The following is a 56,654-nucleotide window of genomic DNA, read 5'->3' as shown; positions in this document are numbered from 1 at the left end:
CGGCGCTTCCAGCGTTACGGCGAAGTGCCGATCCCCGCGGATAACAAGGCAGGCGGCAGCTACACGCTGGTCGACGACTACGGCCATCACCCGGTCGAAATGGCGGCGACGGTCGCAGCGGCGCGCGGCGCCTTCCCCGACCGCCGGCTCGTGCTGGCATTCCAGCCGCACCGCTTCACGCGCACACGCGACTGCTTCGAGGATTTCGTGAAAGTGCTGTCGACTGTCGATGCACTCGTGCTCACCGAGGTCTACGCCGCAGGCGAAGCGCCGATCGTCGCCGCCGATGGCCGCGCGCTCGCGCGAGCGATCCGGGTGGCGGGCAAAGTTGAACCAGTATTCGTCGAGACAGTCGATGAAGTGCCTGACGCGCTGGCGACAGTCGTACGCGACGGCGATGTGGTGATTACGATGGGAGCGGGTTCGATCGGCGGCGTGCCGGGTCGGCTTGCGCAAACGGAAGGTGTGAAATGAGCGGTATCGATCCGAAGCAGTTCGGCAAGGTTGCGGTCCTGTTTGGCGGCGTGTCCGCCGAGCGCGAAGTGTCGCTCAATTCCGGTCGCCTCGTGCTGCAGGGATTGCGCGAGGCCGGCATCGACGCGCATCCGTTCGATCCGTCCGAGCGGCCGCTCGGCGCGCTGAAAGATGAAGGTTTCGTACGTGCGTTCAATGCGCTGCACGGTGGGTATGGCGAAAACGGCCAGATCCAGGGCGCGCTCGATTTCTACGGCATTCGCTATACGGGCACCGGCGTGCTCGGTTCGGCGCTCGGGCTCGACAAGTTCCGCACCAAGCTCGTGTGGCAGCAGCTCGGCATTCCGACGCCGCCGTTCGAAACGGTGCTGCGCGGCGACGACTTTGCGGCGCGCGCGCCGGAGATCGTCGCGAAGCTCGGTCTGCCGCTGTTCGTGAAACCGGCAAGCGAAGGCTCGAGCGTCGCGGTGATCAAGGTGAAAAGCGCAGACGCGTTACCGCCCGCACTGGCGGAAGCGGCGAAGTACGACACGATCGTGCTGGTGGAGAAAAGCATCGAAGGCGGCGGCGAGTACACCGCATGCATCGCCGGCGATCTCGACTTGCCACTGATCCGCATCGTGCCTGCCGGCGAGTTCTACGACTACGACGCGAAGTACATCCTCGATACGACGCAGTATCTGATTCCGTGCGGCGTTGCGCCGGACGCCGAAGCGAAGCTGAAGAAGCTGGCGCGCCGCGCGTTCGACGTGCTCGGCTGCACCGACTGGGGCCGCGCCGATTTCATGCTGGATGCCGGCGGCAACCCGTACTTTCTCGAAGTGAATACGGCGCCGGGCATGACCGACCATTCGCTGCCGCCGAAAGCGGCGCGCTCGGTCGGCATCAGCTACCGGGATCTGGTGGTGAAGATCCTGTCGCTGACCTTGAAGGATTGATCGAACGACATGTGGAACAACGTACGCCAGCTCAACCTCGCCGCCAACGCGCTACACGCGTTGTTGCTGCTCGTGCTGCTGGCGGCGGGTGCGTACTGGTTGATCCAGCGGCCGAACTTCGCGCTGCACGAGATTCTGATCGACGGCGATGTCGAGCATATCAATGCGCCGACGGTGCGCGCGGGCGTCGTCGGACGGTTGAAGGGCAACTTCTTCACCGTCGATCTCGATAGCGCGCGGCAGGCGTTCGAACAGATGCCGTGGGTGCGGCACGCGAGCGTGCGGCGTGTATGGCCGAACGCGCTGGCTGTCACGCTCGAAGAGTACAAACCGCTGGGAACGTGGGGCAGCGATCAACTGGTCAGCGTGGACGGCGATCTGTTCACGGCGAACCAGGGCGAACTCGACCAGGACCTGCCGGCGTTCGACGGTCCGGACGGCACGGCGAAGGAAGTGGTCGCGCGGTATCGCGACTTCACGAAATGGTTTGCGCCGCTGGGCGTGACGCCCGACGAAGTCACGCTGTCGCCGCGCTACGCATGGACGGTGAAGCTGTCGAACGGCATGCAGGTGGAACTCGGGCGCGAACGCAATCAGGACACGCTCTTCGATCGCAGCCGCCGGCTGACGGCGGCATGGTCGGCGGTGACGCAACGATGGGGGAAGGATATCGAGTATGCGGACTTGCGCTATCCGAACGGTTTCGCGATTCGCGCAGCAGGTATGCGCTTTCTAAGCGAACCCGACAAGGGCAAGAAACAATGAAACATCACACGCAATGAGCACGCTATGAGCAAAGACTACAAAGATCTACTGGTCGCCCTCGACATCGGGACCGCGAAGGTCGTGGCCATCGTTGCCGAGTTGAAAGGCGAAGGTCACTACGAGGTGATCGGTCTCGGCCAGAGCGAGTCGAAAGGGCTCAAAAAAGGCGTCGTGGTGAACATCGAGGCCACGGTGCAGTCTATTCAGCGGGCGCTCGAAGAGGCCGAGCTGATGGCTGACTGCAAGATCACGAATGTGTTCACCGGGATCGCCGGTAGCCATATCCGCAGCTTCAATTCGAGCGGCATGGTGGCGATCAAGGAAAAGGAAGTTACGCAGACCGATGTGGCGCGCGTGATCGAGACCGCGAAGGCGATCAACATTCCGACCGATCAGCAGGTGCTGCACATCCTGACGCAGGAATTCATCATCGACGGCCAGGAAGATGTGCGCGAGCCGATCGGCATGAGCGGCATCCGCCTCGAAGTGAAGGTGCACATCGTGACGGGCGCGGTGAGCGCGGCGCAGAACATCGTCAAGTGCGTGCGCCGCTGCGGGCTCGAAGTGAACGATCTGATCCTGCAACCGCTCGCGTCGTCGCTGGCGGTGCTGACGGAAGACGAGAAGGAACTCGGCGTAGTGCTCGTCGATATCGGCGGCGGCACGACGGACATCGCGATTTTCAGTGAAGGCGCAATTCGCCATACCGCGGTGATTCCGATTGCCGGCGATCAGATCACGAGCGACATCGCGATGGCGCTGCGCACGCCGACGCCGGATGCGGAAGACATCAAGGTGAGCTACGGCATCGCGAAGCAGGCGCTTGCCGATCCGGACGAGATGATCGAAGTGCCGGGGCTTGGCGAGCGCGGTCCGCGCACCTTGTCGCGCCAGGCGCTGGCGGCGGTGGTCGAGCCGCGTGTCGAAGAACTGTTTTCGCTTGTGCAGCAGGTGGTGCGCGAGTCGGGTTACGAAGAACTGCTGAGCTCCGGCGTCGTGCTGACCGGGGGCGCCGCGATGATGCCGGGCATGGTCGAGCTCGGCGAGGACATTTTCCTGAAGCCGGTGCGCATCGGCGTGCCGGAGTATGCGGGCGGTCTGGCAGACGTGGTGCGCAATCCGCGCTATTCGACGGCGATGGGGCTGCTCGTCGAAGGCCGGTCGCAACGGATGCGCGGTCGCAAGGTGGCGGTGCAATCGGGGTCGATGGGACAGGTCTTCACGCGGATGAAAGACTGGTTCCTCGGCAACTTCTAGGCATCGATCGATTTCGAAATACGCGTGGGTGCCGGCGGCCCGCGTGCGACAGGAGGTTGCCCGATCTCCTGCCGAATAACGGCCGAAGTAGCTGCGATTTTTTATCTTGACGGAGGCAACAATGGAATTCCAGATGCTGGAAACCGAAACCAACGGCACGATCATCAAGGTGATCGGCGTCGGTGGCGCTGGCGGCAATGCCGTTCAGCACATGATCAACAAAGGCGTGCAAGGCGTCGACTTCATCGTGATGAACACGGACGCGCAGGCACTGTCGCGTTCGCGTGCATCCGCGGTGATCCAGCTCGGTAACACGGGTCTGGGCGCTGGAGCCAAGCCGGAAATGGGCCGCGCGGCAGCGGAAGAAGCCCGTGAGCGTATCGCAGACGCACTGCGCGGCGCGCACATGGTGTTCATCACCGCAGGCATGGGTGGCGGCACGGGAACGGGGGCTGCTCCGGTCGTCGCGCAGATCGCCAAGGAAATGGGGATTCTGACGGTCGGCGTGGTCAGCAAGCCGTTCGAATTCGAAGGCGGCAAGCGCATGCGTGTTGCCGAGGCAGGTTCGCAGCAACTGGAGGATCACGTCGACTCGCTGATCGTCGTTCTGAACGACAAGCTGTTCGAGGTGATGGGCGACGATGCCGAGATGGACAAGTGCTTCCAGTGCGCAGACGACGTTCTGAACAATGCAGTGGCCGGTATTGCCGAAATCATCAACGTCGACGGTCTGGTGAACGTCGACTTTGAAGACGTGAAGACGGTGATGGGTGAGCAGGGCAAGGCGATGATGGGCACGGCGACGGTTGCCGGCGTCGATCGCGCGCGTCTCGCGGCGGAACAGGCCGTGGCGAGCCCGCTGCTGGAAGGCGTCGATCTGTCGGGAGCACGCGGCGTGCTGGTCAACATCACGTCGAGCCGTTCGCTGCGTCTGTCGGAAACGCGCGAAGTGATGAACACCATCAAGAGCTACGCCGCGGAAGACGCGACGGTGATCTTCGGTGCGGTGTACGACGACGCGATGGGCGATGCATTGCGCGTGACGGTGGTGGCGACGGGTCTCGGCCGGGCGGCGAAGAAGCAGCAGTCCGCACCGATGACGCTGCTGCGCACCGGCACGGACAACCAGCCGATCGGCGGAATGCAGCACCCGGCCTACACGCCGCAACACGCGGGCACGGCGGATTACGGTGCGCTCGATACGCCGGCTGTATGGCGTACCTCGCGCGACACCGCGGCATCGCATGTGCAGGCGCTGCAGGAAAAGGGCGTCGACACGTACGATATCCCGGCGTTCCTGCGCAAGCAGGCGGACTGACGCACGGGCCAGGCTTTCGCCGCGGCGCGGCTGCATCATGCAGCGCCGTTCGCGAATGCACGGACGTGACAGGTGGACCGGCTGACAAGCCGCGTTTGTTCAGACGCGCGGCAAGGACAGGTGCCCTCTTCGGTTTTGCGAAGTGGAGCGGGCAAGTGTCGCCGCGAGGCGTACCATCCGTCACTTGAGTCACGACAACGTGCGGGCAGGCTGTGTATCGAAGTGAAGGATCGAGCATGATTCAGACAGGCGAAAAGCTGCCTGACGCGACGCTCTTCGAATTTATCGAGGACGACCGCGCGGGCTGCACGATCGGACCGAACAGTTTCGATGTGCGCGGACAGACGGCGGGCAAGCGTGTGGTGATCTTCGGGTTACCGGGCGCGTTCACGCCGACCTGTTCGGCGAAGCACGTGCCAGGTTATGTCGAACACGCCGGGCAGTTGCGCGCTGCCGGCATCGATGAGATCTGGTGCGTGTCCGTCAACGATGCTTTCGTCATGGGCGCGTGGGGCCGCGATCAGCACACCTCGGGCAAGGTGCGCATGATGGCGGACGGCAGTGCGGCTTTCACGCGGGCGCTTGGTCTGGAGCAGGATTTGTCGGCGCGCGGCATGGGAATCCGTTCCCAGCGCTACGCGATGGTGGTCGACGACGGCGTGGTCAAGACGCTGAACGTCGAGGCACCCGGCAAGTTCGAAGTCAGCGATGCGCAGAGCATTCTCGCCACGTTGACCTAGTTGCGCCGGTCTTTGCTGCCGCCTTGCGTTGTGCGAGGGCAACGGCAACATGACTGGGATGTGACAGGCCGTTACGCGGGCCGATGACCGGAAACGCCTCCGTTCCGGACATCGGCCCGTCATGCTTTCCTTTCTTTCAGCGCCCGGGTAATTGCTCGAAACAGATTGATACGTTGCGGGCAAAACGGGTTGCGAGCAGATGGAGTATACTCGCGGCTATGGAATCAGAAGTCCCATTGGGATTTTCAATCGAGTAAAAGATCATCATGTTGAAGCAGCGGACTATCAAATCGATCGTGAAGACGGTCGGCATCGGCGTGCATTCGGGCCGCAAGGTTGAGCTGACGCTCCGCCCGGCGGCGCCGGACACGGGCATCGTATTCGCGCGCGTGGATTTGCCCACGCCGGTCGATATTCCGGCCTCGGCGCTGTCGGTCGGCGATACGCGGCTGGCGTCGGTGCTGCAGAAGGACGGCGTGCGCGTGTCGACGGTCGAGCATCTGATGTCCGCGCTTGCGGGCCTCGGTATCGACAATATGTATGTCGACGTCACGGCCGAAGAAATCCCCATCATGGATGGCAGCGCGGCTTCGTTCGTGTTCCTGATCCAGTCGGCGGGAATTGAAGAGCAGGGCGCGGCGAAGAAATTCATCAAGGTCAAGAAACCGGTCGAAATCGTCGATGGCGACAAGTTCGCGCGTCTCGACCCGTATTTCGGCTTCAAGCTGAAGTTCACGATCGATTTCCGTCATCCGGCCGTCGATAAAACCGGTCAGTCGCTGGAAGTGGATTTCGAACACACGTCTTACGTGCGCGATATCGCTCGGGCGCGCACGTTCGGTTACGCACATGAAGTCGAACAATTGCGTGAACTGGGCCTTGCACGCGGTGCCAGCCTCGACAACGCCATCGCGCTCGACGAATACCGCATCCTGAACAACGACGGCCTGCGTTACGACGACGAATTCGTGAAGCACAAGATGCTCGATGCGATCGGCGATCTTTATGTCGTCGGCCATCCGCTGCTGGCGTCGTACACCGCCTACAAGTCGGGCCACGGACTGAACAACGCATTGCTGCGCGAACTCCTCGCGCACGAAGACGCCTACGAAATCGTCACCTTCGACGACCTGCAAAAAGCGCCGCGCGGCTTTGGATACGACGCGCAAACGGCGTTTGCCTGAGGCAGTAGAAAGCCAGTAGCTTGGGTTTTTCCGGTTTTTCCCGCGAGTCTTTTGTTTTCGGTCTGGGAAAGCCGGGACTTCGTGGGTTTGGCGTCCGGCCTACGCTACGTGGGGTTCGAACCGCAGCCCATGCGCGACCAGTACTCCGGGGAAAGCCCGGCAGCTCATCACATTCAATCCCGCTTTTTCAGATGCCGGCTCGCCATTCTGGCGAGCGCTGCCTGCAACGGTGACTTCTCCAGCGATTCGCTGAGCGCCTGCAACGCCGTCGCCCCCACCGATGTCATGCGCGCCTGTTTGACCGGCGCCGGTTCCTTCACCGGCTGCGGCCGCACCCGAATCTTCAGCGCATTGACCGCCCAGCCGCGCTGCTGCAGATCGGCGATCAGACGCGGTTCCATATGTCGTAACCGCGCGGCCAGCGCGTTATGTGCCGCGAACAGCGCGAGCACACCGTCCTTGATGAATCCCGGTTCGACACTCGCCGCCAGATAGTCGGGCAGCAACTGCTGCAGATCGCGCTGGAGCGCAGCAATCTGCTCGACACCGGCACGCAGCGCGGCGAACGCATCTGTACGGCCGAGCACCTCGGCGACCGGCTGCGGGCGGCGCGAATTCTGCGGTCTTGAAAAGGACGTGGAACGGCTCATGTGTGGGAATAAGGGCATGCTCGCGCATTGTGCGCGCCATGCGTGGGAATTGTACCGCGGCTATTGCGCGGCCAGCCCGTGGGTTGGTTGCTCTTGCGGCTCGCGGCGCCTGTCGGCATGGGCCGCGGGTGGCATTAAGCGGTCTCGTGCGTGACACAGGCGCTCACGGACGCGCGTGCTAAAATCCCCGATTCGAATTCACTCTTGGACCTAAGCCGCCGAGGCCCCACCGAACCGGGCGCGCCGGACGTGAAAAACACGCACGACGCCTCGCCGAAGCCGCGACGCAGACACCGATCCGATGACCACCGGTTTTCTCCAGAAAGTTTTTGGCAGCCGCAACCAGCGGCTCGTCAAGCAATATCAAAGGACCGTCATAGCGATCAATGCGCTCGAGCCGCAGATCGAGCAATTGACGGATGATCAGCTGCGCGCCAAAACGGGTGAATTCCGCCAGCGCGTTGCGAGTGGCGAATCGCTCGACAAGCTGCTGCCCGAGGCGTTCGCCGTCTGCCGGGAAGCGAGCAAGCGCGTGCTGAAGATGCGCCACTTCGATGTCCAACTGATCGGCGGGATGGTGCTGCATTACGGCAAGATCGCGGAAATGCGCACCGGCGAAGGCAAGACCCTCGTCGCGACGCTCGCGGCCTACCTGAATGCACTGTCCGGGCGCGGTGTGCACGTCGTGACGGTGAACGACTACCTCGCGCAGCGCGACGCCGAGTGGATGGGGCGCCTGTACAACTTCCTCGGTCTGTCGGTGGGTATCAACCTGTCGCAGATGGACCACGGCATGAAGCAGGAAGCGTATGCCTCGGACATCACCTACGGGACCAACAACGAATTCGGCTTCGACTATCTGCGCGACAACATGGTCTACGAGACCGATGCGCGGGTGCAGCGAGCCCTGAACTTCGCGATCGTCGATGAAGTGGACTCGATCCTGATCGACGAAGCGCGTACGCCGTTGATCATCTCCGGCCAGGCCGAAGATCACACCGAGTTGTACGTGCGGATGAACGCGCTGCCGCCGCTGCTGGAACGCCAGATCGGCGAAGAAAAGGCGGACGGCACCGGTGTCGAGAAGCCGGGCGACTACACGCTCGACGAGAAAGGTCGTCAGGTGTTCCTCACCGAATCGGGCCACGAAAAGGCGGAGCGGCTGCTCGCCGAGTGGGGGCTGATCGGCGAAGGCGAGAGTCTGTATGCACCGCAGAACATCACGCTGATGCACCACGTGTATGCCGCGTTGCGCGCGCATACGCTGTTCTTCATCGATCAGCACTATGTCGTGCAGAACGGCGACGTGGTGATCGTCGACGAATTCACGGGCCGGTTGATGTCCGGCCGCCGCTGGTCGGACGGGCTGCACCAGGCCGTCGAGGCGAAGGAACACGTGAAGATCCAGAGCGAGAACCAGACGCTCGCTTCGATCACGTTCCAGAACTACTTCCGCATGTACGCGAAGCTCTCCGGGATGACCGGTACCGCCGACACGGAAGCGTACGAATTCAACGAGATCTACAGCCTCGAAACCGTCGTCATCCCGACCAACCGCCCGCCGAAGCGGACCGATCGTCAGGATCAGATCTACAAGACGGCGAAGGAACGCTACGACGCGGTGATCCGCGATATCCGCGACTGCTACGAGCGCGGTCAGCCGGTGCTGGTCGGTACGACGTCGATCGAGAATTCCGAGCTGCTGTCCAATCTGCTCAACAAGGCCGCCCTGCCGCACGAAGTGCTGAACGCGAAGCAGCACGAACGGGAAGCTGCGATCGTCGCCGAAGCGGGCCGCCCGCGCCGCGTCACGATCGCGACCAACATGGCCGGCCGCGGTACCGACATCGTGCTGGGCGGCAACGCCGAGAAGCAGGCGATGTTCCTCGAAGAAGACGAATCGATCCCCGCCGACGAAAAGCAGCGCCGCATCCAGCAGCTGCATGACGAATGGCAGATGCTGCACGACGAAGTGAAGGCAGCGGGTGGCTTGCACATCATCGGTACCGAGCGCCACGAATCGCGCCGGATCGACAATCAGTTGCGCGGCCGTGCCGGCCGTCAGGGCGATCCGGGTTCGTCGCGCTTCTTCCTGTCGCTGGAAGATCCGCTGCTGCGTATTTTCGCCGGCGACCGCGTGCGCTCGATCATGGACCGCCTGAAGATGCCCGAGGGCGAGGCGATCGAAGCAGGCATCGTCACGCGTTCGATCGAATCGGCGCAGCGCAAGGTGGAAGCGCGTAACTTCGACGTTCGCAAGCAGTTGCTCGAATACGACGACGTGTCGAACGATCAGCGCAAGGTGATCTATCAGCAGCGTAACGAGTTGCTCGAAGCGCACGACATCGCCGAGACGATTGGCGCGATGCGCCACGGTGTGATTTCCGACATCGTTCACGGGTTCGTGCCGGCCGGCAGTATCGAAGAGCAGTGGGACGTGCCCGAGCTCGAGGAAGTGCTGCGCAACGAATGGCAGCTCGACCTCGCGATCCAGGAGATGATCAACGAGTCGAAGTCGATCAGCCCGGAAGAGATTCTCGAAGCCGTCACCGGCGCCGCCGACGAATCGTATGAGCAGAAGGTTGAACTGGCAGGCCGCGAGCGATTCAGCGGGTTCGAACGCTCGATCATGCTGCAGACGCTCGACCGTAGCTGGCGCGAACACCTCGCCGCGCTCGATCACCTGCGTCAGGGCATTCACCTGCGCGGCTATGCGCAGAAGAACCCGAAGCAGGAATACAAGCGCGAAGCGTTCGAACTGTTCGCCGCGATGCTCGATTCGGTGAAGCTCGAAGTCACGCGGGTCGTGATGAACGTGCAGATCGAATCGCCGGAGCAGCTCGAACAGGCCGCCGAGGAAATCGAAGAACAAGGAAGTCATCTGGAAAGTGTAGAGTTTCGCCACGCCGAGTTTGCAGAAGCGGGCACGGCGGTTGCCGCACCGGTTGCAGCGGATGCCGCCATGACGATGATCGACGACGCGATGAGCCACGGCGGCGGGACGCAGGCGGTTCCGGCCGGTACGGTGCCGAAAGTCGGGCGCAACGATCCGTGCCCGTGCGGTAGCGGCAAGAAGTACAAGCAGTGCCACGGCAAGATTGCATAAGACCGAAGGCGGCGCGCCGGCCGTTGTGCCGGAGCGCCAGTTCTATTCCCATTCTCCAATGCCGGCTTTCGCCGGCATTTTCAGCTCCGACAGGTCGCGACCATGGCTGTCAATTTCCCCTCGATCGATCCCACTCAATTGCATCCGGTAGCCGGCGTTACGCTCGGCTGGGCGGAAGCGCACATCCGTAAGCCGAACCGCAAGGACGTGCTGGTCATTTCCGTCGATGAAGGCGCGACGGTCGCCGGCGTGTTCACGTCGAACCGTTTTTGCGCCGCGCCGGTCACGGTGTGTCGTGAGCATCTCGAGCACGTACGCTCGAGCGGCAAGGGGATACGCGCGCTGGTCGTGAATACGGGCAACGCGAATGCAGGTACCGGCGAACCGGGCCTCGTGATCGCACGCGAAACCTGCAAGGAACTCGCGCGACTGGCAGGCATCGCGCCCGAGCAGGTGCTGCCGTTCTCGACCGGCGTGATTCTCGAACCGTTGCCGCTCGATCGTCTGAAAGCAGGCTTGCCTGCCGCGCTCGAGAACCGGAAGGCGGCTCACTGGTACGAAGCCGCGCAGTCGATCATGACCACCGATACGCTGCCGAAAGCCGTGTCGCGCCAGGTGACGATCGACGGTCACACGGTGACATTGAGCGGCATCAGCAAGGGCGCGGGCATGATCAAGCCGAACATGGCGACCATGCTCGGCTTCCTCGCATTCGACGCCGCCGTCGCCCAGCCCGTGCTCGACGCGCTCGTCAAGCATGTGGCGGACCGCTCGTTCAACTGCATCACAATCGATGGCGATACGTCGACGAACGACTCGTTCATCCTGATCGCCTCGGGGAAATCGAGCCTGCCGGCGGTGACGTCGACGGATTCGCCCGCGTATGTGGCGCTGCGCGACGCAGTGACCGACGCGGCGCAAGCGCTCGCGCAACTGATCGTGCGCGACGGCGAAGGCGCGACGAAGTTCATGACGGTACAGGTCGAAGGCGGCCGTGACGTCGCCGAATGCCGGCAGATCGCCTATGCGATCGGCCATTCGCCGCTCGTGAAGACAGCGTTCTACGCATCCGATCCGAATCTCGGCCGCATCCTGGCCGCGATCGGCTACGCCGGGGTGAACGATCTCGATGTCGGCAAGATCGATCTGTACCTCGACGACGTACTGGTGGCGAAGGCGGGGGGCCGCAATCCGGACTACCGCGAAGAAGATGGGCAGCGTGTCATGAAGAAGAGCGAGATCGCGATTCGCGTGCTGCTCGGGCGAGGGGATGCACAGGCCACGATCTGGACCTGCGATCTCTCGCACGAATACGTGAGCATCAATGCCGACTATCGTTCCTGATCTGCACTTTCTCTTCTCATGGATAAGCTCGAACAGTTTCTGACCCGCGCCGAGGCGTTGCTTGGCCGCCTGGAGGCGGTGCTGCCGCCTGCCGCGCCCAATATCGACTGGAGCGCGGGCGTCGCGTTTCGCTGGCGTACGCGCCAGGGCCGCGGTTATCTCCAGCCGGTGCCCGCCATTTCGACGATCACGCTCGACGACCTGCAGAACATCGAGCGCCAGAAATCGCTGATCGAGCAGAACACGCGCCAGTTCGTGCGTAGCCAGCCTGCCAACAACGTGCTGCTGACTGGCGCCCGCGGCACCGGCAAGTCGTCGTTGATCAAGGCCTGCCTGAATGCGTTTTCAAACGAAGGCCTGCGGCTGATCGAAGTCGACAAGGACGATCTGCACGATCTCGGCGACATCGTCGACCTGATTTCGGCGCGTCCTGAACGCTTCATCGTGTTCTGCGACGACCTCTCGTTCGAGGACGGTGAGTCGGGCTACAAGGCACTGAAAGTTGCGCTCGACGGCTCGATCGCTGCGCAGTCGGACAACGTGCTGATCTATGCGACTTCGAACCGGCGTCATCTGTTGCCCGAATACATGAGCGACAACGAGACCTATAAGCACACCGCGGACGGCGAGATTCATCCGGGCGAAGTGGTCGAAGAAAAGATCTCGCTGTCCGAGCGCTTCGGGTTGTGGGTGAGCTTCTATCCGTTCAAGCAGGACGATTACCTGTCGATCGTCGGCCACTGGCTGCGTCACTTCGGCTGCGACGATGCGGGTGTCGAGGCGGCGCGCGGCGATGCGCTGGTGTGGGCGCTGGAACGCGGCTCGCGCTCGGGGCGGGTGGCGTGGCAGTTCGCACGCGACTGGTCCGGCCGGCGGACGCCCGCATGACCGGCGCTGTGGAGCCTACCCCGGCGCGGCCGGTTACCGAAGTCGCGGTCGGCGTGCTGGTGCAACCTGATGGGCGCTACCTGCTGGCGCAGCGGCCGGCCGGCAAGCCGTATGAGGGCTACTGGGAATTTCCCGGCGGCAAGCTCGAGCCGGGGGAGTCGGTGGAAGCGGCGCTCGCACGCGAACTGCATGAAGAGCTCGGTATCGACGTGCAGGCGAGCCACCGCTGGCACACGCTCGAGCATGATTACCCGCACGCCTATGTGCGCCTGTATTTCTGCAAGGTGACCGCGTGGACCGGTGAACCGCATGGCCGCGAAGGCCAGGCGTTCGTCTGGCAGACGCTGCCGGCCGACGTTGCGCCGCTGTTGCCGGCGACGATTCCTGTGCTGGAGTGGCTTGCGGCGGAATAGCGTCGCGGATGGGTGCGGACTGGAAGGCCCGCACCGATCGCGCTGCGGATGCTAGTGGGGTGGGGTGTCGCCGGCCGGCGCTTCATCCGGCGGCAGCTCATCATTGGTCCCGCCAATCCGGTATTTCTCAGCGGCCCATGCGCCGAGATCGATCTGTTTGCATCGCTCGGAGCAGAACGGGCGGAAGCGGTTCTCAGAGGTCCAGCGGACATCCTTTGCGCAAGTGGGGCATTTGACGACGGTGGGCATTCGATCAGGCAGTCAATCTCAAAACGGAACGGGTAGTTTACTTGAGGGCGTTTCGGGCGGCTTAAAGAGTGGTGCCGACACGGCGCACCACGCGACTACAGGCTGCAAAGCGTCAGCTGGAACGGCACATCGACATCTACCGCGCGCGGCCGCAAGTCGCCGTCCTGCACGGTAAAGCGCACCCACAGCATGTACTTGTTGGCACTGGCTTCGGGGATCACCCGTAGTTCAGGCGTAACGCGGACCTGCATCAACTGATACGAGCGGCCCGACAACATCTGCTGGTAGCTGCCCTGCATCGCCATCACCTTCGACGCCTGCCCCGATTCGCGCGCGAGACGCAGCACGATCGTTGCAGCATCGCGCAGCGGCAGCAGCGGCGTCACCCACTTGGCGATGTCCTGGCGACGTTGATCGGGATGAGTTTGCTGCCACGCAAAGTACGACGGTAGATCGAACTTGCAGGTCCCGCCCGGGATGATTGCGCGGCTGCGGATGCTGGCCAGCCATTCATTGTCTGCAAGATGCTGGCCAGTCTTTCCCTGCATCTGCGAGAGACCTGCCAGCGTCTGCTCGATTTCACCGAGCACGGCTTCGAGCGCACTCTGCTCGATGCCCGGGTTGCCGCGAAACGGTGCGAGCGTCTGCCGCTGCCGCTCCAGTTCCTTCATCAGATCCGATTTCAGGTCGGCGCGTCCTGCGACCTCGGCAATTTCGAACAGCGTGGTCAGCGCGACATGATGTTCCCTGGCGTCTTCCTGAGTCAGAAAGAACGTAAAACGCTCGAATAGATCTTCGAGGCGCAGCAGCGTCCGGATTCGCTCGTTGAAGGGATACTCGTAAAGAATCAAGCGGGCTCGCCTCGGGCGTGGTCGGTGACAGGATTGCAGGACATTCTAATGCCGTGAGACTACCCCCGCAATCACGCACTTTATGCGTGTCCTCACGCAATTTATTCTGTCTGTCATTGCACTGCCGAAGTTCCCTGCGAAAGGCGGGCAAGCGCACATTTCTCGGGCCGCTCACTGCACTGCCGTGAACCCGAAGTATCAGGCGGTATGCGCGTAAGCGAGATAAGCGCGATGCAACGCTTCGACCTGAATCTGTAGCGCATCGGGTGGGGCGTCTTCGTTGACGATCGTGTCGTCGGCGGCGGCGAGGCGCTGTTCGCGCGTGGCCTGGCGCGCGATGATCGCCAGCACCTGTTCGCGCGAGAAGGCGTTGCGCCGCATCACGCGTGCGATCTGCGTTTCGACGCTGCAGTCGACGGTGAGGACGCGGTCCACGCGTGTCTTCCAGTTGCCCGATTCGACGAGCAGCGGCACCACGACGATGACATAGGGACCCTGCGCGTCGTTGCGTTCCCGCTGGGTTTCCGCACGGATCAATGGATGCGTAATGGCTTCGAGACGCTTGCGTGCGGTGTCGTCGCTGAAGATCAGCGTACGCATCTGTGCGCGATCGAGCGAACCGTCGGTCGTGACGAACGACGGGCCGAACTCCTGGGCGATCGCCGGCATCGCGACACCGTTCGGCGCCGTGATGCGATGCGCGATCACATCGGTATCGACAAGCGGCACACCGAGTGCGCCGAACCTGTCGGCCACCGTCGATTTGCCGCTACCGATACCCCCCGTCAATCCAACCGCAAACATAGTGTCAGCCTCCCCCGAGCGCCAGATAGAGCGGTGTGCCGATAAACAGCGTGAGCGCGCCGCCGGCCGCGAGGAACGGACCGAACGGCAGCGGTTCCTCGAAACGCATACGGCCGCGCCACGTTGCCGCGAGTCCGACCACGGCGCCCGCGACGGCCGCCACCAGCACGATTTGCGGCAGCGCGGCCCAGCCCAGCCAGGCGCCGAGCGCGGCGAGCAGCTTGAAATCGCCGTAGCCCATTCCTTCGATGCCGCGCACCAGCCTGAATACCCAGTGTACGCACCACAGCACGAGATACCCGGTGATCGCGCCGAGCACCGCGTCGTGCAAGCTCGCGAAGAGCCCGTCGAAGTTGACGATCAGCCCTGCCCACAGCAGCGGCAGCGTGATGGAGTCGGGCAGCAGGTGCGTATCGATATCGATTACGCTCATCGCGAGCAACGCGGCGCACAGGCCGAACGCGGCCAGCGCCATCAGGGTAGGGCCGAACGAGACGAGCGCCGCGACCGCGCAGGCTGCGCTCGCGAGTTCGAGTAGCGGATAGCGCCGGCTCACATGGGTTCCGCATTGCGAGCAGCGGCCGCGCAGCAGCACATAGCTCACAACCGGGATGTTCTCCCACGCGCGCAACGTATGGCCGCAATGCGTGCATGCGCTGCGCGGCAGCCAGAGGTTGTAGCGGATGGGGAGGCCGTCGTCGTCGGGAGGCTGGCCGGTTGCGTCGCTGACCTCGTTGCGCCAGGCGCGTTCCAGCATGATCGGCAGACGGTGCGCGACCACGCTGAGAAAGCTGCCGATCACGAGCCCGAACATGATCGCGAAAGCGATCTGCACACTGACCGGCAACATGCTGAAGGTCGTGCCGACATCGGTGGCGACGCGGCCCCAGGGGCTGCTAAACAGGGAATCGGACACGGTCGGATAGGTAGCCGGCATAACGGAAAAGTGGGATTCGGCTGCGATGCTACACCACGTTGCCGAGTTGAATGATGGGAAGATACATCGCGATCACAAGGCCGCCGACCAGCCCACCTAGCACAACGATCACTAGCGGTTCGCACAGGCTCGCGAGCGTGCTGATCTGTTCGTCGACCTGACGGTCGCTGAGCGCGGCGACGTCGAGCAGCATCGTGTCGAGAGCGCCCGATTCTTCGGCCACTGCGACCGGCTGGACCACGTCGGCGGGAAAGCAGCCGGCCGCGCGCATCGCCGCTGCGAGCCGTTCGCCGCGACGCAGACGCGTGGCGATGTCGGCCGTCGCGCGGTCGAAGTAGGCGTTGCCGGTGGCGTGGGTCAGCGAATCGAACGCATCGGCGAGCGGCGTGCCGGCGGAGAGTAATGTGCCGAGCGCACGGGCCCAGCGGGCCGCACAAAGTGTCTTTAACAGCCGTCCGAACAGCGGTGCCCGCAAGGACAGACGGGCAACGTGCACGCGGGCTGCCGGCGAGCGCCGCATGAGCGCGCCCAGTGCGGCACTACCGGCGCCGATTGCGACGACGGCAGGGATGCTCCAGCGCGCCGCCGCGTCGGACAGCGCGAGCACCACTTGAGTCGGCACGGGCAGTTTCGCTCCGAAGCCATCGAATATCTGTTTGAACGTCGGTACTACCCAGACGAGCAACGCTGCCGTAATCGCAAGCGCGAGCAGCAGGATGGCCGCCGGATAGGTGAGCGCCGCCCGCACTTTTGCGCGCTGGGTCGCGCTGCGTTCGCGGTCGTCGGCGATGCGCGCGAGAATCGTCGGTAATGCGCCCGACACTTCGCCGACGGCGACCAGCTGGCAAAACAATGCGTTGAACTGCGCGGGATGCCGCCGCAATGCCGCGGAAAAATCGAGGCCGGCCGTGATGTCGCGCGCGAGGGCGGCGATGATGCGTGGCATGCCGCGCGGCCCCGGCGCCTGGCCGAGCAGATCGAGCGCGGCAGCGAGCGGCAGCCCGGCGCGCAGCAGGCTCGAGAGTTGGCGCGCGAACAACGTGACATCGGCGGTGCGTGCTTTCGGGCGCAGTGCCGGGCCGCGTACCGCGAGCTCTACGACGAAGAGGCTGTCGCGTCTGAGCATCGCACGCGCTGCGGCCGCGTCGGGTGCAACGAGCGAGCCGCGACGCGCTGCTCCGGTCGCGTCGAGCGCCTGCCACGCGAAGCGCAGGTCCTGCGGTGCGGTGTCGGGTGTCATTGGGTCTCCGTGGCGGCGAGGGCTTCGGCGAGGCTCGTCGTGCCATCGCGCACGCGGGCGAGTGCCGCATCGCGCAGCGTCGTGACGCGTCCGTCGTTCTGCGCATGCGCCGAGATCGCCTGGGTGCCCGCACGCGTGACGATCAGGTCGCGCATCGACTCCGGAACCGGCATCACCTGGTGAATGCCGATGCGCCCGCGATAACCGATTCCATGACACGCCGCGCATCCAGCCGCTGTATATGGATGCCAGTCGCCGAGATGCTCGCGCGCAAAGCCGGCCGCGAGCAGTGCCGCGCCCGATTCCTTCGCCGGTACGCGGCACGACACGCAGAGACGGCGCACGAGCCGCTGCGCTGTTACGAGCCGCAACGCCGCCGCGAGGTTGTACGGCTCGACGCCGATATCGATGAGCCGCGCGATCGCCGCAGGAGCGTCGTTCGTATGCAAGGTGGAAAGTACGAGGTGGCCGGTCTGTGCGGCTTTCACCGCGACATCGGCGGTTTCTTCGTCGCGGATTTCGCCGACCATGATCACGTCCGGGTCCTGCCGCAAAAACGCGCGCAGTGCGATCGCGAAGGTCAGCCCCGCTTTCTCGCGCACGCCGACCTGGTTGATGCCGGCAAGCTGGATCTCCGCCGGATCTTCCACCGAACAGAGATTGCGCGACGCGACATTCAGCATCTGCAGGAAGCAGTACAACGACAGCGTTTTACCGCTGCCCGTGGGACCGGTGACGAGCACGAGGCCGTGCGGTGCGCGGATAGCGGCGTCGACGATATCGCGTTGCTGCGCATCGAGCCCGAGCGAGTCGAGCGTCAGATCGGTGGGTAGCGCTTCGAGTCGGCGCAGCACCAGCTTTTCGCCGAAGAGTGTCGGTAGCGAGTTGACGCGATAGTCCTCGAACGCCCCTTTGGTCGCGGCGAGCCGCAGGCGGCCGTCCTGCGGAATGCGCCGCTCGGCGATATCCATCCTGGCGAGCACCTTCACGCGTGAGATGAACGCGTCGCGCAAGTGAGCGGGCGGCTTGCCGGTCTCATGCAGCACACCGTCGATTCTCAGGCGGATCCGCCAGCCGTGTTCCGCCGGTTCAACGTGAATGTCCGATGCATTACGCGTGGCCGCTTCGCGCAATGTGTCCGTTAGCAGGCGGACTGCGGGGGCGGAGTCGGTGTCATCCGCATCGTCTGAAAGAGCAGTTCGCTGGCTTGTTGTGGTCCCTGCCGTTGCCACAGCGGGAAACGCGCGCGGGTCTCGACCGGGGATGCTTCGCGACGGCGGAACGGTAGCGGCGGCCAGGTCACCGCGTGGCGCTTCGGCTGAGGTGGGCGGTGCGCCACGAGACGAGGGAAACATCGAAGACCGGCCGGAAGCCGCCTGCAGAAAATGACGACTTCATCTTCCGTTAGCGTCCGCATGACCGCCACCTGGCCGGATGGCCAGAGCGCGACGCTGCGTTCAGGCGAGCTGGCCTTTCTTGGGCTTGCTTTTCGGTGCGAGCCCCGGACGGAACAGCTTGACCGTGCGAACCGCCTGATCGTCGCTGCGCATCACTTCGAGCTTCACATCGCCGATGCGCAAACACACGTCGCCTTCTGGGATCTCTTCGAGCATTTCGAGGATCAGGCCGTTGAGCGTCTTGGGGCCGTCAGTGGGTAGCGTCAGGTGCAGCCAGCGGTTCAGTTCGCGCAGCGGCATGCTGCCCGCGACGATACATTCGCCATCGTCGTTCCAGCCGCCACGCGATGACGCACTCCGCGGAATCGACGTGGTGAATTCGCCGATCAGCTCCTCGATGATGTCTTCCGGCGTGACGAGACCCTGTAGCTCGCCGTACTCGTTGACGACGAGCGCCGTACGCTGGCGGCTCTCCTGGAAATACTGCAATTGCTGGAAGACGGGTGTCCCGGTCGGCACGAAGTAAGGCTCGGCGAGCAGTTCGCGCAGCGTCTCGCGCTCGAGCTCCTGGTTATGCAGCGCCGACAGCGTCTTGCGCACATGGAGCACGCCGAGTACCCGGTCGATGTCGCCTTGATAAACGATCAGCTTGTTGTGATAGCAGGTTTCGAGCTGATGCAGGATCTGTTCGAACGGCGCGTCGAAATCGAGCGCCTCGATCCGGCGGCGCGGAATCATCACGTCATCGACGGAGATGTTTTCGAGGTCGAACAGATTGAGCAGGATGCTGCGGTGCTTGGTCGGCATGAAGCTGCCGGATTCGAGCACGATGGTGCGCAGTTCCTCGGTCGAGAGGCGCTGCTCGCGTTCGCCTTTCGTGTTGATGTGCAGTACCCGCAGGATGCCGTTCGCGAACAGGTTGACGAACCAGATGACCGGTCTCGCGACGCGCATGAGCGGCGCGATCAGCAGGCTCGCCGGCAGCGCGATTTTCTCGGGATAGGTCGCCCCGACGATTTTCGGCGTGATCTCCGCGAAGACGATGATCAGGAACGCGACCATACCGGTCGCGATCGACAGCACGACGTTGTCGCGGCCGAACGTATGCAGCGCGATCGAGGTCGTGAGTACCGGGATGATCGTGTTGAACAGATTGTTGCCGATCAGGATCACGCTGAGCAGGCGGTCGGTTTGCGCCAGCAACCCCTGCGTGGTCTTCGCGCCGAGCGCGCCCTGGTTGGCGAGATGCTTCAACCGATGACGGTTGAGCGCCATCATCGCCGTTTCGGAGATCGAAAAAAAACTGGAGCAGACAAGCAGCAGAAAGATGGCGCCGATCTGCGCCCATAAGGGAAGTTGTTCCACGCGGCGTGAAGAGTGAGAGAAGGTGGGGAGAATATAGCAGAGGGTGCCGCGGCGACTTCGCAGGCTGAAGGGCCGAAAAAAAACCGCGCAACACGTGCGCGGTTTTTTGCAAATCTGGTCGGGGTGAGAGGATTCGAACCTCCGGCCTCTACGTCCCGAACGTAGCGCTCTACCAGGCTAAGCTACACCCCGATCTGGACTTCTACGACGTTTCAGTCCAGTTCAGGACTGTCTTGCCGTCGAGTAAGAGCATAATTCTAGCAGGCTTTCTTTGTAAATGGAATCTGGGAACGAAGAAATTGCCGCCGCCGCGACCTGGGCTTCCTGCTTCGCGCACTCAAGCGTGTGATCGAGTGCACCAGAGCGCGTGATGGCCGTGAAAATCTCGTCGAAGCGGTCCGTGCCGCCCTGTTCGATTGCTTCGCGCGCGAGCGTCGCCTCGGCCGGTGTGCCGTGTTCGATGAGCCAGATCAGCGGCAACGTGGGTTTGCCTTCGCGCAGATCGTCGCCGGCGTTCTTGCCCATCGATTCCGGCGTGCCCGTGTAATCGAGCCAGTCGTCCATGATCTGGAACGCCGTGCCGATGCGCCGGCCGAATTCGGCCGCGGCTTTTTCGGTCGCGGTGTCGGCGCCTGCCAGAACGGCGCCGAGTTGTGCGGCGGCTTCGAAGAGTTTCGCGGTCTTGTAGCGGATCACCTGCATGTAGCGCGCTTCGTCCACGTCGGCGTCGTGCATGTTCAGCAGTTGCAGGACTTCGCCTTCGGAAATGATGTTCGTCGCTTCGGACAGGATCTCCATGACGCGCATCTTGCCCACGCCAACCATCATCTGGAACGAGCGCGAGTACAGGAAGTCGCCGACCAGCACGCTCGCCGCGTTGCCGAACAGCGCGTTGGCGGTCTGGCGGCCGCGCCGCAGATCGGATTCGTCGACGACATCGTCGTGCAGCAGGGTGGCCGTATGGATGAACTCGACGACCGCCGCCAGCTCGTGCCGGTGTCCGGTCGTTTCGCCCAGCGCGCCCGCGACCAGCAGCAGCAGCGCGGGACGCAGCCGTTTGCCGCCGGCACTGATGATGTATTCGGAGATCTGGTTGATCAGCATCACCTCCGACGCCAGGCGCTGCCGGATGACACGATTCACCTGTTCCATGTCATCGGCGATCGGAGCGAGCAGGGTGGCGGCGTTGGGGGCGGGGGTGGCAGTCGACGACATAGGGCAAAAAAGGGGTGGTGCCGCAGGGTAGTGCCGCGAATTATAAGGCGAATCGCGCTTGTTCCGGGCCGTAGCGTGTCGGGCGCGGCCCGGCCGGCTGCGCACCGGTGCCGGATGGCCGCTGGGGGCGGACATCCGGGACTGTCAGAGAGTTTTGACCGCGCAGCTAACTCTATGTATAATCACGGGTTTCCGCGCGTGGTGCGTGGGGAAAATGAATACAGAGTGAGGTTCTCAATGTACGCGGTCATAAAAACCGGCGGCAAGCAGTATAAGGTTGCTGTCGGCGAAAAATTGAAAGTAGAACAGATACCGGCAGACATTGACGCTGAAATCACGCTCGACCAGGTTCTTGCAGTTGGCGAAGGCGAATCGATTCAATTCGGTACGCCGCTGGTCAGTGGGGCTTCCGTCAAGGCTACCGTTGTGTCACACGGTCGGCATGCCAAAGTGACCATCTTCAAGATGCGTCGCCGGAAGCACTACCAGAAGCACGGCGGCCACCGCCAGAACTATACCGAACTGCGCATCGACGCTATTACCGCGTAAGCGCACCGGTCAAGGAGCTATCAAATGGCACACAAAAAGGCAGGCGGATCGTCCCGGAACGGCCGCGACTCCGAGTCGAAACGACTTGGCGTGAAAGTGTACGGCGGTCAGGCAATCAACGCCGGCGGCATCATCGTGCGTCAACGCGGCACGCGTATGCACCCTGGCGACAACGTCGGCATTGGCAAGGATCACACCTTGTTCGCGCTGACGGACGGCCACGTCAAGTTCACGACGAAAGGCGCCGACAAGAAGCATCTGGTCAACGTCGTCCCGGTAGCAGCCTAAGCTTAATCAGGCACGGGCTTCAGGACCGGAACAAGGCCCCGCGAAGTTGGCGGGGCCTTTTTTATTGCCGGAGGATTTTGCGGATCGAAGCGATTTCCCACCGGCCGGCCATTCGGCCGAATGTTCAACGCGCGTCGAGCGCGGCAAAATAGCTGTAAACACGGGACGGAGCAACTCATGAAGTTCATTGACGAAGCGAGAATTGAAGTCATCGCCGGCGACGGAGGGGATGGCAGTGCGTCGATGCGCCGCGAGAAGTTCGTCCCGTTCGGCGGCCCGGACGGCGGCGACGGCGGGCGCGGCGGCAGCGTCTACGCGGTGGCGGATCGCAATATCAACACGCTGATCGACTACCGTTACGCGAAAAAGCATCAGGCGCGCAGCGGCGAAAACGGCCGCGGTGCGGATTGCTACGGCAAGGGCGGCGACGATATCACGCTGCGCATGCCAGTCGGTACGATCATCACCGACATGGACACCGGCGAACTGATCGCCGACCTGACCGAGCATAACCAGACCATCCAGGTGGCGACTGGCGGTGCAGGCGGCCTCGGCAACCTGCATTTCAAGTCGAGCACGAACCGTGCGCCGCGGCAAAAAACCGAAGGCAAACCCGGCGAGCGCCGGATGATCCGCCTCGAGCTGAAAGTGCTCGCCGATGTCGGTCTGCTCGGCATGCCGAACGCAGGGAAGTCGACGTTTATTTCGTCGGTATCGAATGCCCGGCCGAAGATCGCCGATTACCCGTTCACTACGCTCGCGCCTAACCTCGGTGTCGTGCGCGTGGGGCCGAGCCGCAGTTTCGTGATCGCCGATATTCCCGGGCTGATCGAAGGCGCGGCCGAAGGGGCTGGTCTTGGTCACCAGTTCCTGCGCCATCTGCAGCGCACGGGCTTGTTGCTGCATATCGTCGATCTCGCGCCGTTCGACGAGGCGGTGGATCCCGTCGTCGAAGCCAAAGCGATCGTCAACGAGCTGCGCAAGTACGACGAGCAGCTCCACGAAAAGGCACGCTGGCTCGTATTGAACAAGCTCGACATGATTCCGGAAGATGAACGCAAGACACGTGTCGCGGCTTTCCTCAAAGGTTTTGGCTGGAAAGGCCCCGTGTTCGAGATTTCCGCACTGACCGGCCAGGGCTGCGAGAGTCTCTGCTACGCGGTGTATGACCACATCGCTGCGCATTCGGACGCGCAGCGTGCTGCCGAAGCCGAAGACCTCGCCGCGGATGTTCGCTTCCGCGAAGGGCCGGAAGGGAAGGCGGCTGGCACCCCGGTTCCGCCGCAGGAATAACCGGCAGCGAACCGGTAATAAGCCGGTAGCAAAAAAGGTCGAGCGCGCGGGCGCTGTCGTGGCTGCCCGCGGTATCACGCGTCATCTTGGGAGACCGCGCATCATGCGTTCCGTCATCGCAGATTCCCGGCGATTGGTAGTGAAAGTCGGGTCCAGCCTCGTCACGAACGACGGGCGCGGGCTCGATCATGCGGCTATCGGCCGCTGGGCGGCGCAAATTGCCGCGTTGCGTGCGCAGGGCAAGGAAGTCGTGCTGGTCAGCTCGGGTGCGATTGCCGAAGGGATGCAGCGGCTCGGCTGGACGAAACGGCCACGCGAGATCGATGAATTGCAGGCCGCGGCGGCGGTCGGCCAGATGGGGCTCGCGCAGGTCTACGAAAGCCGCTTCGCCGAGCATTCAATCCGGACCGCGCAGATCCTGCTCACCCACGCTGATCTCGCGGACCGCGAGCGCTATCTCAACGCGCGCTCCACGCTGCTTACGCTGCTGCGTCTCGGCGTCGTGCCGATCATCAATGAAAACGACACGGTGATCACCGACGAAATCAAGTTCGGCGACAACGACACGCTCGGTGCGCTGGTGGCGAACCTGATCGAAGGCGACGCGCTGATCATTCTCACCGACCAGCGCGGCCTGTATACCGCCGACCCCCGCAAGGACCCTGCTGCGAAATTCGTCGAACAGGCCGATGCCGGTGCGCCCGAACTCGAAGCGATGGCCGGCGGCGCGGGTTCTAGCCTCGGCCGGGGCGGCATGCTGACCAAGATTCTCGCAGCGAAGCGCGCCGCGCATAGCGGCGCAAATACAGTGATCGCCAGCGGCCGGGAGTCGGATGTGCTGGTGCGGCTTGCATCGGGTGAAGCGATCGGGACGCAACTGATCGCGCGAACCGCGCGCATCGCTGCGCGCAAGCAATGGATGGCCGATCACCTGCAGGTGCGCGGGCACGTGGTGATCGACGACGGCGCGGTGGAGAAACTGACGGCCGGCGGCAAGAGCCTGCTGCCGATCGGGGTGGTGGGTGTGCAGGGCGTGTTCGCGCGCGGCGAGGTGATTGCGTGTCTGAGCGCGGCTGGACGCGAGGTCGCGCGTGGACTCACGAACTACAGCAGCGCCGAAGCGAAGCTGATTCAGCGCAGACCGAGCGGAGAGATCGAATCGGTACTCGGCTACATGCTGGAGCCGGAACTGATTCACCGGGACAACCTGGTGCTCGTCTAGCCGGAAAAACACAGGGGCGGCGCCGGTAGTCCGGCGCCGCCCCTTGATCCAGCGTTCAGCATGTGGTTCGCGTCAGCGGAGTTGCGAAGTCGCGGTGCGGTGGTATTTGACGTTATCGACGATCTTCGCGGCGTTGCCGGTCGGCAGCTTGTTCGCGCAGAAGTAATCCTGATAGAGCGACGCGCGATACGCGTTCAGGTCGCCGTTCTCGATCCGTGTCCAGTCGTTCGCGACGGTCCGGTCCCAACCGTTGTGATCCGCATCGAGGCCGGCATACAGGCGCCATTCGTAGGTATCGCAGCGGATGCCTTCGTAGTTCACGTTGCGCGCGCCGGCGGGACTCGTGACTACCACCGTGTAACGCACGACGCCGTCGGAGCCGACGGAGATCGACTTCGCATCCAGCGAGAAATGCAGCGGCGTATTACCCGATACAACGAACTCCAGCAGATTGGCCGGGTCCGGCAACGGCGGCAGCGTATCGACCTTGTTTTCCTTCCAGTTGGAAGGCTCGTCCAGCAGGTACTGGAACGCGGTTTGACCTTGGGCGGGCGGTTGGCCCCAATTCGAACAGCCAGCCAGCAAGGCGCCGGTGGCGGCGCACGCCACGACGAGAGCAAGTACTTTCAATATGATTCCTCGAAACACCGGCGCGGCAGCACGCGTGCCGCACCGGCAAGAGGCGGCATGCGTAAGCGGCCGCACAGGTTTTTAATCGCGCAGCCCCGGCACGTGGCCGATGACGCTTTCAACAGAGCCGCAGTCGGACTCGATCGTCGTTCGGAGCGTCGCCTCGACCACGACAGTCGAGGTCATGACGGTTCCGTCCGCCGACGTCGCTATCCGGGGATAGCGCGGCCCATGATGCATGCCCGGTTTCTCTGCTCGCGGCACTGCGCGGCGCAGAAAACGGGACAACTCCGTCAACGCCATCTGGTACACATCCCGCTTGAACTCGATCACACAGTCGAGCGGCACCCAGTACTCGTTCCAGCGCCAGGCATCGAACTCCGGATGATCGCAGGCGCGCAGGCAAATATCGCAGTCGCGCCCCACCATCCGAAGCAGGAACCAGATCTGCTTCTGCCCGCGATAATGCCCGCGGACTTCACGCTTGATGAACTTGTCCGGCACCTCATAGCGCAACCAGTCGCGCGTGCGACCGATAACCTTGACATGCTCCGGCAGCAGCCCGGTTTCTTCGTGTAACTCCCGATACATCGCTTGCACGGGGGTCTCGCCGTACTTGATGCCCCCTTGCGGAAACTGCCAGGAATGTTCACGGAGCCGTTTGCCCCAAAACACCTCGTTGTGCGCGTTCAAGAGGATGATGCCGACGTTCGGGCGAAAGCCTTCACGATCCAGCATACAACCACCTTCGAATCCTTTAAAATTGCTTTGATTATAAACAGATAACGGACCCTACGCACCGAATCGACCCAGAATGGGTCGATTCTCCGTCAGCCGGCAGTAAAGGGGGCGTGATCGTGGCGCCCACAGGTAGGGCGCCAGAAGCGCATCCATCCTGCTTCGCCGGGTTAGTACTGGATGCGTGCAGGGTTCGCGATTTCCACCGTTTCATCTTTTGGGCAGCCTGTCCGGGCCGCCGCTTTTGGAAAAAACTCTGAATGAAAGCCTCCCGTTTCTTTATCGGCACCCTGAAGGAAGCTCCCGCCGACGCCGAAATCGTCAGTCACAAGCTCATGGTTCGTGCCGGCATGATTCGCCGGATTGCTGGCGGCATCTATAACTATCTGCCGGTCGGTCTGCGTTCGATCCGCAAGGTGGAAGCGATCGTGCGCGAAGAGATGAATCGGGCCGGCGCGATCGAACTGCTGATGCCGGTCGTTCAACCGGCCGAACTCTGGCAGGAATCGGGCCGCTGGGAAAAGTACGGTCCGGAGCTGCTGCGCTTCAAGGATCGCCGGCAAGGCGACTTCGTGCTCGGGCCGACGCACGAGGAAGTCGTCACCGACATCGCGCGCAACCAGATCAAGAGCTACCGGCAGATGCCGGTGAACTTCTATCAGATCCAGGCGAAGTTTCGCGACGAGATCCGTCCGCGTTTCGGCGTGATGCGCGGTCGCGAATTCATCATGAAGGACGCGTACTCGTTCGATAAGGACATGGACGGTCTGCGCGAGACGTATCGCAAGATGTACGACGCGTACGTGCGGATTTTCACGCGGCTCGGCCTTGAGTTCCGTGCGGTGGCGGCCGACAACGGTTCGATCGGCGGTAGCGGCTCGCATGAGTTCCACGTGATCGCCGACACCGGTGAAGACGCAATCGCGTATTGCCCGACCTCGGAGTTTGCGGCCAACGTCGAGGCAGCTGAAGCGCTCTCGCTAATCGCCACGCGCGCCGCACCCACCGAGCCGATGCAGAAAACCGCGACGCCGGGCAAGGCGAAGTGCGAAGCGGTAGCCGAACTGCTGAACATCCCGCTCGAACGCACGATCAAGTCGATCGTGCTCGCAACCGAACAAGAAGGTGCCGAGCCGACCATCTGGCTGCTGATGCTGCGCGGCGATCACGACCTGAACGAGATCAAGGCGAGCAAGTTGCCCGGTCTGGCCGACTTCCGCTTCGCGACCGAAGAAGAAATCGTCGCGACTTTCGGTACGCCGCCCGGCTATCTCGGTCCGATCGGCACGAAGAAGCCGGTCAAAGTCGTCGCGGACAGCACGGTTGCGAACATGAGCGACTTCGTCGTCGGTGCGAACGAGGTCGACTTCCACATTGCCGGCGTGAACTGGGGCCGCGATCTGCCGGAGCCGGTCGTTGCCGATATCCGCAACGTGAAGAAGGGCGACCCGTCGCCGGACGGCAAGGGCGTGCTCGACATCTGCCGCGGCATCGAGGTCGGCCATGTATTCCAGCTCGGCAGCAAGTATTCAGAGGCGATGAACGCGACCTTTCTCGACGAATCCGGCAAGCCGCAACCGATGGTGATGGGCTGCTACGGCATCGGCGTGACGCGGATTCTCGGCGCGGCGATCGAACAGAACTTCGACGAGAAGGGCATCATCTGGCCGGAGTCGATTGCGCCGTTCGAGATCGTGCTGTGCCCGATGGGCTATGACCGCAGCGACGCAGTGCGCGAACACACGGACACGCTGTATGCGGCGCTCGTCGAAGCCGGTATCGACGTGATTCTCGACGATCGCGGCGAGCGTCCGGGCGTCATGTTCGCCGACTGGGAACTGATCGGCGTCCCGCATCGTCTCGTGATCGGCGAGCGCGGACTGAAGGAAGGCAAGATCGAATATCAGGGGCGCCGCGACACCGAAGCGACGCTGCTGCCGGTCGAGAGCGCGGCGCAGACCGTGGTCGAGAAGATTCGTGCAGCGCTCGCACGCTGACCGGAGCGGACATGGAATATAACTTCCTGTCCGCGACAGTCCTGCTGGTGCTGATCACCGATCCGCTCGGCAACATCCCGCTTTTCATCAACTGCCTGCGCGGCGTCGCGCCTCACCGGCGCGTCGTCGTGATCCTGCGCGAAGTGGCGATCGCGTTTGCGATCCTGCTGCTGTTCATGCTGGTCGGCGACCGCTTCCTGCGGATGATGAGCCTCACCGATCAATCGTTACGCATCGGCGGCGGCATCGTGCTGTTCCTGATCGCGTTGCGCATGATCTTCCCGCATCCGGACGGTGCGTTCGGCAGCGACAAGCGCGGCGGCGAGCCGTTCATCGTGCCGCTCGCGATCCCTGCGCTTGCCGGGCCGTCGGCGCTCGCAACCGTGATGCTGCTGACGTCGCAGGCGCCCGGCAAGATGTTCGAATGGGTCGGTGCGTTGACCGTGACGATGGTTGTCTGCGCGATCGTGCTGGTGCTGGCGGAGCGCATCCAGATCTGGCTCGGCGAGCGCACGGTGACCGCATTCGAGCGTCTGATGGGGCTCGTGCTGGTAGCGATTTCCGTCGAGATGATCCTGGGCGGTATCAGGAGTTTCGTGCATCAGCTTTGAACGCCGATGTGCGCCAGCAGGTGCAGTAAAGAAAAAAGCGGCCCACGGGCCGCTTTTTCATTCACCGGAGACGAGGCGCCGAAGCCTACGCGCCTTCCGTCAATGCCCGGATAGTCGGCAGATTGCGCCAGTAACCCTTCGCATCCATCCCGCAACCGAACACATAACGGTCCGGTACTTCGAAACCGCAAAAGTCCGGATGCAACGGTTTTGTCTTCGTCAGCGTCTTCTCGCACAACACGGCGCTCAGAAAGCGCTTCGCGCCCATATCGAGGATGCGGTCGCGGATCGCAGCCATCGTCTCGCCTTCGTCGAGGATATCGTCGAGTACCAGCACGACGCGATCCTTCACCGACTCGGCCGGCGCAACGCGCCACTGCATGTCGGCGCCGCCTTTGGTCGTGTTGCGATAACGGGTCAGGTGGATGTAGTCGAATTCGAGCGGGAAATCGAGGTGCGGCAGCAGCATGCCGGTGAACACCGCCGCACCGCCCATCACCGACAGCACCAGCGGGAATTCCTCGCTGATCTCGGCCCGGATCGCTGCGGCCATCCCGCTGATCGACGCGTTGACGTCGCCGGCCGATACGATTTCTTCGGAGTGGCGGAAAATGTGGAGAGCTTCTTCTCGATTCATGACGTCTGGCGGGCGGTAACTGTATACATAGTGTGAGAAAAACGGACCGGGCACGCTACAGCATAAACCCGCGTTCCTTGACGATCAGCGCATACCCGGCAGCATACCCTTCATGCCGCGCATCATCTTCTGCAGATTGCCGCCCTTCAGCTTCTTCATCATCGTGCGCATCTGGTCGTACTGGTTCAGCATCCGGTTGACTTCCTGCACCTGAACGCCCGCACCCGCCGCGATGCGGCGCTTGCGGGTCGCCTTGATCAGGTCGGGCTTCGCGCGTTCGAGCGGTGTCATCGAGTTGATGATGCCTTCCATGCGGCTCATCTGCTTTTCCGCCTGGCCCATATTGGCTCCTGCGGCAGCCTGCTGAAACTGTGCGGGCAGCTTGTCCATCAGCGACGACAGGCCGCCCATGTTCTTCATCTGCGAGAGCTGCGCGCGGAAGTCGTTCAGGTCGAAGTCGCCGCCTTTCTTGACCTTGTCGGCGAGCTTCTGCGCGGCCTGGACATCGACGCCGCGCTGCGCTTCCTCGACGAGCGCGAGGATGTCGCCCATGCCGAGAATCCGGTTCGCCATCCGGTCCGGATAGAAGACTTCGAGGCCGTCGAGCTTTTCAGCGACACCGACGAACTTGATCGGCTTGCCCGTCACGTGGCGCACGGACAGCGCCGCACCGCCGCGCGAATCGCCGTCGAGCTTGGTCAGCACGACGCCGGTGAGCGGCAGCGCATCGTTGAACGCCTTCGCCGTATTGACGGCATCCTGACCGAGCATCGCGTCGACCACGAACAGCGTTTCTGCCGGCTTCAGTTCGGTGTGCAGCGCCGTGATTTCCTGCATCATCGCTTCGTCGATACCGAGGCGACCGGCCGTATCGACGATCAGCACGTCGTGATAGTGGCGCTTTGCCCAGTCGACGGCGGCGCGTGCGATGTCGATCGGTTTCTGGTCCGGTTCCGACGGGAAGAAGTCAGCGCCGACCTGTTCGGTCACTGTCTTCAACTGCGCGATCGCGGCAGGGCGGTAGACGTCGCACGAGACGGTCAGAACCTTCTTCTTCGACTTTTCGCGCAGCAGCTTCGCGAGCTTGCCGACCGTGGTCGTCTTGCCCGCGCCCTGCAGACCGGCCATCAGGATGATCGCGGGCGGCGTCACCGCGAGGTTCAGCTCGACGGCCTTGCCTTCATAGTCGCCGCCGATCAAGGCGGTCAGTTCGCGCTGGACGACGCCGACGAGCGCCTGCCCCGGCGACAGGCTGGAGATCACCTCTTCGCCGAGCGCCTTTTCCTTCACCTTGGCGATGAAGTCGCGCACGACCGGCAGCGCGACGTCGGCTTCGAGCAGCGCGAGGCGGACTTCGCGCAGCATTTCCTGGGTATTGGCCTCGGTAAGCCGGGCCTCGCCGCGCAGCGTCTTGACGACGCGCGCCATCCGTTGAGTCAGATTGTCGAGCATGGGGAGCGATGAGCAGTGCGGCCAGAACAGCGCGCGACGACGAAGCCGTCGCGGACCGAGGCCCTAGTGTAAACTTCGAACATGGATATTGTACTGTATGCCCTCACTGCGCTCCTGTACGGCGGTCTTGCCGTCGCGGGCTGGCGCGCGCACCGGCAGACCGCTGCGCAGCCGCTGCTCGAGAGCGTTCCGCCGCTGCCGGCCGGCCCGCGCGCCGGCGTTGCCGCCGCGGTGGGCATGAGCACGTCGGGCCGCGCGCTGCTGGTCGTCGCGCTGCTCGCGCACGGCGCACTACTGCACACCACCATCTTCCCGCAGAACGCGATGGTGTTCGGTTTCGCATTCGCGCTGTCCGCGATGTTCTGGCTTGGCGTCGGCATCTACTGGATCGAAAGCCTGTTTTTCCCGTTGGACGGTCTGCGGCTGCTCGTTTTGCCGCTCGCCTGCGTGGCGTCGTTGCTGCCGCTCGGCTTTGGCGGCGTGCGTGTGCTGTCGTATTCGGCGGCGCCGCTTTTCAAGCTGCACTTTCTGATTGCCAATATCGCCTATGGTCTGTTCGCGATCGCGGCGCTGCACGCGGTGCTGATGCTGCTCGTCGAGCGTCGTCTGCACGCGATGCGCGGCAGCGGCTCGGCATCTCGGCCGGGCGCGGCGTCGGACAACGACTGGCTGTCGAGCTGGCTTGATTCGCTGCCGCCGCTGCTGACGCTCGAAAAGCTGCTGTTCCGTCTGATCGCAGCCGGTTTCGTCCTGCTGACGCTCACGCTGGTGTCCGGCATCCTGTTCAGCGAACAACTGGTCGACCGCGCGCTGCGGCTCGATCACAAAACCGTGTTCGCGATTCTTTCCTGGCTGATGTTCGGCGCGCTGCTGACCGCCCGCAAGGTGTCCGGCTGGCGCGGCCGCGCAGCGTTAAGATGGGTGCTGGCGTCGTTCGTGGCGCTGCTGCTCGCGTATGTCGGCAGCCGTTTCGTTTTCGAGGTGCTGTTGCACCGCCCTGTGGTCTGAGTTTTCCATGCGACAAATCTTTCTACTGATCTTGCTGTTCATCGTCGGCCAATGGCTGGTGAAAGCGGTGCGCCGTGCCGACGCGCGTACCCAGCGCACCGGTGGCGCAACCGGTCCTACAGGCGCGACAGGCGACGCCGGTAACGCGCGCACCACGGGTGCAAACTCGGCCGGAGCCGGCGCCACCCGCGCAGCCCCGCAACTCGCCGAGCCGATGATCCGTTGCGTCGAGTGCGGCGTGCATGCGCCGAAGAGCGACTCGGTGGTCGTTGCGGGGCAGGCGTTCTGCTGCGCCGAGCACGCGCACCGTCATGCCGCGCGACCGACAGGCCGCGAAGCGCGATGACCGTTCGTTACGCCGTCGCGGCTGACGGCTGGGTATCCGGCGCACGACAATTGCCGTCGCCGAACTACGAGGCGCGACCCGCCGGCGCAGTGCCGACGCTGATCGTCGTGCACAACATCAGCCTGCCGCCCGGCGAGTTCGGCGGCAGCGCGATCACCGATCTCTTCCTGAACCAGCTCGACTGCGATGCGCATCCGTACTACGACATGCATCTGCGCGACACGCGCGTGTCCGCGCATTTCGTGATCCATCGCGACGGAGCGCTCGAGCAGTACGTATCGTGCGACGAGCGCGCGTGGCATGCCGGCTCGTCGAGTTTTTTCGGCCGCGAACGCTGCAACGATTTCTCAATCGGCATCGAACTGGAAGGCAGCGACACTGCCGCGTTCGAAGCGCCGCAATACGAGACGCTCACCGCGCTCGTGAAGGCACTGGTCGCGCGTTATCCGATCGGCGCGCTCGCCGGTCACGCGGATATTGCGCCTGGCCGCAAGACCGATCCAGGTCCGCATTTCGAGTGGCCACGACTGCAGCGCGACACCGCGCTCGCCGATCGGTATTTCCCCTATCTGCATCGTCCCCTCGCTTCCTGACACGCATCGTTCGACACGCGGCAAAGCGCGATGGGTGCTTGCTTTCCGCGTCGCCCCGTCGTTGCGCGGGTCATCAAAAGTCAAGCGCGTAGGGCCAAATAAAATAATTTGAGATGGTTGGAAAGTTCACTATACTTGGTGCCAGACGTTCAGTTTTCCACTATATGTTGTGTGTTCATGGGTTGTAGGTAAGCGGCGCTTCGCTCTGCGAGCACGGCGCTGTGAGCATGCCCGGCAGTGAAAAATATTCGTGCGGCGCGGCTGGTTGAGGGACTGGCGGCGTCAGCTAAATCGAAGAAGGGGGGCAGCAAGTGATCGCGACATACATGATGCAGACCCAGGTCTTTTCAGCTTTGTCGCATCCGGCCACCTGGCCTCGCTGTTCTTTTTCTTCCTCCCTTTCGTTTGCGCTCGCGGCGGCGCAGCGTTCGTTTTAATCCGCGGTTTCTCCGCACATTCCAGAATCAGGAGCTTTGCACATGCAAACGACCGACAACGTGACGACCCGGTCCGAGGGCGCATCCGCTGGCCATCCCCTCGCCGGGCAGGCACATAGCGCACAGGGCCTCGCACCGCAGGCCACCTTCGCCGACTACAAGGTGATCCGTCGCAACGGTAGCGTGGTGTCGTTCGAACCGTCGAAGATCGCGATTGCGGTGACGAAGGCGTTTCTGGCCGTCAACGGCGGTCAGGGCGCAGCGTCGGCACGCGTGCGCGAACTGGTGGAGCAGCTCACGCAGAGCGTCGTGCGCGCGCTGCTGCGCAGCCGCCCGAACGGCGGAACGTTCCATATCGAAGACATCCAGGACCAGGTCGAACTCGCGCTGATGCGCGGCGGCGAGCACAACGTCGCGCGCGCCTACGTGCTGTATCGCGAGAAGCGCAACCAGGAGCGCGGCGTCGCGCACGAAGCTACCGACGCAGCCGCACCCGGACTGAACGTGGTCGACAACGGCATCACGCGTCCGCTGGATCTGCAGGCGCTGCACTCGCTGATCGAATCCGCCTGCGCGAACCTCGGGGACGCGGTCAGCGCCACGCCGATCGTCACGGAAACGGTGAAGAACCTGTATGACGGCGTACCGATGAGCCAGGTCTACGACTCGGCGATTCTCGCGGCGCGCACGATGATCGAGAAGGACCCGGCGTACAGCCAGGTCACCGCCCGCATCCTGCTGCATACGATCCGCCGCGAGATTCTCGGCGGGGAAGTGACGCAGGCCGAGATGGACGAACGCTACGTCGAATACTTCCCGCAGTTCATCAAGCGTGGTGTGCAGGCAGAACTGCTCGACGACAAGCTGCTGCAGTACGACATGAAGCGCCTCGGCGCCGCGCTCGACGCCGACCGCGACCTGCAGTTCGGCTACCTCGGCTTGCAGACGCTGTACGACCGCTACTTCCTGCATAGCGACGGCGTGCGCATCGAAATGCCGCAGGCATTCTTTATGCGTGTGGCGATGGGGCTCGCGCTGAACGAAGTCGATCGTGAAGCGCGCGCAATCGAGTTCTACAACGTGCTGTCGAGCTTCGACTTCATGAGCTCGACGCCGACGCTGTTCAATTCGGGCACGCGTCGCTCGCAGCTGTCGTCGTGCTACCTGACGACGGTCGACGACGACCTCGACGGCATTTACGAGGCGCTGAAAGAGAACGCACTGCTGTCGAAGTTCGCCGGCGGTCTCGGCAACGACTGGACCCGCGTGCGTGCGCTCGGCTCGCATATCAAAGGCACGAACGGCAAGTCGCAGGGCGTCGTGCCGTTCCTGAAGGTGGTCAACGACACCGCGGTCGCCGTGAACCAGGGCGGCAAGCGCAAGGGCGCGGTCTGCGCGTACCTGGAATCGTGGCACCTCGACATCGAAGAATTCCTCGAACTGCGCAAGAACACCGGCGACGACCGCCGCCGTACCCACGACATGAACACGGCGAACTGGATTCCCGACCTGTTCATGAAGCGCGTCATGGAAGGCGGCGACTGGACGCTGTTCTCGCCGTCCACCTGCCCGGACCTGCACGACAAGTTCGGCGCCGAGTTCGAAACCGCCTACACCGCGTACGAAGACAAGGCGGCACGCGGTGAGCTGAAGCTGTTCAAGAAGATCCCGGCCGCCCAGCTGTGGCGCAAGATGCTCGGCATGCTGTTCGAGACCGGTCATCCGTGGATCACGTTCAAGGATCCGTGCAACATCCGCAGCCCGCAGCAGCACGTCGGTGTCGTGCACTCGTCGAACCTGTGCACGGAAATCACGCTGAACACCAGCGACACCGAAATCGCCGTCTGCAACCTCGGCTCGGTCAACCTCGTCGCCCACCTCGCGAAGCAGGCCGACGGCAGCTACGTGCTCGACCACGACAAGCTGAAGCGCACCGTCAGCGTGGCGATGCGGATGCTCGACAACGTGATCGACATCAACTACTACGCGGTCGCCAAGGCTCGCAATTCGAACCTGAAGCACCGCCCGGTCGGCATGGGCATCATGGGCTTCCAGGACTGCCTGCACATGCTGCGCACGCCATATGCGTCGCAGGAAGCGGTGGCGTTCGCCGATACGTCGATGGAAGCGGTCTGCTACTACGCGTACTACGCATCGACCGAGCTGGCGCAGGAACGCGGCCGCTACTCGAGCTACCGCGGCTCGCTGTGGGATCGCGGCATCCTCCCGCAGGACACGCTGAAGCTGCTCGCCGACGCACGCGGCGGCTATGTCGAGGTCGACTCGAGCGAATCGATGGACTGGACCGAGCTGCGTTCCCGCATTGCAACGTACGGAATGCGCAACTCGAACTGCGTCGCGATCGCGCCGACGGCGACGATCTCGAACATCATCGGCGTGTCGGCCTGCATCGAACCGACCTTCCAGAACCTCTACGTGAAGTCGAACCTGTCGGGCGAATTCACGGTGGTGAACGACTACCTGGTGCGCGACCTGAAGGCACGCGGCCTGTGGGACGAGGTGATGGTCGCCGACCTGAAGTACTTCGACGGCACGCTGTCGCGCATCGACCGGATTCCGGCCGACCTGCGCGCCATCTACGCCACCGCGTTCGAAGTCGACCCGACGTGGCTTGTGGAAGCGGCGTCGCGCCGGCAGAAGTGGATCGACCAGGCGCAGTCGCTGAACATCTACATGGGCGGCGTGTCGGGCAAGAAGCTCGACGAGGTCTACAAGCTCGCGTGGCTGCGCGGTCTGAAGACAACCTACTACCTGCGCACGATGGCGGCGACGCACGTCGAGAAGTCGACGGTTGCGCACGGCGCGTTGAATGCAGTGTCGTCGGGTGAGGGCGGTTCGTCGGGTGGCGCCTCAGGCAGTGGCTCGGCAGGCGGCGGCATCGGCAATGCGGGCGGCTTCGGCGTCAGCGGCGGTGTGACTTCGTCGGGTGGTCTGAACGCGGCGGCGCCGGTAGCGGCGGCAGCGATCGCAGCGGCACCGGAAGCAGACGGTCCGGTGTGCATGATGCGTCCGGGCGACCCGGGCTTCGACGAGTGCGAAGCCTGCCAGTAACTTCTATCTATATAGAGAGCATCGCCGGCGGGAACCTGGAGTAGTGGGGGATCGCCGGCGCAGCAGTCGGACAGAAGCATCCGAAGAACAACGCGCAGTGCGAGCGCAAGACGATCCCGCGATGTGTGCCGAAGAGAATCGCATCACCTTGAACTTCGTCTCGATCGCACTGACGAACAGGTAATTACCCGAAGCATCCGCTGCGATGCAGACGCTCCGGTAGCAGAAATTTTTGAGGCATCGACACGCTTGTGATCGATGCATATCGATCGCGTGAAGCACTTCTTCGACATGTGTTTCGACTGCGTTGCGCGAAGCGCGCGATGCAGTTGAACGAACAAAGTGTTGTATGAAGGTCGCAACGCGAATCGAAAACAGGATTTTTCGTGAGCGAACTCTTTTAACGCTCGTGAAAAGATGGTACAAACCGTTCTAAATTGATGGTGACATTTATGCTCAACTGGGATGACGAGATCACTGCCGTAACTCCCGCGAGCGTTGCGCAACAAAATGCGTTGCGCCACTCGGCGGAAGCGGCTGTCGGTACGCAAGCTGTAACGCGTCCCGCTCATCAGGCTCCCTCGGCGAAAGATATCTTCGCGAACGACATCGCTGTCGCTCCGTACGCCGCTCAGAATTCCACCGCTGCAACACCGGTCGCCGCCTCCGAGGCGCGCGTGAATGTTGCTGACAAGCGCATCATCAACGGCAAGACCGACGTCAACCAGCTCGTGCCGTTCAAGTACAAGTGGGCGTGGGAGAAGTATCTGTCGGGTTGCGCGAATCACTGGATGCCGCAGGAAATCAACATGTCCCGCGACATCGCCCTGTGGAAAGACCCGAACGGGCTGACCGAAGACGAGCGCCGCCTCATCAAGCGCAATCTCGGCTTCTTCGTGACGGCCGACTCGCTCGCCGCCAACAACATCGTGCTGGGCACCTATCGCCACATCACGGCGCCCGAATGCCGCCAGTTCCTGCTGCGCCAGGCGTTCGAGGAAGCGATCCACACGCACGCTTACCAGTACATCGTCGAATCGCTAGGCCTCGACGAAGGCGAAATCTTCAACGCGTATCACGAAGTTTCGTCGATCCGCGCGAAAGACGAATTCCTGATTCCGTTCATCCACACGCTGACCGATCCCGCCTTCACCACCGGGACGCTCGAAGCCGACCAGAAGCTGCTCAAGTCGCTGATCGTGTTCGCCTGCGTGATGGAAGGTCTGTTCTTTTACGTCGGGTTTACACAGATTCTCGCGCTCGGCCGCCAGAACAAGATGACCGGCGCCGCGGAACAGTATCAATACATCCTGCGCGACGAGTCGATGCACTGCAATTTCGGCATCGACCTGATCAACCAGATCAAACTCGAAAACCCGCATCTGTGGACGTCTGAGTTCCGTGCGGAAATCCGCGAGATCTTCAAGCAGGCAGTCGAACTCGAATATCGCTACGCTGAAGATACGATGCCGCGCGGTGTGCTCGGCCTCAATGCCTCGATGTTCAAGAGCTACCTGCGCTTCATCTGCAACCGTCGTTGCCAGCAGATCGGTCTCGATCCGCTGTACCCGAACGAGGAAAACCCGTTCCCGTGGATGAGCGAGATGATCGACCTGAAGAAGGAACGCAACTTCTTCGAGACGCGAGTGATCGAATATCAAACTGGCGGAGCGCTGTCCTGGGAATGACCCACAGCCCTTCGCGGCAGGAATCATCGATGGGGATGCCGGCCCAATGGCGCGAGCGCGCCGTGCCGGCACACGACGTTAGGAGCAGGAACGCCTGATGCAAAGCATGCCCGGTGCCTTATCGGCCCACAAACATGACAGGCACTTTGCGAGCCCTTCAATGGGATGGGCAAACTTCCCCCCGGAAAACGCCGCTGGCTTGCGAGCCGGCGGCACGATCAAGCGATTGCCGGCGTCCGGAACGGACGCTGAGTGGACTTGGCGCACGGTGCCTTCAGGCACGGTGCGCCTTACCGTATTCATTAGCGTAAGCGCGCAGCACCTGCGTACGCCGATGAATAGCCCGCTTCGCAGCGCGCGCCTTGAGAAGCGCCAGCGAGAAGCGGGTTTTGACGAAGGGTGTGTAGTTTGAACCTCATCTGAAAACCTGAAGGAGCACATGATGGCACTTGCCAAGAAGAAACCTGTTGCGAAGAAAGCCGCTGTGAAGAAAGTTGCAGCGAAGAAGGCACCGGCCAAGAAGGCTGCTGTCAAGAAAGTCGCAGTGAAGAAGGTTGCTGCCAAGAAAGTCGCAGTGAAGAAGGTTGCTGCGAAGAAGGCACCGGCGAAGAAGGCTGCAGCGAAGAAGGTTGCTGCCAAGAAAGTCGCAGTGAAGAAGGTTGCTGCGAAGAAAGCGCCGGCCAAGAAGGCCGCAGCCAAGAAGGTAGCGAAGAAGGCCGCGGCGAAGAAGGCGCCTGCGAAGAAGGCTGCAGCCAAGAAGGTCGCGAAGAAGGCTGCGAAAAAGGCCCCTGCCAAGAAGGCCGCGAAAGCGCCTGCCAAGAAGGCCGCCCCCGCCAAGAAGGCCGCGCCTGCGAAGAAGGCTGTGACGAAGAAGGCTGCACCTGCTCCCGCTGCGCCCGCTGCTGCATCGAGCGCGCCGGCTGCAACGGTGAAGACCGCGTTGAACCCGGCCGCTGCATGGCCGTTCCCGACCGGCAGCCGTCCGTAACAGCGCTGTAGCGATTCGACACATCGCGATGTGTCGATGATTGAGTAGCGCTACTCAGTCATCCATCCCGTTACCGGGCGACCGGTGACGGGATTTTTTTCGCCCTGGTTTTGCACGCGGCACAACGCGTCGAGGTAAAACGACGCGCGAAAAAAAGCGCATGCACAGGGGAGCGCATGCGCTTTGAGGTCGCCGCAGCGTACTGCGGTTAGGGGAAAACCAGTTTAGTGCGTGACGCGCGTGACGCCGCCGCTTGAGAGCAGACGGACGCGATCGCCGGCCTGGAAGATCTCGCCGTTGGCGCTCTGGGTGATCGCACGGATATCGCCGTTGTCGAGACGCACGGTGATTTCGACGCCGTTGTGCACGGCGACACCGTTCTCGATGGCGTTGCCGGCCACCGCACCGGCGAGACCGCCGATGATGCCCGTCACGATCGAACCACGGCCGCCGCCGATCGCGCTGCCGGCCACGGCGCCGAGCGCGCCGCCACCGAGTGCGCCGAGCCCGCTAGGCTGGCCGTTGTTGGAACTGATGCGCACTGCACGCACGCTGTCGACGACGCCCATGCGGACCGTCTCTTCGCGTTGTGCCTGCGATGCGGTGTACACGTCGGCCGAACTGCTGTTGTAGGCGCACCCCGACATGGCGAGCGTGCCGACGACGATTGCGGCCACTACGAGGCGATTCGTTGTTTTCATTCCCATACTCCAGATAAACGCCGAACGGGCATTGAAGTGCCCGCTCGAATTACGGCAGGTCGTAACCAAACGCCTGCTTGAATCGTTGATTGATCTCCGCGCGCGATGGCGCGTAGGTTTGCGGGCCCTGAGTTTCGATCTTGAGTGCGCCCATCAGGCTCGCCAGACGGCCGGTAGTCGCCCAGCCCAGGTTCCGCTCGATCCCGTACAGCAGGCCGCCACGGAAGGCATCTCCGCACCCGGTCGGATCGAGCACGCGCTGTGCGGTGACCGCCGGAATGTCTTCGATACGCCCCGAATGATGGATCTGCGATCCGTTCTCGCCCAGCGTGACGATCAGCGCCTCGACGCGGCCAGCAATTTCTTCTATCGACCAGCCTGTCCGGCTACTTACCAGTTTAGCTTCGTAATCGTTGACAGCAACATACGAGGCAAGTTCAATCATGCGGCGCAGCGACGCGCCGTCGAAGAGCGGCAAGCCCTGGCCCGGATCGAAAATGAACGGTACGCCGGTAGCCGCGAACTGCTCGGCGTGCTGGACCATCCCGTCGAAGCCGTCCGGCGCGACGATGCCGAGCGTGATGCCTTGTGTTTCGTCGACGCGGTTCACGTGCGACTGCATCATCGCGCCCGGGTGAAACGCCGTGATCTGGTTGTTGTCGAGATCGGTGCTGATCATCGCCTGGGCGGTGTACGTATCGGGCAGCACCCGTACGTACTCCTTCGATAGCCCAAGGCGGTCCAGCCGGTCGATATAGGACTGCGCGTCGGCGGCACCGACCGTGCCCATGATCTTCGCGTCGCCGCCCAGCAGATGCAGCGAATAGCCGATATTGCCGGCACAGCCGCCGAACTCGCGGCGCATCGTCGGCACGAGGAAGCTGACGTTCAGGATGTGGACCTGGTCGGGCAGGATGTGCTCCCGAAACCGGCCCTCGAAGTTCATGATGATGTCGTAGGCAATCGAGCCGCAAATCAGCGTAGCCAAGGCGAACGTTCCTGTAGAAATCGAAGAGAGGACGGCGATGTGAAAGCGCCGCGCGAAAGGGCGCGGCGCGTGATCGTGTCCGGTAGTGAGCTTACTTCAGCGCGCTGAGCGCTGCGTCGTAGTTGGGCTCGTTCTTGATTTCGCCGACGAGCTCCGCGTGCACGACCTGGTCGTTTTCATCGATGACGACGACAGCGCGTGCCGTCAGGCCCGTCAACGGGCCGCTCGTGACGTCGACGCCATACGCCTGGGCGAACTCGTGACCGCGGAACGTCGAAGCCGTCACGACGTTCTCGATGCCTTCGGTCGTGCAGAAACGCGACGCCGCAAACGGCAGATCGCCGGACACGACGATCACGGCGGTGTTCGACAGCTTCGCCGCGGCTTCGTTGAACTTGCGTGTCGACGTGGCGCAGGTCGGCGTGTCGAGGCTCGGGACGATGTTCAGTACCTTGCGCTTGCCGGCGAAGTCGGCCAGCGAGACCGGCTTCAGATCCTTGCCGACGAGCGAGAAGGCGGGCGCCTTCTGGCCAGTGGACGGGAACGTGCCGGCTACTTCGATCGGGTTGCCACCCAGCGTGACTTGACTCATGTTGTGCTCCGAAAATAACTCAGGGATTGAACGGAAAACGAGCCTGCGCTGACCCGGCAGAGCCAAGCATGCGAGGCTGCGAAAGATGCGTCACGGGTAAAAGATCTGGACGCGGAAATTCGTTGCAACTGCATTGCCGGTGTCGAGATGCACGATCATCGTTTGCGTCGTGCGCGGCGGCAGACCGGCGGCGATCGGCGTGCCCGGCTTCACATAATCTTGAGGCCACAGGATACGCCGTACGGCCACGTTGTTTTGCGCGTCGAGCAGCGTGAGTTCGATGGCCGGATAAGCGAGCGCGACGTTGAAGCGATTGTGCAGCGGCATCTTCAGTTCGAGGCGGTGCGGACCGTCCACCTGGCGCAGATCGGAAGGTTCGACCTGCAAACCGTCGATGTCGCGCGGCGCGGCCACCGTGCAGCCGAGTTGCGCGCAGGCCTGCCTGTACAGTGCCTGCGACTGCGGCCAGTAGACCATCACCGTTTCGCGTTGCCACCACGCGAGCTGGGCGAGCAGCAGCACGAGCAGGGCGAGCGCCAGGAGGCTACCGAGAATCCGCCAGCCGAGCCGGCGCGGCGCGGCCGCCCGGGTTTCGCGGACAACCGCGAAGTGGTCGCCGCTGTCTTGCGGCAACGCCGTGGCGAAGGGCTCGCTGGAGGTCGGACCGAAATGCGGTTCGCCGTCGAGCGCAGGCTGCGTGAGTAACGCCGACGACGATGCTTCGGTGAGCTCGGGTTCTGCGCCGTGCCAGGCGTTGGTGTCGTGGACGACGACCGGCTCGGGGTTGAGCGTTGCGTGTTCCGCAGCGGGTTGCGGGTTGCCTTCGAAGGGAGCGGTAGAGGGCACTACGTCCGGCAGCCGGCTGCTTTCGACGGCTGGCGGTTGCGGTACATACGGAATGGCACCCGGCACGACGACCGCCGGATTGAACTGCACCGTGGACGCGTCGTGCAGCAGGTTTTCGTCGACTGCTGCATCGGGCGCCGGCGCCCAGGGGTTCCATGCTTCGGCGCGGAAGTTCGGGGTGCCGGCTGCGTCCGTTTCAGGTGCGGACAGAACGATTGGCGCGGGCGCCGCCGCATCCTGCGGCATACCGGCGCCCGACGTCAGCGCCGCGGCAGTTTCCGCAGCAACCGGCACAGCAGTGGAAAAGTCGCTGCCTTCAGCGTGCTGATACAGGCCGCTCGTCGCGTCGAATACCTGCTGGCAGTGTCCGCAACGAACGAGACCGCGACGCAGCGCGAGCTGTGCCGGCTGGAGCCGGAAGACGGTTTCGCAAAATGGACAGCGCGTTGCCAGGAGCATATCGAGCCGGGGAGCCTGAGAAGGCCGGTAGGTGAACAATACGTCCTATTCTAATGGCTTTCGCGGCGCGTTCCTGCAAGGCATACCCAGCCCTCGTGTTCGCGCCAGACTTCGATGTCGATCCACGGCTGGTAGGCGCGGGCGACTTCGTCGGCCTGTCGCGCGAGAACGCCGGACAATGCGATCCGTCCCGCGGGCCTGACTTTCGACGACAACATCGACGCCATCAGCTTCAACGGGTTCGACAGGATGTTCGCAACGACGATGTCGAACTCGCCTGGCGGGCAGTTGTCGGGCAAGCCGTAGGTCACGTCCGCGTGATTGCGCGCGCTGTTGTGCTGGGCGGATTCCACGGCCTGCGGATCGATATCGATGCCGAACACCGGGTCCGCGCCGCATTTTTTCGCGAGTATCGCGAGGATGCCGGAGCCGCAGCCGTAGTCGAGCACCGATTGCCCGGGCTTGACGGCCTGCTCGAGCCATTCCATGCAGAGTCGCGTAGTGGGATGGCTGCCGGTACCGAACGCGAGACCCGGATCGAGCTCAAGAATGAGCGCGTCCGGATCGGGCGCGTCGTGCCACGACGGTACGACCCAGATGCGCTCGCCGATTGCGATCGGATCGAACTGCGACTGAGTGAGGCGTACCCAGTCCTGCTCTTCGACCTCGCGCACGGTGAACGGCGGTGTCGTGGCGAGCTCAAGTGTATTGACGGCAGCGGCCAGCAGGACAGCCGGCTCGGCTTCGGGCGCCATCAGCGCGATCACGCGCGAGTGCTGCCACGCACTGCGCTCGGGTGTGAGACCGGGTTCGCCGAAGAGCGGCTGTTCGTCGGGTGTATCGGCGTCGGCGTCTTCCACCGATACCGACAGCGCGCCCAGTTCGAGCAGCGCGTCGGACAGCGCCTCGGCGCGTTCCCGCTCCATCTCGACGATCAGTTCCCGGTAGCTCATGCTCACGCTTCTTCCGGTGCTGCCTGCTGCTTCGCGGCGAGACGGTTTTCGAGGTAATGGATGCTGGTGCCGCCTTCGACGAACTTCGCGTCCAGCATCAGCTCGCGATGCAGCGGGATGTTGGTCTGGATGCCTTCAACGACCATTTCCGACAACGCGATACGCATCCGCCTGATTGCCTGGTCGCGTGTCGCGCCGTAGGCGATCAGCTTGCCGATCATCGAATCGTAGTTGGGCGGCACAAAATAGCCGTTGTACGCATGCGAATCGACGCGGATGCCGGGGCCGCCCGGCATATGCCACGACGTCAAACGTCCCGGCGACGGTGTGAACTTGAACGGATCTTCGGCGTTGATCCGGCATTCGATCGCATGGCCGCGGAACTGGATATCGCGCTGGCGGAACGAGAGCTTCTCGCCGGCCGCGATGCGGATCTGTTCCTGCACGATGTCGACGCCGGTGATCAGTTCGGTCACCGGATGTTCGACCTGCACGCGCGTGTTCATTTCGATGAAGTAGAACTCGCCGTTCTCGTACAGAAACTCGAACGTGCCCGCGCCGAGATAGCCCATCTTCTTGCACGCGTCGGCGCAGCGATCGCCGATACGCTCGATCAGACGTCGCGCGATGCCCGGCGCCGGCGCTTCTTCGATCACCTTCTGGTGGCGACGCTGCATCGAGCAGTCGCGCTCGCCGAGCCATACGGCGTTCTTGAACGAATCGGAGAGGATCTGGATTTCGACGTGCCGCGGGTTCTCGAGGAACTTCTCCATGTAGACCTGCGGATTGCCGAACGCGCGGCCCGCTTCTTCGCGCGTCATGATGACCGCGTTGACGAGCGCCGCTTCCGTGTGCACCACGCGCATGCCGCGACCGCCGCCGCCGCCCGCTGCCTTGATGATCACCGGGTAGCCGACCGTGCGCGCAATCTTCACGATCTCCTTCGGATCTTCAGGCAACGCGCCTTCAGAACCCGGCACGCACGGTACGCCGGTCTTGATCATGGTCTGCTTGGCGGAGACCTTGTCGCCCATCAGGCGGATCGTCTCGGGCCGCGGGCCGATGAACACGAAGCCCGATTGCTCGACGCGTTCCGCGAAATCGGCGTTCTCCGACAGGAAGCCGTAGCCCGGGTGGATCGCTTCGGCGTCGGTGACTTCGGCCGCGCTGATCAGCGCCGGCATGTTCAGATAACTGAGGTTCGACGGGGCCGGGCCGATACACACCGCCTCGTCCGCGAGCTTCACGTACTTGGCTTCCTTGTCGGCTTCCGAATAGACGACGACCGTCTTGACGCCGAGCTCACGGCACGCGCGCTGGATACGGAGCGCGATTTCGCCGCGGTTGGCAATGAGGATTTTTTCAAACATAGCGGGTTTTCGACTCATCAATGGGCGCTGCGCGAGTCTTGCGAAAGAGCGGCACGCGCAAGAGCCTTAGAGGATCGGACGCGCACCGGACAGCTGCGGGCGCGCGGACGGCGGCTGTAACGCGCGCCGCGTCAGCCGACCACGTAGAGCGGCTGGCCGTATTCGACCGCCTGCCCGTTCTCGACGAGAATTTCCTTGATGACGCCCGATGCGTCGGATTCGATTTCGTTCAGCAGCTTCATCGCTTCGATGATGCACAGCGTCTGGCCTTCCTTCACCGTGTCGCCGACCTGGACGAACGGATCGGAGCCCGGCGACGGCGAGCGGTAGAACGTGCCCACCATCGGCGAGGTCACGACATGACCCTGCGGTGCGGCGGCTGCCGGCGTAGCCGGTGCCGCGCCGGCAGCGGCGTCGCCGACTGCGCCCGGTGCCGGGGGCGGTGCGGCGGCATATTGCGGTGCGTAGGCGGACGGCTGCTGGAGGTAAACCGGTGCCGCATTCTTGACGATGCGGACCTTGCCTTCGCCTTCTGTCACTTCGAGTTCCGAAATGCCGGACTCGGAAACGAGGTCGATCAGAGTCTTCAGTTTACGTAAATCCATCGGGCATCCCCTTTTCAATGCGTGGAGGACCGGCGGCGTCGGTCGCCGATCCTGAATAGAGCGGTCTGGAATCAGCCGTGCTGCGTACCGGCGGCAAGCCGGTCGAGCGCGAATTCGAGTGCGTACAGATATCCCTTCCAGCCGAGGCCGCAAATCACGCCTTCAGCCTGGTCCGAGAGATACGAGTGATGCCGGAACGGTTCGCGGCGATGCACGTTCGACAGATGAATCTCGACGAACGGAATGCCGACCCCCGCCAGTGCGTCCCGAATTGCCACGCTGGTATGCGTGTAGGCAGCGGGATTGATCAGAATGAAATCGGTCTTTTCGAGCCTGGCAGACTGGATCCGGTCGACCAGCGCACCTTCGTGGTTGCTCTGGAACGACGTGAATTCCACGCCAGCATCGGCTGCACGGTCGGCCAGCGCCTGATCGATCTGCGGGAGCGTCACACGGCCATAGACCTCGGGTTCCCGGGTACCGAGAAGATTGAGGTTAGGGCCGTGCAGTACCAGCAGTCGCGTCATGGTCGCTTCGTTTTCCGTGGAATTGGGCGCACTTTAGCGCTGATTAGAGAAATTTGTCTAGTTTCCCTGCGTGACATGACGATCCGGCCCTGCTTGCGCTGTGCATCGAGAGCCTCATCTCCCGGTAATTTCGGGCGATTTGCGGCCAATCGAGTGCGTTCCGACTATAACTGGACGATAAAAAATTATGAGATCTAGAGCGCGTCGAGCGTTTGCTCCAGCTCTTTAGGCTGAATTTGCCCCAATTTTGTCGAGCGGATATTGCCTTTTGCGTCGATCACCACGGTGAAAGGCAGGCCGCCCGCCATGTTACCGAACGCGCGTGCCAGGTCGGCGCCACCGAAACCGATCACGTAGACCGGATAGTCGACCCGCACCTTTTGCAGGAAAGCCTGCACATTTTTATCGGAATCGACGCCAAGTCCGACGAACTGGATGCCTTTTTTCGCGTACTGGTGGTGAAGTTGCGCGAGCGTCGGCATCTCTTCGACACACGGGCCGCACCAGGAAGCCCAGAAATTGATGACGACCGGGTGGCCTTTATAGAGGCTCAGCGATTGCGCCTTGCCGTCGACGCTCGTAACCGGCGCGGCCCACAACTGCGCGACCGCATTCGCCTGGGAGGGCGACGCGGCGTCGGCCGATTCGATACCCGCTCCGCCGCGCAGCCAGTGCCCGGCCGTTACGCCACCGACGACGGCGATGGCCGCCACGGCGAGGAACGCGAAAATGCGTCTGGTGTTCATCGATATCTGTCTAGTTAGTGGTGGGAGGAGCGCCGGTTTCGTCGAGCAGGGCCTGTACCGTCTGTGCAGTCGCGCGTGCCTGACGGCCGCGCGCATCGGCACGCACCGCACCGCGCAGGTCGTCGGCGTCGTAAAGCGCGACATGGATGCCGACCGGCTCGGCGTCTCGCTCTTCGTTCGTCGGGCGCCACAGAAAGCTCAAGGTTTCGACGTCGCCGCGGCCAGCGAAATGCCGTGTTTCCGATACGTCGTACTGCATGTTCGCGTTGAGCAGATAGATCGCGACTTCCTTCGGGTTGTCGCAAAACGCCTGCAGATGAATGTCCGAGTGCTCGCCCGCGGTGCCGCTCAGCACCGCGCCGGTCAGATAGGGATTGAACGGCGCGAGCCGCTGCATCCAGTCGAGGGCGATTTCGCGCAACCGCCGCAACACGGCCGGCTGGCTCTCGCCCTGAAACAGCGATTGATACTCGCGGATTTCCTCTTCGATCTGGTCGTTATCCGGCAGCCATTCGCCGGCAACGCGCGTTTCCCCGATGATCTGCCGCGCAGCCTTGCGCTTCGCAGTCGAGTAGTCCAGACCGTCTTCGGCGATCATCCTGGCAGCGGCGATCGCGATCTCTTCGCGGACCCGCTGCGGATCGAAATGTGATTTGCGAACCATCCGGCAATCATACTAGAGAATGTTGTCGCTCCTTTTGGGACACGCCCGGCTGCCGGGCGTGTCCGGGGCATAGGGTCGCGCGAGGCCGTCGGTTACAATAGCGTCCTTTGCAGACGGGCTGCGCGCGAGCTTTACACGAGCTTGACGCGAACGTTAGGCCCCTCCTGCGCCCCTCCTTCCCACGCAAAAACACGCCCGCGCGGCACGACAGGCTTATGCACATCCACATCCTCGGCATCTGCGGCACGTTCATGGGCGGTCTCGCGGTGCTGGCGCGCGGCGCGGGCCATACCGTGACCGGCTGCGATGCCGGTGTCTATCCGCCGATGAGCACCCAGCTCGAGGCGCAAGGCATCCGCCTGATAGAGGGTTACGGCGCCGAACAGATCGATCTGAAGCCCGACCTGTTCGTGATCGGCAATGTCGTCACGCGCGGCAATCCGCTGATGGAGGCGATTCTCGATCGCGGTATGCCTTATGTGTCCGGTCCGCAATGGCTCGGCGAACACGTGCTGAATGGCAAGTGGGTGCTGGCGGTGGCCGGTACGCACGGCAAGACCACGACGACGTCGATGCTGGCGTGGCTGCTCGAAGATGCGGGTCTGAATCCGGGGTTCCTGATCGGTGGTGTGCCGCTGAATTTCGGCGTTTCGGCGCGGCTCACCGATTCGAGCTTCTTCGTGATCGAGGCCGATGAGTACGACACCGCGTTCTTCGACAAGCGCTCGAAGTTCGTGCACTACCGGCCGCGGACTGCTGTGCTGAACAACCTCGAATTCGATCATGCTGACATCTTCCCGGATCTCGCATCGATCGAAACGCAATTCCATCATCTGGTGCGGACCATTCCTGGTATTGGACGGATCGTCACGAACGGCCGCGCCGACGCGCTTGAACGCGTACTTACGCGCGGTTGCTGGAGCGAAGTGGAGCGATTCGGCGTAGAAGGTGGCTGGCAGGCACTGCCCGCCGACGACGGCGTGCCCGTCGATGAGCGTTTCGCCGTCTATCACGGCGGGCTGCGCGCAGGTGTCGTCGAGTGGCAGGTACAGGGCGAACACAACCGCATGAACGCGCTCGCTGCTATCGCCGCCGCGCGCCATGTCGGCGTACCGCCCGCACAGGCGGCACAATCGCTCGCAACGTTTCGAAATGTGAAACGTCGGATGGAAGTGCGCGGCAGCATCGACGGTGTGACTGTTTACGACGACTTCGCGCATCACCCGACGGCGATCGAGACGACGATCGCGGGCTTGCGCGCCCGCGTCGGCCGCGACCGGACGCGCATCCTTGCCGTGCTGGAGCCGCGCTCGAACACGATGAAGCTCGGCGTGATGAAGGCGCAATTGCCGGCCAGCCTGGCGGATGCCGACCTCGTCTTCGGTTACGGCGCACCGAGCGGCCGCGACGCGCTCGGCTGGAATCTCGCCGAAGCGTTCGCGCCGCTTGGCGGCAAGGCACAGGCGTTCGACAATCTCGATTCGCTCGTGAAGTCCGTCGCCGCCGCGGCCCAACCCGGCGATCAGGTCCTCGTGATGAGCAACGGCGGCTTTGGCGGCGTGCATCAGAAACTGCTCGATGCGTTGTCCGCCCGCCCGTCGGCACCTGAGCGGGGCACGGCGTGATCCTCTATTTACACGGCTTCCGTTCGTCGCCGCGCTCGTTCAAGGCCTGCGTGCTTGCCGAACGGCTCGCCGAACTCGGGCGCAGCGACGAGTGGTGCTGCCCGATGCTGCCGGTGTCGCCGTTCGAAACGATCGCGCTGGCCGAATCGCTGGTAGCGGCTGCGCCGCCGCAACCGGTCACGGTGATCGGCAGTTCGCTGGGCGGCTATTTCGCCACACACCTGGCCGAAAAGCACGGCTGGCCCGCGGTGCTGCTGAATCCGGCGGTCGTGCCGCAGCGCGATCTGAGCCAGTATCTCGGCGAGCAGCCGTTGTGGCACGGCGGCGGTAGCATCGTCGTCGAGGCGCGCCATCTCGACGAATTGCGTGCGCTCGGTGTCGCGTCGATCACGCGGCCCGAACGCTATTATCTGATCGCCGCCACCGGCGACGAGGTGCTCGACTACCGCGAAATGCTCGCGCATTATCCAGGCGCGCGGACCCGGGTGATCGAAGGCAGCGACCACGCGATCAGCGAGTTTCCGCAGTACGTCGACGACGTGCTCGCTTTTTGCGACCAGATGAACGCACAGCCGCCCGCACCAAAGCAGGCGGCCTGAAGCAGACTGAATGAAGCACGGCGACAGCGCGTGGCTTTTGTAACCACGCCGGCTCGACCGACCAACATGAACCGCCGCTCGCCCTCGATGACGGGCGTCGCGGCCGATGCAAGACAGAACGAGAGTACTGAGTGAACGTTTTCTTCGAGGAATCGGGTAGTTTCAAGGCAGGCAGTGTGCTGTCGCGTCAGGGCGATGCGTTTCAGGTCGAGTTGCCCGGCGGACGGCGTACCAAGGTGCGCTCGAAAGACGTGCTGATCGAATTCGAGAAGCCGGCTGCCGCCGAATTGATGGAGCGTGCCGACGCGACTGCGCAGGGGATCGATCTCGAATTCCTGTGGGAATGCGCGCCGGAAGACGAGTTTCCGTTTGCCACGCTGGGCGCCGAATATTTCGGCACGTCGTTTGGGCCCGTGGAGCGCGCCGCGCTCGTGCTGCGCATGCACGGCTCGCCGGTTTACTTCCGGCGCAAAGGACGCGGCCAGTATCAACGTGCGCCCGAAGAACAACTGAAGATGGCGCTCGCCTCGCTCGAGCGCAAGCGTCAACAGGCGCTCGTGCAGGCCGGCTACGAAGACGAGCTGAAGGCCGGACGTCTTCCCGATGCGTTCGCCGGCAAGGCGCTCGGTCTGCTGACAAAGCCCGACAAGAACACGATCGAATACAAGGCGCTCGAAGCGGCCGCTGCCGTGCGTGGCATTTCGATGCCGCGTCTGATGCTCGAATGCGGCGGCATCTCGTCGCCGCGCGCGCTGCACGAGGCGCGCTTCCTGTCCGAGTTCTTCCCGCACGGCACCGGCTTTGCGCCCGTGACAGTGCGCGCGTTGCCCGACGACCTGCCGGAAGCCAACGTAGAGGCGTTTTCGATCGATGATGTGACGACGACCGAAATCGACGATGCGTTCTCCGTCGAGCATCTCGGCGACGGTCGCGTGCGGATCGGCGTGCACATCGCGGCACCGGCACTCGGTATCGAGCGCGGCGATGCCGTCGATGCGATCGCGCGTACGCGGCTCTCCACTGTGTACATGCCCGGCGACAAGATCACGATGCTCCCCGACGACGTCGTCAACGTGTTCACGCTTGCCGAAGGCGGCTTGCGCCCGGCGCTGTCGCTGTACGTGATCGTGAATCGCGAAACGCAGGAGATCGTCGCCAGCGAGACGCGCGCCGAACTCGTGTTCGTGAAGAGCAACCTGCGGCACAACACGCTCGACGAACTCGTGACCGAAGAAGCGCTCGCAGCCGGTACGGGCGAATACGCGCACAAGGACGACATCGCGGTGCTCTGGCCGTTCGCGCAGGCGCTGTTCGAAAAGCGCCAGGTCGCGCGCGCGGGCTATGGCCTGCGGCGCGAAGTGCAGCGCAATACCGACTTCAATTTCTATGTCGATGGCGAGCACATCACCATCACGCCGCGCCGCCGCGGCTCGCCGCTCGACACGATCGTCGCCGAACTCGCCATCCTCGCGAATTCGACGTGGGGTGCGTTCCTGCACGATCACGGTGTGCCGGGTATCTATCGCACGCAGCGCGCGTTCGGCGCACCGAGCGGCCCGAAGCGGACGCGCATGCAGACGAGCGCCGCGCCGCACGAAGGGCTTGGCGTATCGCAGTACGCGTGGAGCACGTCGCCGTTGCGCCGTTACGTGGATCTGGTCAATCAGTGGCAATTGATCGCGTGCGTGCAGCATGGCGTGATGGCGAAGCTCGCTGCGCCGTTCAAGCCCAAGGACGCCGATCTGTACGCCGTCGTCCAGGGCTTCGACGACACGTATTCCGCGTATGCCGACTACCAGCGCCGCATGGAGTACTTCTGGTGCCTGCGCTGGCTGCACCAGGAAAATCGCAAGCACGTGGAGGCATCGGTTGTGAAGGGCGACCTCGTGCGGCTCGACGAAATCCCGCTGCTGCTGCATGTGCCTGGGCTCGGCGTGCATGCGCGTGGGACGCGTCTGCTGCTCGACGTGATGTCGCTCGACGAGTTGACGGTTGAGGCATCGGTGCGGCTGTTGCAGGTGCTCGATGCGCCGACTGTCGCGAGCGGTGCGGAGGTGGAAGAAGCGGAAGAGACTGACGAAGAAGACGAAGAAAGCGGCAAGGACCTCGTCGACGCGGCGGATGAATCGGCGGAAAGCGAAGCTGAGGCGGAAGCAGACGGTACGGAAGAAGCCGAAGACAACGCCGCACCGCAGGAAACCGACGAGAACGCCTCCGCCGATCATTCCGCCGCGGAGCCCGGACGATGAAGGCATCGACGGCCGCGCCGCACGCATCCGCACGCGAGCGCTATGCGGTGATCGGCAACCCGGTGGCTCACAGCAAGTCGCCGTTCATCCACGCGCGGTTTGCAGAGCAAACGGGCGAGCCCATCGAGTACGGCCATCTGCTAGCCCCGCTCGATGCGTTCGCGAAGCAGGTGCGCGAGTTCATCGACGCGGGCGGTCGCGGCCTCAACGTGACTGTGCCGTTCAAACTCGACGCACATGCGCTCGCCGATACGCTGTCGCCGCGCGCGGCCGCAGCCGGCGCGATCAACACACTGCGCTTCGACGCCGCCGGCATCTATGGCGACAATACCGACGGCTTCGGCCTCGTGCGCGACATCGAAGTGAATCTCGGCACTGCGCTGAAGGGCGCACGCATTCTGCTGCTCGGCGCAGGTGGTGCCGCACGCGGCGTGGTGCTGCCGATGCTCGAGCAACGTCCGCATACGCTGACCATCGTCAACCGAACCGCGGCGAAAGCGCAAACGCTGGTCGCCCAGTTCACGCAGGCGGCCCACGACAGCGGCTGCCGTCTGACAGGTGGCGGTGCATCGGCGGTAGAGCATGCCGCTTACGACGTGATCGTCAACGCGACAGCCGGCAGCCTCGACGCGGCCTTGCCCGAGTGCGACGAACGCGCTTTTGGCAGCGACACACTTGCGTACGACATGATGTACGGCGCGCAACCCACCGTGTTCATGCAGCACGCCCAGACGCTCGGCGCGCGGGCAGCGGATGGGCTCGGCATGCTCGTCGAGCAGGCCGCCGAATCGTTCTACGTGTGGCGCGGCGTGCGTCCGGATGGCGCGCCGGTTCTGCGGGCGTTACGCGAGATGCTCGCGGCCCCGGATCGCAGCTAACCTTATCTGCTTCGCAGCCGCATCCATCGAACGAAGGAAACCGATCGCCATGACCGCAGACATGCCCGTACGCCGGCCCGGTCCGTTCCGGTGGATCGCTTATGTGATCGCGGTATTCGCCGTGGCGTGGTTCGCGACGCAGGCGTTCTACTTCGCGCAGATCGCCGTGTGGAACTACGCGAATCCAGGCTCGACCGCATTCATGCGTTCCGACGCGTGGCGCCTGTCCGACGATCGCCCCGATCTGTCGATCCAGCACACATGGGTCCCGTACGACCAGATCTCGCACAACCTGAAGCGCGCAATCATCGCGTCCGAAGATGCGAACTTCGTCAACAACAACGGCTACGAGACCGACGCAATCCTGCAGGCGTGGGAGAAGAACAAGGCGCGCGGCAAGATTGTCCGTGGCGGTTCGACGATTACGCAGCAACTGGCGCGCAACCTGTTCCTGTCGCGGGAAAAGAGCTACATCCGCAAGGGGCAGGAGTTGATCATCACGTGGATGCTCGAAACGCTGATGGACAAGGAGCGGATCTTCGAGATCTATTTGAATTCGGTGGAGTGGGGCAACGGCGTGTACGGCGCGGAAGCAGCCGCGCATTACTACTACCGCACGTCAGCGGCGAAGCTGAATGGCTGGCAGTCGGCGCGGCTTGCGGTGATGCTGCCGCGACCCAAATACTTCGACGAGCATCGTGGTTCGGCGTACCTCAGGCAGCGCGCTGGTGTGATCGCACACCGGATGGGCACGGCCGAACTGCCGGACGATTGAACGTTCACGCCGCGCAGTAGTTCACTGCCGCGCGGTGCGCAGATTGTCGGGCATCGGCTGATTGAAGTTCGTGCGGAACGGGTTGATGTCGAGACCGCCGCGGCGCGTGTAGCGCGCGTAGACCGCGAGCTTCAGCGGCTGGCACTCACGCATGATGTCGATAAAGATGCGCTCGACGCACTGCTCATGAAAACCGGTGTGATTGCGATACGAGATCAGGTAGCGCAATAGCCCAGCATGATCGATCTGCGGGCCGACGTAGTGAATCTGCACGCTGCCCCAATCCGGTTGCCCGGTCACCGGGCAATTCGATTTCAACAGGTCGGATATCAGCGTTTCTTCTACCGGTGCTTCTGTCAAAGCGGACTTCAGCAGCGATGGGTCCGGATGATAAACGTCCGTGTCGAGATCGAGCCGATCGAGCGACAGTCCATCAAATTCCTCCAGTTGCAGCTTGCCGAATTCGAACGGCGACGCGAAATGCACCGAAACGGTCGCACCGCACGCGGCCGATACATCGCGTCGAATTGTGTCGCGTACGGCGTCGGCAGAATCGAACACGGTTTGCGCGAACGAGCCGAGATACAGCTTGAACGACTTCGACTCGACGATGTTTGCGGAATCGGCGGGGACGTAGACGGTCGCGATCGCGATCTGCGGTTTGCCACGCGAATTGAGCCACGATAGCTCATACGCGTTCCAGATGTCGGTGCCGAAGAACGGCAACTGCGCGCCGATGCCGATCTGTTCGCGCGCGAGGTTGCGCGCGATCGGAAACAGCAGGCTGGCGTCGTACTGTTCGGTGTAAGCGGTGGCTTTGCCTAGCGGCGAGTGTTCGGGAGTCGTGTTCATGGTGTTGGTGCGTTGACGATGCCACTCATGACGTGCCCGGTCGCTGTCACGCCGCGGGCCGATTCGCAGTGGCTGATCTGATCGTCGAAGAAAAAATCCGGCTCGAACTCGCGCAGGAATGCGCCTTTGTCGAGGCCGCCCAGAAACATCGCTTCGTCGATTTCAATGTTCCAGGCCATCAAGGTACGGATCGCGCGTTCGTGCGCGGGCGCCGAACGTGCGGTGACGAGCGCGGTGCGGATGCGCATCGGCGAGGCTTCGTCGGCGAGTTTTTGCAGGCGGTGCAATGCGCCTAGCAGTGGTTTCAAAGGACCGTCCGCTAACGGCAGATCCTTGTTGTCGATCTCGTGACCAACGAACGCGCGCAAGCCGTCTTTCTGAAACACGCGTTCGGCTTCGTCGGAGAAGAGCACGGCGTCACCGTCGAAGGCAATGCGGATTTCGTCGGGATACTTGCCGGCCACTTTCGCCGATTGCGGCAACACGCGCGCAGCTGGAAAACCGGCGGCCAGCGCATCGCGCACATCGTCCTGATTCGCTGACAGAAATAGCGATGCATTGAGCGGCTTCAGGTACGCGAACGGCGGCCGCCCGCGTGTGAAAACGCCGCGCTCGACGGTGAGGCCGTGCGCGCGGCACGAACTGAATGCGCGCAATCCGCTGATCGGATCGCTGCGCGACAGGATCACCACTTCGACGCGATGCTCGCCGGTATTCAGCGCGAGTAGTTTGCGGATCAGCGGAAACGCAACGCCCGGTTTGGCCGGCACATTCAGACGCGCGCGCTGTAATGCTTCATACGCGCGCAGGTTGCCTTCCTCGTAGACGTGGTTCTCTTCCTCGAAATCGAAGAGTGCACGCGACGAGATCGCGACGACCAGTTTGTCTTCGAGCGAAATCGGCATCTGCGCGGCGGCTCCGGGTTACGCGAGGAACAACCGGTACACCGGATTCGCGCTTTCGTCCCAATACTGATAACCGAGCGTGGCGAGAAAGCGGTTGAACGCGGCGTCTTCCGTGGCCGGCACCTGGATGCCGACGAGGATCGAACTGGTGTCCGCACCCTGGTTCCGGTAATGGAACAGGCTGATATTCCAGTTCGGCGCCATCGACGACAGGAAACGCATCAGCGCACCCGGCCGCTCGGGAAACTCGAAGCGGAACAGGCGTTCGTCATGCGCGAGCGGCGAATGGCCGCCGACCATATAGCGGATGTGCTGCTTCGACAGTTCGTCGCCGGTCAGGTCGACGGTGGCGAAGCCGTGCGCCTCGAAATTCCTCGCAATTTCCGCCGATTCTTCGCGATTCCTGATCTGCACGCCGCAGAAGATCTGCGCGGAACTCGCATCCGCGATCCGGTAATTGAACTCGGTGACGCTGCGCGTGCCGACCAGTTCGCAGAAGCGTTTGAAGCTGCCGCGCTCTTCGGGGATCGTCACGGCGAACACCGCTTCGCGCGCCTCGCCGACTTCGGCGCGTTCGGCGACGAAACGCATCCGGTCGAAGTTCATGTTCGCACCGGAGGTGATCGAGATCAGCGTCTGGTTCTCGATGCCTTCGCGCTCGACATACTGCTTCGCACCCGCGACCGCCAGCGCGCCGGCCGGTTCGAGCAGGCTGCGCGTGTCCTGGAAGACATCCTTGATGGCTGCGCAAAGCGCGTCGGTATCGACGATCAGGATGTCGTCGAGATACTCGCGACACAGGCGGAAGGTTTCTTCGCCGACCAGCTTGACAGCGGTGCCGTCGGAGAACAGGCCGACTTCGTTGAGCGTGACGCGCTCGCCGGCCTTGATCGACTGCGCCATCGCACAGGAGTCGTCGGTCTGGACACCGATCACCTTGATCTCCGGCCGGATCGACTTGACGTACGCCGCCACGCCGGACGCGAGCCCGCCGCCGCCGATCGGCACGAAGATCGCGTGGATCGGGCCTTGATGCTGGCTCAGGATCTCCATCGCGACGGTGCCCTGGCCGGCGATCACATACGGGTCGTCGAACGGATGGACGAACGTGAGGCCGCGCTCCTCCTGCAACTGCGCGGCATGGGTATACGCGTCGCTGTAAGACTCGCCCACTTGCACGACTTCGACCGTTGGGCCGCCGTGCGCACGCACCGCATCGACTTTCACCTGCGGCGTCGTAACGGGCACGACGATGATCGCCTTCACGCCCATGCGCGCCGCCGACAGCGCCACGCCCTGTGCATGATTCCCCGCCGACGCCGTAATCACGCCGCGCGCGAGCGCGTCGGCGGGAATGTGCGCCATCTTGTTGTACGCGCCGCGCACCTTGAACGAGAACACCGGTTGGTTGTCTTCACGCTTCAGGTAAATCGGATTGCGCAGCCGTGCGGACAGATTCCGTGCAGGTTCCAGTTCGGTTTCGCGGGCCACGTCGTAGACGCGCGCGGTGAGGATTTTCTTTAAATAGTCGTGAGAAGCCATGCGAGTGGCGCGTAATGCGCTTGAAAAGGCGGTAAATGACGTAAAAGGCCAATGATAGCGCCAACCGCTCGCGCTCAGGACCTAACCTCGGTGC

General features: G+C 63.1%; 55 protein-coding genes and 1 tRNA gene (1 of these 56 running past the window's edge). 29 read left to right on the top strand and 27 right to left on the bottom strand.

Annotation, left to right across the window (positions count from 1 at the left end; translation table 11 throughout):
- The 7 genes from murC to lpxC form a co-directional block, all read left to right on the top strand.
- Window positions 1-474, top strand: the end of a protein-coding gene (gene murC, locus FNZ07_RS30880) for a UDP-N-acetylmuramate--L-alanine ligase (protein WP_091010960.1). Its footprint begins 933 nt before the window's first position; 474 of the gene's 1,407 nt are visible here — the last part of the coding sequence; its start codon lies beyond the left edge, outside the window; its stop codon occupies window positions 472-474.
- Entirely contained in the window at window positions 471-1,412 is a 942-nt protein-coding gene (locus FNZ07_RS30875) for a D-alanine--D-alanine ligase (protein ID WP_091010961.1), read from the top strand. Before murC ends, FNZ07_RS30875 begins: the two co-directional genes overlap by 4 nt.
- Window positions 1,413-1,421: 9 nt before the next feature.
- Window positions 1,422-2,177, top strand: coding sequence for a cell division protein FtsQ/DivIB (locus tag FNZ07_RS30870; protein WP_091010962.1), 756 nt, complete (start codon window positions 1,422-1,424; stop codon window positions 2,175-2,177).
- A 24-nt stretch (window positions 2,178-2,201) separates the two neighbouring features.
- Window positions 2,202-3,434 carry a cell division protein FtsA gene (gene ftsA / locus FNZ07_RS30865; RefSeq protein ID WP_091010963.1) on the top strand — a complete coding sequence of 411 codons (1,233 nt, stop codon included), beginning with the start codon at window positions 2,202-2,204 and terminating at the stop codon, window positions 3,432-3,434.
- A gap of 121 nt (window positions 3,435-3,555) precedes the next feature.
- Window positions 3,556-4,752 (top strand): cell division protein FtsZ, encoded by a 1,197-nt coding sequence (gene ftsZ / locus FNZ07_RS30860; protein ID WP_091010964.1) that lies wholly within the window; start codon window positions 3,556-3,558, stop codon window positions 4,750-4,752.
- A gap of 236 nt (window positions 4,753-4,988) precedes the next feature.
- Window positions 4,989-5,492, top strand: coding sequence for a peroxiredoxin (locus FNZ07_RS30855; RefSeq protein WP_091010965.1), 504 nt, complete (start codon window positions 4,989-4,991; stop codon window positions 5,490-5,492).
- A gap of 266 nt (window positions 5,493-5,758) precedes the next feature.
- Complete coding sequence (gene lpxC / locus FNZ07_RS30850) at window positions 5,759-6,676, top strand: UDP-3-O-acyl-N-acetylglucosamine deacetylase (protein ID WP_091010966.1); 918 nt, start codon at window positions 5,759-5,761, stop codon at window positions 6,674-6,676.
- A 173-nt stretch (window positions 6,677-6,849) separates the two neighbouring features.
- On the opposite strand, the gene FNZ07_RS30845 is transcribed toward lpxC, so the two are convergent.
- Window positions 6,850-7,326, bottom strand: a complete 477-nt coding sequence (locus tag FNZ07_RS30845; protein WP_091010967.1) for a DUF721 domain-containing protein — start codon at window positions 7,324-7,326, stop codon at window positions 6,850-6,852.
- A 301-nt stretch (window positions 7,327-7,627) separates the two neighbouring features.
- On the opposite strand from FNZ07_RS30845, the gene secA reads away from it, so the two are divergent.
- The 4 genes from secA to FNZ07_RS30825 all read left to right on the top strand — a co-directional run bounded on the left by secA (window position 7,628) and on the right by FNZ07_RS30825 (window position 13,077).
- On the top strand, window positions 7,628-10,432 hold the full coding sequence (secA, locus tag FNZ07_RS30840; protein ID WP_091010968.1) for a preprotein translocase subunit SecA: 2,805 nt from the start codon (window positions 7,628-7,630) through the stop codon (window positions 10,430-10,432).
- A gap of 102 nt (window positions 10,433-10,534) precedes the next feature.
- Window positions 10,535-11,776, top strand: coding sequence for a bifunctional glutamate N-acetyltransferase/amino-acid acetyltransferase ArgJ (argJ, locus tag FNZ07_RS30835; protein WP_091010969.1), 1,242 nt, complete (start codon window positions 10,535-10,537; stop codon window positions 11,774-11,776).
- Window positions 11,777-11,794: 18 nt separating this feature from the next.
- Window positions 11,795-12,664, top strand: a complete 870-nt coding sequence (locus FNZ07_RS30830) for an ATP-binding protein (protein ID WP_091010970.1) — start codon at window positions 11,795-11,797, stop codon at window positions 12,662-12,664.
- Window positions 12,661-13,077, top strand: coding sequence for an NUDIX domain-containing protein (locus FNZ07_RS30825; protein ID WP_091010971.1), 417 nt, complete (start codon window positions 12,661-12,663; stop codon window positions 13,075-13,077). The genes FNZ07_RS30830 and FNZ07_RS30825 overlap by 4 nt, the downstream gene beginning before the upstream one ends.
- A 51-nt stretch (window positions 13,078-13,128) precedes the next feature.
- Here FNZ07_RS30825 and yacG read toward each other — a convergent pair whose 3' ends face one another.
- From yacG to FNZ07_RS30780, 9 genes are all read right to left on the bottom strand, one after another.
- The gene (gene yacG / locus FNZ07_RS30820) at window positions 13,129-13,326 is read right to left on the bottom strand and encodes a DNA gyrase inhibitor YacG (protein ID WP_091010972.1); all 198 of its coding nucleotides are present in this window, start codon (window positions 13,324-13,326) and stop codon (window positions 13,129-13,131) included.
- A gap of 95 nt (window positions 13,327-13,421) precedes the next feature.
- Window positions 13,422-14,177 (bottom strand): cell division protein ZapD, encoded by a 756-nt coding sequence (zapD, locus tag FNZ07_RS30815; protein ID WP_091010973.1) that lies wholly within the window; start codon window positions 14,175-14,177, stop codon window positions 13,422-13,424.
- A gap of 198 nt (window positions 14,178-14,375) precedes the next feature.
- A complete protein-coding gene (coaE, locus tag FNZ07_RS30810; RefSeq protein ID WP_091010974.1) occupies window positions 14,376-14,981 on the bottom strand; it encodes a dephospho-CoA kinase in 606 nt (201 codons plus the stop codon).
- A gap of 4 nt (window positions 14,982-14,985) precedes the next feature.
- Window positions 14,986-15,918, bottom strand: coding sequence for a prepilin peptidase (locus FNZ07_RS30805; protein WP_091010975.1), 933 nt, complete (start codon window positions 15,916-15,918; stop codon window positions 14,986-14,988).
- A 28-nt stretch (window positions 15,919-15,946) separates the two neighbouring features.
- Entirely contained in the window at window positions 15,947-17,158 is a 1,212-nt protein-coding gene (locus tag FNZ07_RS30800; RefSeq protein ID WP_091010976.1) for a type II secretion system F family protein, read from the bottom strand.
- Window positions 17,155-18,390, bottom strand: coding sequence for a GspE/PulE family protein (locus FNZ07_RS30795; RefSeq protein WP_372342670.1), 1,236 nt, complete (start codon window positions 18,388-18,390; stop codon window positions 17,155-17,157). The genes FNZ07_RS30800 and FNZ07_RS30795 overlap by 4 nt, the downstream gene beginning before the upstream one ends.
- A gap of 225 nt (window positions 18,391-18,615) precedes the next feature.
- Window positions 18,616-19,920, bottom strand: a complete 1,305-nt coding sequence (locus FNZ07_RS30790) for an HlyC/CorC family transporter (protein WP_091010978.1) — start codon at window positions 19,918-19,920, stop codon at window positions 18,616-18,618.
- 115 nt (window positions 19,921-20,035) lie between these two features.
- Window positions 20,036-20,112 (bottom strand) — tRNA-Pro (locus FNZ07_RS30785).
- A gap of 30 nt (window positions 20,113-20,142) precedes the next feature.
- A complete protein-coding gene (locus FNZ07_RS30780) occupies window positions 20,143-21,135 on the bottom strand; it encodes a polyprenyl synthetase family protein (RefSeq protein ID WP_091010979.1) in 993 nt (330 codons plus the stop codon).
- Window positions 21,136-21,372: 237 nt separating this feature from the next.
- Here FNZ07_RS30780 and rplU point away from each other — a divergent pair, with 237 nt between their 5' ends.
- From rplU to proB, 4 genes are all read left to right on the top strand, one after another.
- Window positions 21,373-21,684: a 50S ribosomal protein L21 gene (gene rplU, locus FNZ07_RS30775; protein ID WP_091010980.1), complete on the top strand. Its 312-nt coding sequence runs from the start codon at window positions 21,373-21,375 to the stop codon at window positions 21,682-21,684.
- A 24-nt stretch (window positions 21,685-21,708) separates the two neighbouring features.
- On the top strand, window positions 21,709-21,972 hold the full coding sequence (gene rpmA, locus FNZ07_RS30770; RefSeq protein WP_091010981.1) for a 50S ribosomal protein L27: 264 nt from the start codon (window positions 21,709-21,711) through the stop codon (window positions 21,970-21,972).
- Window positions 21,973-22,149: 177 nt separating this feature from the next.
- Window positions 22,150-23,265, top strand: a complete 1,116-nt coding sequence (cgtA, locus tag FNZ07_RS30765) for an Obg family GTPase CgtA (RefSeq protein WP_091010982.1) — start codon at window positions 22,150-22,152, stop codon at window positions 23,263-23,265.
- 103 nt (window positions 23,266-23,368) lie between these two features.
- Complete coding sequence (gene proB, locus FNZ07_RS30760; RefSeq protein ID WP_091010983.1) at window positions 23,369-24,487, top strand: glutamate 5-kinase; 1,119 nt, start codon at window positions 23,369-23,371, stop codon at window positions 24,485-24,487.
- Window positions 24,488-24,559: 72 nt separating this feature from the next.
- Here the strand turns inward: proB and FNZ07_RS30755 are convergent, their stop codons facing one another.
- Window positions 24,560-25,117: a CNP1-like family protein gene (locus FNZ07_RS30755; RefSeq protein ID WP_091010984.1), complete on the bottom strand. Its 558-nt coding sequence runs from the start codon at window positions 25,115-25,117 to the stop codon at window positions 24,560-24,562.
- A gap of 81 nt (window positions 25,118-25,198) precedes the next feature.
- Complete coding sequence (locus tag FNZ07_RS30750) at window positions 25,199-25,855, bottom strand: RNA pyrophosphohydrolase (protein WP_091010985.1); 657 nt, start codon at window positions 25,853-25,855, stop codon at window positions 25,199-25,201.
- A gap of 260 nt (window positions 25,856-26,115) precedes the next feature.
- Between FNZ07_RS30750 and FNZ07_RS30745 the strand changes: the two genes are divergently transcribed.
- Window positions 26,116-27,852 (top strand): proline--tRNA ligase, encoded by a 1,737-nt coding sequence (locus tag FNZ07_RS30745; RefSeq protein ID WP_091010986.1) that lies wholly within the window; start codon window positions 26,116-26,118, stop codon window positions 27,850-27,852.
- A gap of 11 nt (window positions 27,853-27,863) precedes the next feature.
- Window positions 27,864-28,463 (top strand): MarC family protein, encoded by a 600-nt coding sequence (locus tag FNZ07_RS30740; RefSeq protein WP_091010987.1) that lies wholly within the window; start codon window positions 27,864-27,866, stop codon window positions 28,461-28,463.
- A gap of 85 nt (window positions 28,464-28,548) precedes the next feature.
- On the opposite strand, the gene FNZ07_RS30735 is transcribed toward FNZ07_RS30740, so the two are convergent.
- Together FNZ07_RS30735 and ffh are read right to left on the bottom strand one after the other, a co-directional pair.
- Complete coding sequence (locus FNZ07_RS30735; protein ID WP_091010988.1) at window positions 28,549-29,100, bottom strand: hypoxanthine-guanine phosphoribosyltransferase; 552 nt, start codon at window positions 29,098-29,100, stop codon at window positions 28,549-28,551.
- Window positions 29,101-29,184: 84 nt separating this feature from the next.
- Window positions 29,185-30,552 (bottom strand): signal recognition particle protein, encoded by a 1,368-nt coding sequence (ffh, locus tag FNZ07_RS30730; protein ID WP_091010989.1) that lies wholly within the window; start codon window positions 30,550-30,552, stop codon window positions 29,185-29,187.
- Between the two features lie 81 nt (window positions 30,553-30,633).
- On the opposite strand from ffh, the gene FNZ07_RS30725 reads away from it, so the two are divergent.
- From FNZ07_RS30725 to FNZ07_RS30695, 7 genes are all read left to right on the top strand, one after another.
- Entirely contained in the window at window positions 30,634-31,560 is a 927-nt protein-coding gene (locus FNZ07_RS30725; protein ID WP_091010990.1) for a cytochrome C assembly family protein, read from the top strand.
- Window positions 31,561-31,567: 7 nt separating this feature from the next.
- A complete protein-coding gene (locus tag FNZ07_RS30720) occupies window positions 31,568-31,906 on the top strand; it encodes a PP0621 family protein (protein WP_091010991.1) in 339 nt (112 codons plus the stop codon).
- Window positions 31,903-32,499: a 1,6-anhydro-N-acetylmuramyl-L-alanine amidase AmpD gene (gene ampD, locus FNZ07_RS30715; RefSeq protein WP_091010992.1), complete on the top strand. Its 597-nt coding sequence runs from the start codon at window positions 31,903-31,905 to the stop codon at window positions 32,497-32,499. The genes FNZ07_RS30720 and ampD overlap by 4 nt, the downstream gene beginning before the upstream one ends.
- Window positions 32,500-32,978: 479 nt before the next feature.
- On the top strand, window positions 32,979-36,008 hold the full coding sequence (locus tag FNZ07_RS30710; RefSeq protein ID WP_091010993.1) for a ribonucleoside-diphosphate reductase subunit alpha: 3,030 nt from the start codon (window positions 32,979-32,981) through the stop codon (window positions 36,006-36,008).
- A gap of 452 nt (window positions 36,009-36,460) precedes the next feature.
- Window positions 36,461-37,696, top strand: coding sequence for a ribonucleotide-diphosphate reductase subunit beta (locus FNZ07_RS30705; RefSeq protein ID WP_091011616.1), 1,236 nt, complete (start codon window positions 36,461-36,463; stop codon window positions 37,694-37,696).
- Between the two features lie 97 nt (window positions 37,697-37,793).
- On the top strand, window positions 37,794-38,108 hold the full coding sequence (locus FNZ07_RS34215) for a hypothetical protein (RefSeq protein ID WP_091010994.1): 315 nt from the start codon (window positions 37,794-37,796) through the stop codon (window positions 38,106-38,108).
- A gap of 30 nt (window positions 38,109-38,138) precedes the next feature.
- On the top strand, window positions 38,139-38,684 hold the full coding sequence (locus FNZ07_RS30695; RefSeq protein ID WP_091010995.1) for a histone H1-like DNA-binding protein: 546 nt from the start codon (window positions 38,139-38,141) through the stop codon (window positions 38,682-38,684).
- 224 nt (window positions 38,685-38,908) lie between these two features.
- On the opposite strand, the gene FNZ07_RS30690 is transcribed toward FNZ07_RS30695, so the two are convergent.
- From FNZ07_RS30690 to FNZ07_RS30645, 10 genes are all read right to left on the bottom strand, one after another.
- Window positions 38,909-39,385, bottom strand: a complete 477-nt coding sequence (locus FNZ07_RS30690) for an outer membrane lipoprotein (RefSeq protein WP_091010996.1) — start codon at window positions 39,383-39,385, stop codon at window positions 38,909-38,911.
- A gap of 49 nt (window positions 39,386-39,434) precedes the next feature.
- On the bottom strand, window positions 39,435-40,373 hold the full coding sequence (locus tag FNZ07_RS30685) for a carbohydrate kinase family protein (RefSeq protein WP_091010997.1): 939 nt from the start codon (window positions 40,371-40,373) through the stop codon (window positions 39,435-39,437).
- A gap of 91 nt (window positions 40,374-40,464) precedes the next feature.
- Window positions 40,465-40,965 carry a thiol peroxidase gene (gene tpx, locus FNZ07_RS30680; protein WP_091010998.1) on the bottom strand — a complete coding sequence of 167 codons (501 nt, stop codon included), beginning with the start codon at window positions 40,963-40,965 and terminating at the stop codon, window positions 40,465-40,467.
- A gap of 90 nt (window positions 40,966-41,055) precedes the next feature.
- Window positions 41,056-42,270, bottom strand: coding sequence for a zinc-ribbon and DUF3426 domain-containing protein (locus FNZ07_RS30675; protein WP_091010999.1), 1,215 nt, complete (start codon window positions 42,268-42,270; stop codon window positions 41,056-41,058).
- A gap of 50 nt (window positions 42,271-42,320) precedes the next feature.
- Window positions 42,321-43,223, bottom strand: coding sequence for a 50S ribosomal protein L11 methyltransferase (gene prmA / locus FNZ07_RS30670; protein ID WP_091011000.1), 903 nt, complete (start codon window positions 43,221-43,223; stop codon window positions 42,321-42,323).
- Window positions 43,224-43,225: 2 nt separating this feature from the next.
- Window positions 43,226-44,593, bottom strand: a complete 1,368-nt coding sequence (gene accC, locus FNZ07_RS30665) for an acetyl-CoA carboxylase biotin carboxylase subunit (protein WP_091011001.1) — start codon at window positions 44,591-44,593, stop codon at window positions 43,226-43,228.
- A gap of 131 nt (window positions 44,594-44,724) precedes the next feature.
- Window positions 44,725-45,198, bottom strand: coding sequence for an acetyl-CoA carboxylase biotin carboxyl carrier protein (accB, locus tag FNZ07_RS30660; protein WP_091011002.1), 474 nt, complete (start codon window positions 45,196-45,198; stop codon window positions 44,725-44,727).
- A 71-nt stretch (window positions 45,199-45,269) separates the two neighbouring features.
- Window positions 45,270-45,725, bottom strand: a complete 456-nt coding sequence (gene aroQ, locus FNZ07_RS30655; protein WP_091011003.1) for a type II 3-dehydroquinate dehydratase — start codon at window positions 45,723-45,725, stop codon at window positions 45,270-45,272.
- A gap of 194 nt (window positions 45,726-45,919) precedes the next feature.
- The gene (locus FNZ07_RS30650) at window positions 45,920-46,471 is read right to left on the bottom strand and encodes a TlpA family protein disulfide reductase (RefSeq protein ID WP_091011004.1); all 552 of its coding nucleotides are present in this window, start codon (window positions 46,469-46,471) and stop codon (window positions 45,920-45,922) included.
- A 10-nt stretch (window positions 46,472-46,481) separates the two neighbouring features.
- Window positions 46,482-47,135, bottom strand: a complete 654-nt coding sequence (locus FNZ07_RS30645; RefSeq protein WP_091011005.1) for a UDP-N-acetylmuramate--alanine ligase — start codon at window positions 47,133-47,135, stop codon at window positions 46,482-46,484.
- Between the two features lie 215 nt (window positions 47,136-47,350).
- Between FNZ07_RS30645 and mpl the strand changes: the two genes are divergently transcribed.
- From mpl to mtgA, 5 genes are all read left to right on the top strand, one after another.
- Window positions 47,351-48,760, top strand: a complete 1,410-nt coding sequence (gene mpl / locus FNZ07_RS30640; RefSeq protein ID WP_091011006.1) for a UDP-N-acetylmuramate:L-alanyl-gamma-D-glutamyl-meso-diaminopimelate ligase — start codon at window positions 47,351-47,353, stop codon at window positions 48,758-48,760.
- Complete coding sequence (locus FNZ07_RS30635; RefSeq protein ID WP_091011007.1) at window positions 48,757-49,359, top strand: YqiA/YcfP family alpha/beta fold hydrolase; 603 nt, start codon at window positions 48,757-48,759, stop codon at window positions 49,357-49,359. Before mpl ends, FNZ07_RS30635 begins: the two co-directional genes overlap by 4 nt.
- A gap of 131 nt (window positions 49,360-49,490) precedes the next feature.
- The gene (locus tag FNZ07_RS30630; RefSeq protein ID WP_091011008.1) at window positions 49,491-51,608 is read left to right on the top strand and encodes a ribonuclease catalytic domain-containing protein; all 2,118 of its coding nucleotides are present in this window, start codon (window positions 49,491-49,493) and stop codon (window positions 51,606-51,608) included.
- Window positions 51,605-52,486 (top strand): shikimate dehydrogenase, encoded by an 882-nt coding sequence (gene aroE / locus FNZ07_RS30625; protein WP_091011009.1) that lies wholly within the window; start codon window positions 51,605-51,607, stop codon window positions 52,484-52,486. Before FNZ07_RS30630 ends, aroE begins: the two co-directional genes overlap by 4 nt.
- Window positions 52,487-52,535: 49 nt before the next feature.
- Window positions 52,536-53,261, top strand: coding sequence for a monofunctional biosynthetic peptidoglycan transglycosylase (mtgA, locus tag FNZ07_RS30620; protein ID WP_091011010.1), 726 nt, complete (start codon window positions 52,536-52,538; stop codon window positions 53,259-53,261).
- A gap of 21 nt (window positions 53,262-53,282) precedes the next feature.
- Here mtgA and queF read toward each other — a convergent pair whose 3' ends face one another.
- The 3 genes from queF to ilvA are packed head-to-tail and all read right to left on the bottom strand — an operon-like array spanning window position 53,283 to window position 56,560.
- Window positions 53,283-54,113, bottom strand: coding sequence for an NADPH-dependent 7-cyano-7-deazaguanine reductase QueF (gene queF / locus FNZ07_RS30615; protein WP_091011011.1), 831 nt, complete (start codon window positions 54,111-54,113; stop codon window positions 53,283-53,285).
- Window positions 54,110-55,018, bottom strand: a complete 909-nt coding sequence (locus FNZ07_RS30610; protein WP_091011012.1) for a 5'-nucleotidase — start codon at window positions 55,016-55,018, stop codon at window positions 54,110-54,112. The genes queF and FNZ07_RS30610 overlap by 4 nt, the downstream gene beginning before the upstream one ends.
- An 18-nt stretch (window positions 55,019-55,036) precedes the next feature.
- Window positions 55,037-56,560, bottom strand: coding sequence for a threonine ammonia-lyase, biosynthetic (gene ilvA, locus FNZ07_RS30605; RefSeq protein WP_091011013.1), 1,524 nt, complete (start codon window positions 56,558-56,560; stop codon window positions 55,037-55,039).
- Between the last annotated feature and the right edge of the window lie 94 nt (window positions 56,561-56,654).

Origin of the sequence: Paraburkholderia megapolitana, from assembly GCF_007556815.1 — a bacterium.
Lineage (GTDB): Bacteria > Pseudomonadota > Gammaproteobacteria > Burkholderiales > Burkholderiaceae > Paraburkholderia > Paraburkholderia megapolitana.
Note: the sequence above shows the minus strand (reverse complement) of the source record. Positions and strands in the feature narration are given on the sequence as shown.

Bases quoted from the DNA above. Each gene is read 5' to 3' on its own strand.
- FNZ07_RS30745 (WP_091010986.1), top strand. From the start codon at position 26,116: ATGAAAGCCTCCCGTTTCTTTATCGGCACCCTGAAGGAAGCTCCCGCC.
- mpl (WP_091011006.1), top strand. From the start codon at position 47,351: ATGCACATCCACATCCTCGGCATCTGCGGCACGTTCATGGGCGGTCTC.
- FNZ07_RS30690 (WP_091010996.1), bottom strand. From the start codon at position 39,385: ATGAAAACAACGAATCGCCTCGTAGTGGCCGCAATCGTCGTCGGCACG.
- FNZ07_RS30695 (WP_091010995.1), top strand. From the start codon at position 38,139: ATGGCACTTGCCAAGAAGAAACCTGTTGCGAAGAAAGCCGCTGTGAAG.
- rplU (WP_091010980.1), top strand. From the start codon at position 21,373: ATGTACGCGGTCATAAAAACCGGCGGCAAGCAGTATAAGGTTGCTGTC.
- FNZ07_RS30805 (WP_091010975.1), bottom strand. From the start codon at position 15,918: ATGCCGGCTACCTATCCGACCGTGTCCGATTCCCTGTTTAGCAGCCCC.
- FNZ07_RS30675 (WP_091010999.1), bottom strand. From the start codon at position 42,270: ATGCTCCTGGCAACGCGCTGTCCATTTTGCGAAACCGTCTTCCGGCTC.
- aroE (WP_091011009.1), top strand. From the start codon at position 51,605: ATGAAGGCATCGACGGCCGCGCCGCACGCATCCGCACGCGAGCGCTAT.
- accB (WP_091011002.1), bottom strand. From the start codon at position 45,198: ATGGATTTACGTAAACTGAAGACTCTGATCGACCTCGTTTCCGAGTCC.
- FNZ07_RS30750 (WP_091010985.1), bottom strand. From the start codon at position 25,855: ATGCTGGATCGTGAAGGCTTTCGCCCGAACGTCGGCATCATCCTCTTG.
- argJ (WP_091010969.1), top strand. From the start codon at position 10,535: ATGGCTGTCAATTTCCCCTCGATCGATCCCACTCAATTGCATCCGGTA.
- FNZ07_RS30610 (WP_091011012.1), bottom strand. From the start codon at position 55,018: ATGCCGATTTCGCTCGAAGACAAACTGGTCGTCGCGATCTCGTCGCGT.
- ffh (WP_091010989.1), bottom strand. From the start codon at position 30,552: ATGCTCGACAATCTGACTCAACGGATGGCGCGCGTCGTCAAGACGCTG.
- FNZ07_RS30740 (WP_091010987.1), top strand. From the start codon at position 27,864: ATGGAATATAACTTCCTGTCCGCGACAGTCCTGCTGGTGCTGATCACC.
- FNZ07_RS34215 (WP_091010994.1), top strand. From the start codon at position 37,794: ATGCAAAGCATGCCCGGTGCCTTATCGGCCCACAAACATGACAGGCAC.
- FNZ07_RS30710 (WP_091010993.1), top strand. From the start codon at position 32,979: ATGCAAACGACCGACAACGTGACGACCCGGTCCGAGGGCGCATCCGCT.
- FNZ07_RS30725 (WP_091010990.1), top strand. From the start codon at position 30,634: ATGGATATTGTACTGTATGCCCTCACTGCGCTCCTGTACGGCGGTCTT.
- tpx (WP_091010998.1), bottom strand. From the start codon at position 40,965: ATGAGTCAAGTCACGCTGGGTGGCAACCCGATCGAAGTAGCCGGCACG.
- aroQ (WP_091011003.1), bottom strand. From the start codon at position 45,725: ATGACGCGACTGCTGGTACTGCACGGCCCTAACCTCAATCTTCTCGGT.
- FNZ07_RS30875 (WP_091010961.1), top strand. From the start codon at position 471: ATGAGCGGTATCGATCCGAAGCAGTTCGGCAAGGTTGCGGTCCTGTTT.
- ftsZ (WP_091010964.1), top strand. From the start codon at position 3,556: ATGGAATTCCAGATGCTGGAAACCGAAACCAACGGCACGATCATCAAG.
- prmA (WP_091011000.1), bottom strand. From the start codon at position 43,223: ATGAGCTACCGGGAACTGATCGTCGAGATGGAGCGGGAACGCGCCGAG.
- FNZ07_RS30845 (WP_091010967.1), bottom strand. From the start codon at position 7,326: ATGAGCCGTTCCACGTCCTTTTCAAGACCGCAGAATTCGCGCCGCCCG.
- secA (WP_091010968.1), top strand. From the start codon at position 7,628: ATGACCACCGGTTTTCTCCAGAAAGTTTTTGGCAGCCGCAACCAGCGG.
- FNZ07_RS30855 (WP_091010965.1), top strand. From the start codon at position 4,989: ATGATTCAGACAGGCGAAAAGCTGCCTGACGCGACGCTCTTCGAATTT.
- FNZ07_RS30735 (WP_091010988.1), bottom strand. From the start codon at position 29,100: ATGAATCGAGAAGAAGCTCTCCACATTTTCCGCCACTCCGAAGAAATC.
- FNZ07_RS30830 (WP_091010970.1), top strand. From the start codon at position 11,795: ATGGATAAGCTCGAACAGTTTCTGACCCGCGCCGAGGCGTTGCTTGGC.
- lpxC (WP_091010966.1), top strand. From the start codon at position 5,759: ATGTTGAAGCAGCGGACTATCAAATCGATCGTGAAGACGGTCGGCATC.
- ftsA (WP_091010963.1), top strand. From the start codon at position 2,202: ATGAGCAAAGACTACAAAGATCTACTGGTCGCCCTCGACATCGGGACC.
- FNZ07_RS30720 (WP_091010991.1), top strand. From the start codon at position 31,568: ATGCGACAAATCTTTCTACTGATCTTGCTGTTCATCGTCGGCCAATGG.
- FNZ07_RS30870 (WP_091010962.1), top strand. From the start codon at position 1,422: ATGTGGAACAACGTACGCCAGCTCAACCTCGCCGCCAACGCGCTACAC.
- cgtA (WP_091010982.1), top strand. From the start codon at position 22,150: ATGAAGTTCATTGACGAAGCGAGAATTGAAGTCATCGCCGGCGACGGA.
- FNZ07_RS30645 (WP_091011005.1), bottom strand. From the start codon at position 47,135: ATGGTTCGCAAATCACATTTCGATCCGCAGCGGGTCCGCGAAGAGATC.
- yacG (WP_091010972.1), bottom strand. From the start codon at position 13,326: ATGCCCACCGTCGTCAAATGCCCCACTTGCGCAAAGGATGTCCGCTGG.
- mtgA (WP_091011010.1), top strand. From the start codon at position 52,536: ATGACCGCAGACATGCCCGTACGCCGGCCCGGTCCGTTCCGGTGGATC.
- proB (WP_091010983.1), top strand. From the start codon at position 23,369: ATGCGTTCCGTCATCGCAGATTCCCGGCGATTGGTAGTGAAAGTCGGG.
- FNZ07_RS30800 (WP_091010976.1), bottom strand. From the start codon at position 17,158: ATGACACCCGACACCGCACCGCAGGACCTGCGCTTCGCGTGGCAGGCG.
- FNZ07_RS30705 (WP_091011616.1), top strand. From the start codon at position 36,461: ATGCTCAACTGGGATGACGAGATCACTGCCGTAACTCCCGCGAGCGTT.
- rpmA (WP_091010981.1), top strand. From the start codon at position 21,709: ATGGCACACAAAAAGGCAGGCGGATCGTCCCGGAACGGCCGCGACTCC.
- accC (WP_091011001.1), bottom strand. From the start codon at position 44,593: ATGTTTGAAAAAATCCTCATTGCCAACCGCGGCGAAATCGCGCTCCGT.
- queF (WP_091011011.1), bottom strand. From the start codon at position 54,113: ATGAACACGACTCCCGAACACTCGCCGCTAGGCAAAGCCACCGCTTAC.
- ilvA (WP_091011013.1), bottom strand. From the start codon at position 56,560: ATGGCTTCTCACGACTATTTAAAGAAAATCCTCACCGCGCGCGTCTAC.
- ampD (WP_091010992.1), top strand. From the start codon at position 31,903: ATGACCGTTCGTTACGCCGTCGCGGCTGACGGCTGGGTATCCGGCGCA.
- FNZ07_RS30825 (WP_091010971.1), top strand. From the start codon at position 12,661: ATGACCGGCGCTGTGGAGCCTACCCCGGCGCGGCCGGTTACCGAAGTC.
- FNZ07_RS30650 (WP_091011004.1), bottom strand. From the start codon at position 46,471: ATGAACACCAGACGCATTTTCGCGTTCCTCGCCGTGGCGGCCATCGCC.
- coaE (WP_091010974.1), bottom strand. From the start codon at position 14,981: ATGTTTGCGGTTGGATTGACGGGGGGTATCGGTAGCGGCAAATCGACG.
- FNZ07_RS30780 (WP_091010979.1), bottom strand. From the start codon at position 21,135: ATGTCGTCGACTGCCACCCCCGCCCCCAACGCCGCCACCCTGCTCGCT.